Source organism: Rheinheimera pacifica (assembly GCF_024809855.1).
GTDB classification, from domain to species: Bacteria; Pseudomonadota; Gammaproteobacteria; order Enterobacterales; family Alteromonadaceae; genus Alishewanella; species Alishewanella pacifica_A.
Genome location: NZ_JANUEM010000021.1, coordinates 1 through 51,851, shown reverse-complemented (window position 1 = coordinate 51,851; position 51,851 = coordinate 1). Strand labels below are relative to the sequence as shown.

Here is a 51,851-nt window from a genome sequence, read left to right as displayed (position 1 = left end):
TTGAGAGAAATCTGTGGTGCACCCGTATTCTCACAAATCGCGGAGAACCTTAGTTTTAAGGGGAATGTAACTTTTAAGGTTTATGAGATCCCACAACTTCAATGGACAATGGTGGGCTTCATTTTCACTACCAGCCGCAATTCAACCTTTTTACCGGCGAGATACGCGGAGCGGAAGCCTTGCTCCGATTGAAGCATAATAACAAAATCCTTTTGCCCGCTGAATTTTTAGACCAGGTAGATAACCACTTTCTATCTAAAGCCTGGCCAGCTCTATTGAATCAACTCATAAACTTTATTAATTTTTGCCATTCTAATGACCGTCCTTTGACTGTGGCTTTTAATGTCACACCAGACCAATTACTGGCAGACTTCTTTTTACCTTATGTTGATGAAGCTCTCAGTAAGCTAGCCTGCAATGCCAAATTTTTAGAAGTTGAATTAACAGAGAAAGTAGCCGCAGCTGATCATTTTACTTTACTGCAGCGGCTTGGCGAATTAAAAGAACGAGGGCTATCGGTGGTCATTGACGACTTCGGAGCTGGGTACGCAAACCTGCGCTATTTGTCAGACTTACCTATTGACGGTGTAAAAATTGACCGCCACTTTATCAAAGGTATTAACACACCCGTTAATGAAGAAATTCTACGCTTTGTTATAAAGGTTGCAAAGCTGACGAATTTTTTTGTTTTAGCAGAAGGTGTAGAAATGAGTTGCGAAGCAGATAAAGTAAAAGCCCTGGGTTGTGATTTTGTTCAGGGCTTTTATCATGGAAAACCCTGCTCTGCTGCAGAGTTTAGTAAGTTTTTTATAGCTAATATGAGGCACCAAGCAGCTGTTTCCTGTGCATAAGCGCTGCTTTTATTTGCCCCTCAATTTCTTTATCGAAACCAAACACATCTGCAATATCTACTTCTTCAAGCATAGCACACGGCAATGATAGAGACTGTTTACTAAAAATTGGGTAGGGGTACGATCTATTAAATTCAATTGTCTCCCCCGTCAATTCGTCGAACAAAACAACGTCTTGAAAACCTACGATTTTGTTATGCTCCAACTGACACACTGTGACAAGCCCAATCCTATCTCCCACTAACCTTACTCCGATACCCTCTTTCAGATTTTGGTAATCAATAACCCCACCATCTTTAAGTTCGTAAGCAACACTAAATTCATAGTATTCCATTTGCTCAAAAATAACCTCATAACCCAACACTGGCATGCTGACAACCAAAGCTGCGCCCAATAACCGTCTTAAATAGTGACTCATGGAATCTCCACTGTTTTCGCATGCGAAATTTCAGGAAGTTGCAAAACAATAGTTGACCATTTAGCACCCAACAACCCCCTTCGATTCAAAGCTGAGCTAAACATAAAAACTACCTTCGTAATCCACCCCGGCTGTTTATCTGTATGCTCCACCTTTACATTAAGACGTTCAAAGTTTTTCTTCAGTAATGCCGTGCTTCTCAATACTCCATTTTTAGCGAATAATGGTGATGACATCTCAACGGTTTTTACTCCCAATGTTGGTAAAAACTCAACTATGTCAAACAACTCAAGGTAAGTTTTTGCTGTAAAGGGCGCAAATGCACGATTCAGATGTATACGGGCCACTGACCTCGAAAGTGGACGTATGCTAAATATTAACTCACTGCCAGGACCTGAAATAGTCAGTTTATTAGGAAATACAAACCCCACTATAAAAGCTGCCATTAAAACCCAAAACACGCTTAGAGACACATATCCTTCAATTAAAATGGACGGAGGCACAATTGAAACAGCCAATAGTATTACGATTGTTAGTGAGATATGCATTTGGCTAGTCATTATGCTTCGCCTCCCTCGGATCAATTCAGGCCTGACACTAAACTTAAATCGGGTATACCTGTTTAACAGAAACAACAGCACCACCGATGGAATAAAGCTTACTATCAGAATAATAAATCCCGTGAACAGAGAGGTAACATAAGGCGATAGCATTATTAAATCTTTCTCAAACGACAAATTAAACCCATTGCCGCAATCAAAAACCAACTCAGCGAACCACCTGAACTACCGCCGTCTTGACTGGGTGGAGTTACAGGTGGTGTCACTGGCCGCGACTTCCCAGCATTGACAATTATGTACTCACTATCTGATAGGTGTACTCGCCCTACGTAGCCAGGGCTTGTTATATCTAACGTACACGTTGCAAAAGGCTCAACCGTAGCCCCAACACACGACCCACCAACAATAGTAACATCACCACTCGTATATGATTGGTCCAATACAGCAGCAACGTGTAGTGATTGAATTTCAATCGTTGCTTCAGAGTTCGTATCAATTCGAGTTGCAAAGTGCCAGCCGTCTACCTGCTCAACTATCCAGTCAGCAACACTTGATATTCTAACCGCCCCGGCCCCCCCCTCAATCGGAGATATCCCACCATGTACGCCCACAAGATAGCCATCTTCATTAACCCACCCCATCCCGCTATCACCACCGGCAGTGAAACTACCATCGATCTCCCGCATATCTAACTTATGAGCAACCACATCATCAGGAATTGGTAGTAATTCTTGCACCGATACAGATAGCGCTGGATAAGTCCCGCCAAATCCAGCACCCGATAATAACTGCCCCGCTTGCACGATATCTTTTGACAAAAAAGTCACATGCCGAGTCGGCTGGTAACCTGCTTTTAGAAGCGCAACATCTGATCCATCTACCAGGTACAATGGGTGTTCAATACGCTCCCGAACCGCAGCATTTAAACGTAGTCCGTCATTGTAATATTCCACGCTTTCGCCTTCACAGTGTGCGGCAGTCAACACCCACTGCCCCGCAATTACCACCCCGGAGCAAGTAACCCATACACGATCAGTATAATCAGACCAATTTACAGGAGAGCCATTTACAACGGCCTGAGTATTAAAGCTAACTGCCACCAGGGCAGCCAATGCTAATTTATTCATTCATTACCTCTACTGTTTGTTTTAGTTAATTCATAATGTGTATACTTGTATACACTATCAAGTAAAAACAGGCCCGTCAACATAAATTGATATCACTTAACCCTTAACAGCGCGGCTGGCAGAGTTATTAGTGGTGGCATATACTCAGCCTGGTAATGCCGTTCTTTATCATTTTTGGTGGCAGTTTCACAAAACCCGAGGGAAGGTAGCATTCTAGCCGCAGCGGCCAGCGCCGGCTAAACGGATTCGCTACCACTCTGTGCGCCTGGCCAGCTGCAGCTCGATACACTTTGCTACCACTTCTGCCCAGGGCAACCCATTTTGCCGGTACACCGGGTTAATAGCCTGGTAAACTTTGCCCGGCTTTACCGGTTATATTAACCACCGCCACTACTGCGCTGTTATTTTGGTACCAGAAAATACCAATATGCCAGGCTCTGGCTGGGGTAAGGCTTCCCCCTTGAATTTAGGCTTTTGGCTGGTGGCACTTTAGCGACCGTTGCCGGCAGTGGCCAACCGAAAACGCTACAGCCTTAAGATTAAGCTATGGGCAATAACTACCTTGAGGGATGCAGTACGGCTGTGATGTTGTTGTCCAGGGCCCCCAAAATCCAGCTGCAGAGCAAGTACTTCTCTGATTGCCAGGCTCTGAACACGAATTCCAGTTTTGATTACTTGGGCAATTCAAAGGGGTGTTCCTAGTTGCGCCCGGAGCGCATTCTGGTGCAGCCTCTTCGCTGGGCGCTTTATATACGCCAGTGTAACGAAAATCTTTGCCCCACCTGTCATCGCCGACTTTAAATGCGCTATTTTCAAATTTTACCCAAAAGTAACCCTGATAATCACTTGGGTTAGGGATACCCACAACTTGAGTGCTACCATGTTTATCGACATTGACCCATGCACCTGTTGCGGGTTTGCTTGTATCAGTTGGTTTTATTGAAACATAATACTTGCCAGGCCCAGTTGATAAAGGCACCGATATACTATTCCCCTCCCATATTGTCTCGATCTTCCCTCCCCCGCTAACTACTGGTGATTGTGGGGTTTGAACATTAAGACTCCACAATCGATCAAGTTCAAGTGCAGTTCGGCCGTTATACTGAGATCCAAATGACTGCCGATGCTTACTCATTGCCTCTTCATAGGTCATTTTGTCTGCAATAGTAGGCAACCCAATTACAAGTAGCCCAAGTAAAACAATTTTTTTCGCAAACATACTACTTTCCTTTTTGGTTGGTATTAAACACATAGTAATGAAACATTGACTTCACCATCATGCAGTAGCCGCCACTCTCCCTCGACTTTTGCGTAATAATCTAAACCCACAGTCCAATATGTAGTTGAGTTAACGTGATAAGCCCGGCTTGCGCTAACTGACTCAAATCTGTTTGGTATAGACTGGTTGTAAAGACCTTTAATGCTCGTAACTACATCTGGTGATAAGCCGCTAGGGCAATCAGGCTTGTTAACCCTATCGCCATGCCGAGCCACTAAAGATCTTATTACCCCGCTAGCAAGGCTGCGCTGAGAACCGGCTGCCCCTCTGATAGTTATATCTCTTGCATTAACAACACTATAAGCCCCTCCCACGTCCCAATCGCCGGTGAGGGTTGATTCATCACCGCTACGCTTTACAAGCGCCGTATGCTGCAGTTCTTGGCCTATCCGATCAAAATAAACTGTTAACTGATTTGTAGCGTCACTCCATGTTGCTGCCGGTACAAGACTTAACGCTGATCTGTATGCGCTATGTTCAAACCTTGTTGCATCGCTTAATACAGGGAATGGTATTGTTATTACTAATCGGTAGTTACCTGTTGTTGGCATTAACTGCCTGGTTAAAGACATAGTGGCTCCCCAGGGGGTTTGCGATGCTTTTCTGCATCGGCCAGCATTATTGTCCGCCGTTGAGCAAGCGGGAACATATGCAGGCTCTAACTCAGCCCAACTAGCGGGAAACCACAGCAGACCGTTACCTCCAATCCCACTACTCACCTTATCTGCCTGAAACGAAGTTACCTGCTCTTTGAGATAAAGAATATGCTCTCTAAACGCTTCCGCCTCACTGACTATGCGCTGTGATTGAAATCTTTGCGAAAGCATTATGAATATAAAACTCATTATTGTTAGAGTTACTAGCGTTGACACAATCATTGCAAAACCACGTTGCGATTTAGCGTTTATCATGCGAAACATCCTGTAGTTTTGTTAAAATTCGACCAGTCCCCGCTTGGATTTCCGGCTAATGAATATTGAAAACTTAATCGCTGGCCTACAGCTGACGATGGGTTTACTTCCGATAGCATTTTTTGCATGTCCTGCAGGGAAGGAAAATCAATAGTTATTATTAAAGAAGCAGGCTTCGTGTAACCAGCTGTAGTTGAATTAATATATGCGATATTCATTGTCCAACTTCGCCCTAAAACATCAGTAGATTTGATATACCCCCTATTTATTAAATTACTAATATTTAATGGGAGTGAAGGCGTCATACAGCGGGTTCGTAGAATGTCATCGCCGTAAAACGCCCTTCCTGCAGCAGAAACCTTATCAAGCGCAATATTTAACTCAACACCACGACTGGCCTTATCGAAATACCCAAGGGCAGCACTGCCGATTACTAACGCTACTGCCAGCCCAATTGACAATTGAACCAACGCTTCAGTTGTTGATGCCCCCCGGATATTTCTCATTTTTACCACCCTATTAGTACGTAGCTCGTACTGAGGTTCCAGTCGTAGTTAGTGTTGAACATCCAGCCGCCGCTGCGCATTGGCCACGAGTTGACGGAGCGATGGTATCGGCAATATCTGCTATACGATCTGGGTCATTTGGCACTGTTGCTGTCACATCCAAAAGGCCAGGGTTAGTATTAGCCGTCACAGTCCAGTTTCCGCCAAATTGATTGGTGGCCACACCGTTGTTAGCTGCGCCACAAATGCTTTCACTCAAGTCCCCACCTGGAGCGCATAAAACAGCCATACTGACCCCGGTAAAATTAGGACGCATTTTCTTCCATGCTTTCGCTGCGCTTACAATTTTTTGTGAGTCTGATTGGAATGCTGATAACTGGAACTTGTAGTACAACCCCGGAACCTGCGCGGCAATAAATGCAAGCGCGGCTACTGCTAAAATAATCCAAACCAGCTTATCCGTTATGGCTGCCCCTGCTTGACGATATGCGGTGCGCCCATTAACCATTGAATTTACCACCGCGTTCTGAACTACCGGCTGCACGTTTGCTGTTACTTGTTTGTTTGCTACTGCTGTTGTTTTCATGGTTTTTCCTATTTGCTTGCTAATTACTAGAACGATTGAAAGTTTGTTATGTTGTCTGTCATTAGTGACAATAAGCCACCACCAATAATGACGGCGATAATTGTTGCAACGATTTTTATCAGTGACGCACCCCATTCTTTTATTCTGTTGATTTCTGTAAGCAGAATATCCTTGTGGATTTCTGCAGCTCCCATTAATGTTTCTGACACCCCGCCAATTTCACCTAGCAAATGTAACGTCCTAAGCTCAGCCGGGTTAACAAGACCTGTATCCATTATCACCCCAAGATTTTTCTTACCACCCTCTAACGTAACTCTCATTTTATTAAGATGATCAGCTAAATACGGAGTAGCATTGACTTGAAGGCTTAATATCGAATCAACCAACGGGATCTTGGCAAGTGTGAGATTCCCCAGTGAACGCAACATTGCAGACGCCTGTATTAGCCGGTATTGTCTATAAACAGGAAAATTATCTACCGACAATCTAAAGCGGCCGGTCATAATCGGGAGCGAGACAGCCACTGCGACACCAAATAGAATCGCACCGCATAGTATGTACAAACCCCAATCCTGAACAAAAAAACCGAAATTTTTTGCCATACTTGTCCAGGCTGATTCTGTTTTGACGCGAATCATTTTTTGAAGCCAAGGTATTACCGACCCAGATATAAACCCTGCGACTGCGAAAACGGCGAGCAAGCCCAAAATAGGTTTGAGCAATGCCTTAACAAGCACCCCCCCAGTTGCATTTCTCACTTCCAATGTTTGAAGCGCGTTTTCAACGCCAGTTTTAAGATCGCCGGTTACTTCGCCAGCAGCTAATGACTCCCAAGCTAAGCGGTCTAACCATTTCTTAATACCAGCCGAAAAGGTTTTACCGTCGTTAAGCTGATTGATTATAGAAGCACCAATTTTTTGCTCTGTTGCAGAGCCAAACATAACAAGTTGGTCGGCTATATCGCTCTTGTAAATTCCGGCTTTTGCTAACCTATGCACTGCTTTTAATAGCCTGATCTGTTGATTTCTTGAATACCATATTGACATCTATTAGCCCTCTTCCACATCGTTGAAGGTTTTATAAATATCTTCGGTCTTGACCGGGAAAAGGCTATTGACACGGGCTGACGCCGTGATTACATCAATCTCCCCTCGTTTGATTTTCGCTATCGCGTGGTCACGAACATCCCGAAAGCCTTTTTTACGTAGCGCGGTCAGCCAGTCTTGATGGCCATTTTTGTGACTATGCAGAATAAAGTTCCGGTCCTCGTCATCCAGTACAATTATTTCGGCCACGGCAGTTCTATGCCTCTCGCCCTCAAAGCAATGATCACAGCCCACGGGGTTTCTGTAGCGAACATCGTCTGTTTGTTCACATAGCGTTTTTGCTTGGTTTTTTATGTGAGTAAACACCTCCATTTGACCCAGATCAGAATAATGTGCCTCTGCTTGAGCTTCTGTCATTTTGCAGTTATTACAGAGCTTTCTAACTAATGTCTGATACACCCATAGACACATCAGCTCTGGGGCTGCGACAACTGCCGGAGAAACGTTGAACTGCTCAATAAATGTGTGGGCAACGCCTATCGCACTAGACGTATGGAGGGACGCCAAGATAAGTTGACCAGTCTCAGCTTTGCGTGCTACTTCCATTGCGCCGGCGTTATCACGTATTTCACCGTGCAGCTCGCCATCGGTGTCATGACGAAGCAGTACCTTTGAATAATATTGGAAATTTAGCTCTCGCCCTTCCTTATCTTTCTTCCCAGGTTTCACATGCGTTTGAGGAATACCCAAATCAAACTCTGTCGGATCTTCCAATGTGTGCATAGCTTTTTCATCAGAAACTTCGCTCAGCAACGAAGCGATCCCTGTCGTCTTACCACTGCCCGTCTTACCTGTAAAAAGCGCTGCCCCGCTGGGCTTTTTAAGAAAGTCTCGCAACACTCGAACTTGACCAGCGCTATAACCCAGCTCATCCAGTTTAGGTATCTTTTTCTCTTTGTTTAGCCACCGTAAAGTGATTTTTCCGCCGCCCTTAGCCGGTATATAGCTGGCCCGCCATATAGTTTTCCGGGTAATTTTATCAATCACAAGATCAGCTTCTAGCTTGCCGTTGTTTGGCGTCTGTTGATCATAATCCTCATCTTTTTCTACAGCTGCGATATTGAATATGTATGAAAATAGTTCATCACCCCATACATAATCAGGTATATCAGCTTTTAACTTCACTCTGCGCCCATCTACACGGGCGTAGATTTTTACTAAGTTCTCATATAATTCGATATGAATATCCGAGCTTCCCCAATTAGCGGCATTCTGCTGTAACTCTTTTAAACGTATGGCTATTTGAGAATCACCATTCAGTTTTGATGTGTCACGAAGCTGAGAATCTTTCAATTCGTCGGTAGCAAGGTAACTTGAAATAACATCAGGGTTAACCTTGCTAACAGGTAATCGCTTACCCAGAAACTTACCGTGACATAACGTAGGATTACCGAATACATAATCAGTAATTTCTTTATGTTTTGTTGACTGGTAGTTAGAAGTGAGTATCACCCCACTGTCTAACACAATTGTATTTCTATCATCAAAGTACAGCACCCTAAGCTGCTTATCTGAAACTACTTTCCCGGTATTCATTAGTTACCTCCCGCAACCCCAGAAGCCCCTGATACCCAGCGAGTTTGAGTTAGTCCCTTCTCTTTAAATACTGCATACTGCTCTGTTAACTCCTGCACTGTGATGTCACCAATTTTCACTCCCTGCTGAATAGGGATCAACTCTCCTTTGATCATAACGAAACCTGTCACACCACTGCTTGTTTTAACCAGTGAACGTAAAGTCAAACTATCAAGCAGCTTTTCTTCAGTTTTCAATGCACTGTTAATATCAGGCAAGCCTTGTACTGGCATCTGATAGGCCTGATATGTTTCGGTAACTATTTGCCCTTTACCTTCTTTAAACTCAGATAGTTTTTTACTGCTTTTCTCAGCTTCTAATTCAGACTCTAACGCCTTAGATCTTACTTTTTGCGCAAACCCAGCCCTTGACCAGACCAGAATATCTTGTGCCGTTTTGGACATTTTCACGGGTTCCAGGGAACGCTGTTGTGGTTCAGTAGTTAATGGAGTCATGGGAGTCATGGTGTGGTTCAAACTGTCTGCTGACGCCGCATAGTCTGTTGAATAAAGTGAACCTCTGTCGTCTAATTTCGCATGCGAAAATGACGGAAGTAGAGTAAATACAGTAATTACTGCCAGAACGGCGGCTACAGCTAAACCTAAAATTTTACTTGTACTAATATTTTTAATATTCATTCGACACCTTCAATAATAATTTCCATACGAAGGGTTGAAAGAACCCCTTCATTTTGGCCCTGCTCTATAGATAACGATTTCATATAGACAGGTCGGGCTTTAACCATTTCAGCCAGGACCTGCATTATCGAGAAATCTACATCCGTCCATAGCGCTTCCAGCTGCCACCGCCGTACTCCAGAGAGATATCCAAGATCCATCAAATTGACACTTTGTGCGCCCAAAGCTAGGAAATCATCGTGCAAAACTTCTTGGTATATTCCCAATCGGTAAATTACGTTTGTGTGGCTTCTGCTTTCATGATGGATAGGTAGGGCGAATTGTTTTTGCTCAGCACTCACTATTGGGGACAAATTAGAATTGTCTTGCACCCAGTTCTTCAGCGTTTCATAACGACCATTTGTTTCAGCCGCTATAATAGGCACGACTAGACTTTGGTCTGCCTCAGTTAAAACAATTGGACCTATACGCCAATCATTAGGTAAGGTGTAACCCAAGCTGGTTATTCTAACCAGCGCTTCCAATGTGCTATGGGCGTCAATAACGGTGCTGTTTCGCCATTCCAACCAAGGGTCATATTGCTGCGCCGAAGGGGTGTCTGTTTTCTGTGATGTAAACCACCACAACCCCAATACAACAGCGCCAACAAGTGCAGTGACAACCGTTAATTTTAACTTGACCGCCTGCAGATCAATTAACTTATATTTATCTGGAACAGCGCCATTGAATACAGCCCTTATTTCCTGATAATCGAAATCAATAGGACCTTCGATTTGAAGTTCTTCAACACTTTCTGGGGTTAAGAATATTGTCTCTGCAGTAACAAAGTCATAATCAAAATCCCTTTTAATATCCGAAATATTACTAAAAGCCGCCGACTTAACTGTATTCTTAGTGCCACTTATAAAGCACCAACTATCACCGCCCAACGACTGAAGATACACCCAACTTTCTTCTGCTCTATGCATCTGGTCAGCTATATATTGGGCAATACAAAATCCAGCTTCATCTGAGTAATAACGGTAATAATCATCACCGATTTGAAACACCCTCTCGAATTTAGCTGGGTTAAGCCGACGATGAAGCTTTAAGTTGCTTCTGTTCAGCGAGGCTAATTGAGGGGCGCTCATTCAACCCTCCGAGGAGTTAAAATAACCAGGGTTTCGACTGTCTCCTTTTTCATTCCATCACCAAACCCGCCCATAGAACGGCTGTTCTCAGTGGTAATGGAATCCTGCCGAACAGAGCCAATAACAACCGATTGGCCATAGCGAAGCTTGTTTGTGAAGTTAATCTCCGCTTCCCGCGTATCGAGATAGCGCAGCTGCTGATCGTAAATTGTTTCCCTGTTGTCACCGACAATCTTCGTTAGCTTTCCAGAAATACGAAAATAAACATGATCTCTATCGACTGCCGGCGTAACCATCATATCAACACCTTCAACTTGCACATCCCGAGTCACACTTGCGGACACTACATTATCATTAGCCTGAGTCGTGATTTCAGCTGCATAAGGGATTCTCATCGTCTGCGATATTCTTCCAGGCTGATGATTTAAAAGCAGCGCGGAAATGGGTGTATCAGTAGATACTTTCCCCTGCATCTTTAATGCTTTAATTAACGCTGTTGTCCCGTCAAAAGCTCCATTGCCGGTAAAGGCAATGCCATACCCCGCTCCTTGCGAAACAGTCTGAGTGCCAGGGACGAAAAACCGTATTGCACCATCCCCAACCGCCTTTACGATATCCCAATCAACCCCCCTCTCCCGACCAAGATTTGATCTGAACTCAAGGACTAAGATGTTAACCAGCACCTGCTTTGAAAGCTCGGCGCGATAATCATTTACCAACTTTCGAACTTGTTTCATTCTGTCAGGCGTTGTGCGCACAGATATAGCCGACAATGATTTTATGAAATTAACGCTCCCAACCAGCTCTTCTGTTTGGCCTTCGTCAGAATCTTTTTTCAGTATCCCCCGGATGCTGTTTGATATATCTTCAGTTACATTGACATCACTGTATGAAACATTAATAAACTGTCCTTCAATACGTGACTGCCCACCGCCTAGATTGCCAGCGCCCGTACCAGTCTGTGTCCCTTGAGAGCCTAACTGTCCCGTGTGCGATCCTGTTGGTATGTTTATGATAAACTGCTCTGATTCATACCGACGCACCTCCAAAGAATCAGGCCCTGGAGTTATGCCGTAGCCAGTTTGACTCGCCAGCATGTTTAATACATCAGCTCGTGAAGCACTAAAGTTAAGCGTAACTTGTTTATTGGGATCTACATCGCCATCGAACCATATTTTAATCCCTTTCGTATCGCCCATTATTTGTGAAATGGCAACACTTAAAGGCAAGCGATCAACACGTACAGCTGCTGGCTCGTTAAGCCAGGGTATATCAATTGTTTCTTTAATAGGCTCTATTGATATCGGGGGCTTTGATATCACCGATACTTGGGCATAATTTACTTCTGTATTTTCAGTAATGCGCTGGTGAACAGCATCAGCTTCCTTACGTGCATTCCGATAATCGCTCGAACAACCAGCAAGCACTACCGAAATTGAAAGTGACAAAAAGGCTATTTTTTTCATTTTCAGCGGTCCTCAACTACAAACACAGTTTTTGTGGAATACAACAAGCTTGTTTTTACAGGGAATCCCTCGATCACCTGCGCTAACGCATGCGAAATATCACCGCTTTTTGTCACGATTGGATAAGAGTGAGGTGATTGGTAATCACTGCCAGCTTTCCAGTTGGCTAAGAAACTGAAATTCCAACCATAACTGAGTGCCACGCTGCGTACAGCATCACTGAGGCGTCCTTTCTCAACAACAGTGATCTGTGGGGCCTGATAATTATGGATCGCAGCCAAAGATGTTTCTGGAATGATAGTTACTTTCCCTCCCCCTCCTGCTGCTGCCATTGCGGCCGTGAGAGCGTTAGCTAAATTCCCCGTAAACGAAAACCCATTAGGAGCTGCGGCCGACAAAGCCTCAATTAACGCTTCATCGTCAGCCACTGCTATTGTTTTCACACCTGCACTCCACAGCCACTGCGACACGCCATTACGCCAAGTATCATTTTTTTGAATTGAATAAACAGCGGCTTTATCCTCCGTGAATCCACTTCGCGCTGACGCTCCACCTACCCCCTGGTACAACGATGGGTCGTATTGCTGATGCACAATCTCTTTATCAATAAAAACATTACCAGCCACAACAGGCTTAGCGTTTGCTAAAGGTGCGCCGTATATTGCCAGGGCTACCAGAATCCCCAATCTGTTATTGTTATTCACTCATTACCTCGTCTGTTAAAACTACAATCTGATCATACTTGTGAAGCCGGTATTCAATTCCTGTAATGCCTGTTTCTTTCAGCACGTTTTCCAATACTTGTTGCATTGCCTTTTCAGATAGCGGGTATACCGCCCCGCGCAGTTTGATTTCAAACGCATTTATAAGGTTAATGCTTCGTTTGTGATGGACCTTTAGGTCCACCCATCCAGCAGCCAAAACCATCTCCCTCAACGACTGGTTAAAGTCACCCTCACGAACCAATAAACTGTCTATAGTTTTTATTTTTGTTGGAGCGTCCAGCCGATTGACAGCTTCAACAACCGCCAGTTGTCTTTTGGGTAAGTCGGATGCAAATGCGAAGTTCATCATGTCGGTTGGCATTGAGCGCCAACCGTGGCGCAGACCGTATATTTCTATCTGGTTGTCACCACGCCCCCAGCGCGTCATCCGATGTATTTTGTAATCAGGTATACCTGCAGAATTCAGCGCGGTAGTCAGGTTTTCGACACGGGCAGCAGCTAATCTTGCGTCATATTCGTGGCTGTTACTGCTTACGCCCACGACTAAAATTTCAGAATTGATATTACTTAACAATCCATACACCGCTTCGCTAATTACAGGTGCGTTTGCTAACTCAGCACTTTTATCTTTATAAGTGATAACAAGGTCTGGCCTTAAATAATTTTTCGGTGTGCTCTGGGTGCAACTAACAACAAACAGCAAGCTGCAGAAAAACCACCATTGCTTAAACATCAGAATTTTCCTGTTTAGAAATAAAAAAACGCCGTGTATACGAGTATACACGACGACCCAAAGGCTTATCAAATGTTTTGTGAGTAAACTACTGCGGGTTTATGGGGCGCTTTGTGTATCTTTTTTCTTTAGCGCTTGATGGAAAGCTTTATCTTTGTCAATGGTGTGCATAGCCAAGGCAGCAACCAACACCCCAATATCAATTTCCTCACCTGACGCTTGCTGATAAATCTCTTTATATTGCTTTAACCTAACAAGCTCCGCCCCTTGGAACTCTACCGTAACCTTTTCTTTCTCACCTTTAACTACAAGACCTATTGCTAACTTAGTCATGATTTCCTCTTTTTCATGATGGTTAAATATTCTTCAAACATAGCCATTAAGACACGGCGCTCTGACACCTCTTCACTGTCGAAGGATCTGGCCTCCTCCAGACAATGAGTTAACTTATCCTTCATGTCTTTTGTGAATTTCATTTGGAACACCCGCTTTTTAGGTTCCCCTCTTGACACTGACTGAGGGTAAGCAAAAAAACTGTCACGCGCATGAATATCTTGTTGCTTATCATAAAAATGCTGCAGCATTTCTTCTACGAATGTTTTTTGCAGCATATCAAACTTAGCTAGCACTACATTTAAATCGTGCTTTGCTTCCTGAGTAATAAATATTTGCTGAGGTATATACTCTTTTTTAGCCATTCTATATTTTCTTCTAGTTGCCTCCTTATCTACGATTATAAGGAGGGATAATAAAGTCTTTGTCGATCTGAATATTGAATCGCTGTCCGGGCCTGATTGTTAGTGTTGGTTGGATATTGATTGTTTTTTCAATTATCTGGCCGCCAACTTCACTAATTTGCTCACCAACACCTGCTACGGCCATTTGGCTGAAAGTTGGTTGACCATTCTGTATTGCGCCTTGACTTGTTGCAGCCCCGGCAGACAGTACACTTGATGCAATCACTCCAACAAAAATTTTCCCGTAGTGATTATCAACTTGGTCTGATAAACCTGAGTAACCCTCAGTATCTACTGCTAGTTGATTCCCCAAATCCAAACAACCGTCTGGTCGGCAAAGCCTTTTCCACGCAACAAGAACCCTTGTTTGACCGTAGGAAATGATACTTTGATACCGACCAAATAAACGCGACCCTTGCGGCACTAACAGGTAGCGCCCTGTTCTACTGTCGTAAACGTCTGACGTTACAAGGGCTGTAACGTCACCAGGCAAATCAGTATTCACACCTCGCTGGGACACTGCCGGTAATACATCCCCAGCTAGTAGCATATATGGCGTAGGGGAGTGGGTAAAGGTTGCATTAATAAAGTTGTCATTTTTACCCAGTTCTGCGAACTCAATTTTTTTATCCTGAAGATTTTGCTTTAACGTTGAGTCGATTTCACCACCCATTAAACCGGAAGCCGCCCCCATAGCACCAATCATATCTTTGACTTGAGCCGCTGCATCTATACTTGAAGGCATTACTGCAGATGCAGCCCCTCCAACCTGTCTCCCAATTTCTGCCATTTCGCGCCCACCGTTAGGAGCATCTGACGCAAAAAAAACTCCAGAGTCCCTAACTCTTTCCATCATTCGGGCGTATTCCGCCTCAGCCTGCATTTCTACCTGGCTTCGCTCAGGCCTAGCCATAGGCTGCAAAGGTTGGATCTTGCCTCCGCTTGAGGCTACTCCGCCACTCATTGCAATCCGTTCATTCTCTAGGTCTGCATCCTCTTTCGCCTTTACTTGTGAGTAGGTGCTTGGCCGATTTATAAGAGATTGAGGAATAGTGACAGCAACAGGCTTGGGCTCTGCAGCTTCCCCAGATACGGCCGCACCGGGTGTAACCGATTTATCTTCAGGAGCCTGTAAACCGGTCAGTAATGCAAATAGCGCCAAGCCACCGAATATACCAATCGCCCCCCAAAGAATACTCCTGTTTATTCGAGCAGGTTTAGGCCGACTTGCCGTTAATGCGAATTCTCCAACGTCACTCATTAACCACCCCTCACTATATGGACAATTTCACTCTTGTTCTTAGTGCCAATTCGTAGTTCGGCCTTATCAAATAAACGGTCTAAGACAAAGTAACGGCCTATAGTTCTATAGTTTGCAATGATATTTTGCTTATCAGGCGTGACGATAAACAGCACGGGTAACTCACCTGTTGTGATGGAGTCAGGAAACTGAATAAATGTCTTATGACCGTTGTCGTAAGCTCGGACTGGCCTCCAAGAGGGTTTACCCTTCATGTTTTTAATTTCATACGAAAAATTCAGGGTTTCGGGGTCCAGATATCCTACGCCAGCACTTTCAAATTCATCCTCTTTTTTACCACCCTGAGCCTGCATTTTCGCATGCGAAAATGCGTCTTGAGATACAAGACCTATACTATGAGGGTAATTCCACGATACCGCTGCCATATACGACTCGTTGAATGAGTGAAGCCTGATATAATAAGTTCTTCTGTCGGTATAAATGGTTAAGTTGGTCTGAAGGTTGGGGAATCTTGGACGCACAATTATGTGCTCAACTGCACCTGCGCCACTCCCGGATACGTTGCGCCCCATAACCCAGCGTACCGTATCCCCTCCAGCTGGCTGCCCTATCATTTTTTCACCTGGCTCTAAGCGGATGTCAGTCACATTGTTGACAGCGCCATAGACTGTATATAATGCCCCATCCATAAACTCGTACATCTGTATAGCATTAAAAAACTGCTGTTCCGCCGGTCTATAAGTAGCTGTTTCCATTGTTGAGTTTAGCAATTTAGACTGTGCTAATTCGCTATCATTATTTGTCGCTGCTGATTTCCCCCCCTTGGATTTTAGGTTTTCACCTCCCTTCCCCTCTAACACCATCAGCTGCCCCTGCACAGGCACGGGAACATGAACGGGCACTTCCCGGATGATAACTTCAGGCTTTAGCGGTTTCGCCTCATATACTCTTTGAGGCTCCTGACCAGCAGCAGTTGAATGCCAGGCAAGGCAGACTAATATTAGCGGGTGTAATCTGTTTAACATCATTAGTTTTCTCTTTGCCAATTAAAGTCGTCAATAAATAATCCAAGCGGATTTAGCATTAGCTCTTCAGGAGTTTCAGCTTCACCCATCGTTATTGTGAATATCCCGGTCCATGATGTCGGCAACTCTTCTTTGCCATTCTCTAACGTTACAGTTTCAGTCCAGCGCGCTTGATAACTACTCGGTGATATCGGCAAAATCGACACCATATCAACAACTATTGTTACCTTTCTAAAGAAAGGATCATTAGTTTCTGCATAACTGTTTAGTTTTAATGAAGCTTTCGGTGTCACAAAGCCGTATGCCTTTAACCAGTTGTTCTTAAGAACAACTTTATCGCTTGATATTGCCCGGACATAACCAATCCAATTCCCCAGCTGGGAACTTAGCTGCAGCTGAGTAGGGTTCATCACAACATCTTTAAGCTTTACAACGTTTATAGGGTTTCCCTTCACATCAACCGTGACAAGCCACGGTTCAATATCAGACTTTGAAGCAAGAAAAACTATGAAACCTATCAGGCCAACAATCACAACCAAAGCCCCCACAAGCAGCTTTCGTGTAAACTGATTTTCCTCTTTCAACGTTCCGATACGATCGTCCCATTCTCGACGAGCTAAATCAAAAGGGTTCATAGCCTCCCTGTCCTGATCAAATTCTTTGTGGTTTTTCCGTAGTTCTTCAGCAGACATAATACCCCCTTTTGCGTGTATACGAGTATACACGCAATAATGTGCAGATAAAAGAAATTGTTAATTTAGAGCGATGGCTTACCCGACTGGAAATGTCCAGAATCTGAAGGAGTCAACCTGGATGCTGTAGCCGCAACACTTGCCGCCTTATGTGCAAAGCTACCTTTGGGTTTCTCTGGCTTTTTGTCTTGCTCAGGGGAAGCTTCTTTTTTCATCCCTGGTGTAGCAGTCCCCCCGGTTCCCTGGTAACCCCCCAAGCGACCCTCTTTAGCTGCACCTGAGAACTTACTTTTCAACGCTTCACCCCCTTTGCTTGCGGCAGAGGAAACAGAATTGCCGACATATCCTGCAGCTCCTTTTATCGCCCCACCTACTGCATCACTAGCTCTACCCATTGGGCTTGATGAAGTAGACAGCGCTGATGCCATTTGAGCCCCCTGCTTGGCCGCTGCGCCTACAGAGGTTGCTGTTTTTGCTGCAGCGCTGGTAGCTTTTAAGGCTGCACCACCCGCTGCGCCTGCAGCTACTGTGCCTGCCGCAGCTACTCCACTGGCGGCAATTGCAGCCTGAGTAAAATCGGTTGCGCTTAGTGAAGGACTTCCACTTACTATACCAGCTGCGATTGTCCCCGCCTTTAAAACCAGCATCATATAAATAACACTGGAGAATGTAACAAGCATCATTTGATAAAAGGTAGGCTCACCAACTATTGAAACTGATTCCATAAGAGGAAATGAAATAGAGAGGATGAAAGCCATTGTTCCAAGCTTAACGCCGTACATCATTGGCGATTTTATTGCGCCCTCACTGAGCCAAGCTGTTTTCTTGTAGGCCGCGAAAGCAAGCATCAAAAAAGACATTACAGTGGTCACATGAAACTCTATAAATGCTACAAGAACCTGAACTGCTAACCAGAAGAAGCAGAACATTATGATTAATGAGCATAAACCAGCAATAATCACTTCAAAAAAATTTCTGGCGAAATCTATTAGTGACAATTTGTGAATCCAACCCAAAATTGGCGTTACTGCAGTAAGCCCCATATCAATAATCAATGAAGGGTTTTTCATAACATCGACGGAAATACCACTTCTACCAGCGAGTAAGCCGAACATTATAAATGAGTCAATTATTACTTCAGACAGTTCCCGATAATTACTTATCAAAAACACCAAAAACCCAAAACGGAACATTAACTTTAAAGCATCTTCTGTTATTTTCCCGCTACCTAAAGCCCACATCAGCCCAGCAAGAGTCAGCTCGATAATCAATAACTTGTCAAATAGCCATTCAACCCGGCCAGTTACAGCTGTAAATCCTGAACCAGATGCAATGATCAGCCTTTGAAGCAGGTCGCTAAAGATGCCATTCATCTTTTAGTTCCTATAGCCATACCGCCCCAAAACTGTTCTTTCTGTTTACTACCAAGCGCCTTGTTCATATTTTCGTCAGCCAACGCTAAAGAGTGCTGCTTAACGCCCTGGGCCGTCAAGTTCTCCAAGGACTTCATTTCATGAATTAACTGAGCTTGTATTTGCGTTTGCGCTTGTATTGCAGCCAGTGTGCCATCAGCTCTCTGACTTTCATTAACTAAATCGTTTGTACGCTGAAGATCTGCAGCTTGACTTTTTAGCACCGCCAAACTCTCAATTGCATCCCTTGAAGCCTGATGACTTAGTTGCAATCTTGCATTTACGTTATCATAGTAATCTTCGGATGGATCAAAACGTTCAAGGTTATTATAGTTTCCAAACTGCTCGTCATAAATTCTACTCGCCTGCTCAATATTGGCAAATGTAGAACTTGATTTAGAAAGTATACTATTTGCGTTGTAAAGCATATTTTCTAATTCAGCTAACGTGTTAAAATCCAACTTCTTTAAATTTTTAGCATCATTTTCGAGCATGACTAATTCGTTCTGAATCTGCTGTAGTTGATTATAAGCAGTTCTTACTTCGTTAGCATTTGATTGCAACGTCTGTAATGCCGTAAATGTATTTTGGATGAAATTAGATGGATCAAAGACCGGAATGCTATAAACAAAAAAAGGCATTGCAAAAAGTGCTATAATTGCTTTTTTCATACTTCACCTATATTTTAGTTAAATCTTGCAACCTTCTCGTGGCTATAAGGCATAGAATTCCGACAATTATCATATAAACAATTTCGGCCCCCAGTTCGTTTCCACGAACTTTAACAATAGCGATATATGACAATGAATAAGAGATCAACAATATTGCTAGCGCGTATTTTTTTCTGAAAACCACAGCCGGTGCTACCATAAAAAAAATCATGACCAATGCTGTTAATGGAGATAAGTAGTTATTAGCTGATAGCCCAGCCATATTCAAACCAACCATAATTGATATGATAATAATCAACATTATGCAGCCCTCGATGTCGAAATCTCTTTTAAATAATCAGCCTCGTCATTTAGGCCTTTTAATTTTAACCACTCAACAGCGAAGTCTTTGCTACCAACCTTTTGCAGAAGCTCTTTGGCCAACGCAACATTTTCCTTGCCACTAGAGCCAATGAAAGCCAGCTGGACCGGCCCAAGGTCTAACTCAAACATCCTTGAGCCAGCGGGTGATACATAATAGTAATGCCGCTTCTTTGTTGCCCTGGACAGATTTGTTATCTGAGCCGGGTTCAAGCCAAACGAAGCATATAGTGGAGCGCTGAGATCGCTAGTCGCTTCAGGGTTAGGGAGATAAATTCGTGTAGGACACGATTCTAGTATTACGTTAACAATTTTTGATTTCGCTATCTCGTCTAGCGATTGAGTTGCAAAACCCACGCTTACATTTGCATCACGTAAAACCTTTAACCACTCACGGATTCTGCTTTGAAATTGGGCGTTATCAAGAAATAGCCAGGCTTCATCAAGTATCATCATAACTGGCTGGCCCTTAAAGCGCTTCTCTATCGCATGGAACATATAATCAAGAACTGCCGGCACAACTTGGGGCAAGTTCATTATTTTTTCCATTTCAAAGCACAGCCATTTTGAATTAAAGCCAGGATCGCTATTACCATCAAGCATAAAGGCAAAAGGACCGCCCTGTGTGTATGGATTTAATGCAGAACGAATATCGTTATTCTGAACCTTCAATTTTAAAGCGGACAAGGTTCTTAACTCTTCTGGCGAGTTTTTTAAATCGTTCAACGCACTCCAGACAGCATCTTTTATGACCGGCGTTAGCGTTATGTTTTCCTGTTCGAGCAAATTACAAAGCCAGCCGTGAGCCCATGTTTGCTCCGCAATGTCATCTATGTGTCTTAATGGCTGGAATTGAAGGCCGTTTTTATCACCTATTTCGTAATGCACACCGCCTACCGCCAAGGTCGGTACATAAGCAGACATTTTCTTGTCAAAAATAATGACGTCTGCCGACTTGTAACGCCTGAATTGGGTTGCTGCCAGGTTTATAAGTGTTGATTTACCGGCGCCGGTAGGACCCAAAACAACGAAATGGCCAACATCACCTTCATGCGTTACAAGCCGGAACGGGGTTTCCCCTCGCGTTTTACCAATAATTAATGGTACATCGTTTAAATGTGTGTTTCTTTGATGCCCCGCCCATACATTTGACACAGGCATAATGTGGCATAAGTTAAGGGTGTTTATCATTGGGGCTCGAACATTTGAATATGTATTCCCAGGTATTGCACCTAAGAAAGCCTGCACAGCATTTGTTGTTTCCACAATACAGGTGTAGCCAAACCTCTCAATTATTTTTTTTACAGCTTCAATTCTATCTGAAGCCACGCTCAAATCCTTATCCCACAACAACAACGTACCCGTGTAATAACCGTGAGATACAGCGTCACGCTTTGAGAGTGCAATACTGTCATCTACTGAACCGGCTTTATCAACAGCATCCTGATCTACACTGCTGGATAAGTTAAGGCCTAATGCTTCCCCTGCAATCGCCCAGATTGACTTTCTCTTACTGAACCATTTATTTCGGTATGTTGTAAGTTCTTTTTCAGCAGCATCTGAGTCTAACGCTATGTAGCGGCGGGTGAAACGGTATTCTATATTAAGATTGTCAAGCTCACTTAGCACTCCCGGAAACTGACTGTCAGGGAAAAATCGGATCGTAAGAGCTTTGATAAAATGGTCACCTAGTTTAGGCTCTAACCCAGTTAAAACCCCTTCATCAACTAACAAAGAATCCAGATAAAAAGGTATGTCTGGCATAGCTACTTTTGCTATGTAATTTGTAGAAACAGTGTTGTGAAGATAGGCGAGTAATTCTCCTTCTTTCAACAACTCACAACTGCTAAATACTGAGGCTATGTCAAGCTGCAGGCTCTTTATCTGACTGGTGAAAAAGTCAACGTCAGCCCAGCGGTTGATAGAGCCTTGCTTTACACTGGAGTTCTCAATTAAACGGTTTCCAGCGCTTTTTGAAATATCACTTGGCGGTAACCATACGAACGTTAGGGTGTCCTCAGTTTCATAATGCCGAGTGCCCTCCTGAAACCTTATTCTCCGCTCTTCGTCGATCAGCAGCGAAGCAGGATCAGGGAACATAGAATTGGGGTATTCTACGGTTTCCCTGCGCCTGGTATCACTCAGCAATGCCCAACCTGAACCTAACCGCCTCAGCGTATTATTTAGGCCTGCAACAACAGCAATCATATATTCTGGTGTTACCGAGTCCAAATCATGGCCACGAATACGGAAAGATGACATCAACGTGCCTGTTTTATTCAAAACGACATGCGGGCTGACTAGCCCAGCCCAAGTAATTCTGCTTGAGAACTGCTCTCGCTTCTTTCTGTGTTCGCTTAATTTGTACATGCTAAGGCTCTAAGTAATCAGGCTCTTCAAAATGCCTGGGGATAACTGAAAAAAACTCTGGGTCTTTCTTTGTTGCTATAGCAAAGATAATCCACAAAACAACAATAATTGGTATCATCCACCATTGCTTTAGGACCACAAGAAAGTTAAGCCCTAAAACGCCTAGAAGTACCGCGACCTTTCGTGGCACCCCGCCGAGTAAATCAGGCTTTGTTATTGCCTGATTTACTGGCACTTCCCATCCTTCAGGTGCCATCAGATAACTAAGCCGTTACCGAAGCCAAACAAAGGCAAGCCCCAGGTTACAGCGCCGTAAGCAATTGATAGGCCCAAGCCCACTTTTGCGCCTTTTTGTACAATATCCCCACCTAACCCCATAGCTACGCCTAGACCTGTACCTGTGAGTGCCACCACACCAATACCTTTTGCAACTGGCCCCTGCACAGAACGAACTATCCGATCAAGTGGCCCTTCCCAGGGCATACCTGCGTTAGCGGCTAACACATCGACTGACACCAAGGCTATGACCACAAGGCCAGTAAACTTTAAAATCGTTGACATTTTCATTATTATCTCCTGAAATACTTCTGTGTATTAATGTATACACGGCGGGATTATAGTTTGTCAATTTATAAAAATCTACCTTATTCTAATAGCTCATTGACTTTATAATCAGTGCCGTCATGGCCGCACACTTCAGCTATTGAAGTAACACGGCGAGCGCCGCCCTCTACTTTTTCCATAAATATGACACAATGAACTGCTTTATATATTAGCCGCTTAGGTGGGTTATCTATTGATTCCGCTACTAAATCTTCAATCCGAGATAGGGCATCAAGAGCACTGTCGGCATGGAGAGTCGCTAATCCTCCTGGATGCCCTGTATTCCATAATTTCAATAAACCGTGTGCTTCTGCGCCTCGCAATTCTCCAACGATTGCGCGGTCTGGCCGCTTACGCAGGACGGACCTCACTAACGCAAGCAAGTCAGCGCCAGGGCAAACTTGCAGTTTTTGATAATCCTCCGCTCCACACTGTAGCTCCGGTGTATCTTCAATAATGATTAACCTATCCCCGGTCTTGGACATTTCAAGCAGGACAGCATTACTGAAAGTAGTTTTACCGGAGCCTGTGGAGCCGGATATCAGTATATTTCTCTTTTTCGCCACCAGCTGTCGTATGATGGCAGCCCCACTCTCTGTTATGTTCCCCTGCCTCACCATATCATCCAGGCTGTAGATGATCGTGGCCTGTTTTCTCATGTTAAAGTGGGGCGATACGCAGGCGGGCGGTATAGCGCCAGAGAACCGGGCATTGTTAATCAGCAGCGTAGCGTCAAGCAACGGGTTGTTTTCGTCTACAATTTTATCAACACTTCCGGCAATGGTTGTGATGATGTTTTTCGCCCTTTCAGGGCTAATGCTTATGTCCGTTAACCACTTGCCTTGCTTTAAACTTTCAGCGAAAAGTTTACCGTCAGAGTTTAACCAAACTTCAATGACATCCTCACGATTGAGCAACTCCAGTAATTGGAATCCCAAAGCATCTTCCAAGGAATGTATTCTGTAAGCATTAGCTTGCATCATTTCCATCCTCACTGAACAGCTCTTCAGGGATCTCTTCTCTTAAGATAAACGCGCCTTGCGTAATGGTTTCAAGGTAACTATTACCGGCCGTTACATTGTTAGTCACTGTTGACAGAAACTGATTAAAACGTCTTTCCTGGATCTGTAGTAGTTCTTCGCGTTGCTCTGCCGGCACTTGTGGTTGATAGATAAACCAGTTCTTAACGTATGTGGCTATCATCTGAGTGGCTATATCATTACCAATAGCTATATTAGACAAATCTCGCTTTAATGAATTTAACCGCTTAAGAATTATGTCCTCTGTCGTTTTTCTACCTGCAGGATTAAAAAATTCAACCAGCGCTTGCTCAACAAGCTGATTTAAACCGTATCCTGTCCGTTTTGATTCCAGCTCAAGCATTTCATAAATGTTTTGTGAAATTCTTGGGTGAATCTGCTTTCTCTGCCCTTTCTGGGTATTTTTTGGTGCTGCTTTCATGTTACCTCTACCAGGATATATCGTTATCTAAATCTGACTTCTCTTTACTTTCTAAACGCCGCTCCTCTACTCGCTTACTAGATTGGAGCGACATTTCGCGTCTAAATGTTTCATCTTCACTGTTGTCTTGCTCTACCTCAGGGGCCACTTCAGGGCGAAGCTCCTTAGCGACTTTTTCAGCTGGTTTAATTTGTTTTTCAGTATCTTCACTTTGCCCTACCGGCACCATAACCTCACCAGTCTCATCTTCATCTTCTGATGGTGGAACGGGTTTGGCTATAATGCAACCTAACCACGGGTTCTCAGTCTCAGCTGGATAATCTTTGTAGGTCCCATCAACAGGAATAGGCGGCAGCATTCGCGGCATAAATAATGGATCTTCGTAATATTTGATTTTATTGGCAATGACTGGGTAGAGGCCGGATATCAGGATAATTTTCTTTGTGGCAGGAAATTGCAGGACTTCCCCAGGCGTTAAGAGTTTTCTTTGGGCTTCTTGCGCTGACACTGTTACGTTCTTCAGCAACCATGCAAGGCGGCCGCCAGAGAACATTGAGTTTCGCCGCTCTTGTGTTGTATCACCGAGCATTTCAGATATTTGTTTTGCACCATCTATATCTTTAGGGTTTGGCGTGTAAAAAACTGTTATATGCGCAGCTTCCATTAGAGCGCTGTTCCGGCCATAAACATTACTTACCTGCGCTAGACTCTGCGCAATTAGCATTGCTTTTATACCGTACCCAGCCAAAAAACCTAACGATGTTTCAAAGAAACGCATGTGGCCAAATGCAGGCAACTCGTCCATTAACATCAACAAATTATAAGGGTATGGACTATCTTCATTCCCAGGGGTCAAAGGTACATCAGTTAGTTTTCCTAGCATATTGAGTAACAGCCTAATCAGCGGCCGCAACCGTTTAATTTCATCAGGAGACACCACTACGTAAAGACTTACGGGCTTATCTGCTGATACAATATCTTTTATCCTAAAATCTGATCGCGAAGTAACTTTTGCCACCGTCGGGTCACGATATAACGATAAATAATTCATTGCAGTTGACACCACCCCAGAAAGCTCATTATCGCTTTTATTTAGCATTTCTCTGGCGGCACTAGATATCATCCTGTGAGGTCTACTGCCCAAGTGCGAAGTAGACATCATGATATAGAGTGTATACCTGATATCTCTTGATGGGTCAGTTAAAAAATAAGCAACACCTTCAAGCGTCTTATTTTCTTCAGCATACAATATGTGAAGTATCGTGGCGGATAGCAAAGTTGCTGCAGCTTCATCCCAGTGGCTTAACTGATTTTTATCTCCATTGGGGTCAACTAAAGTTAACGCAATATTCTGAACATCCCTAACTTCGTAACGCTCACCTTTACGAACTTCAAGCAAAGGATTCCAGCCGGCGCTTTGTGGGTCTGAAGGGTCGAAGCATATACAATGGGAAAATTTTGACCTGAACCCAGAGGTGGCAAACCAGTTCTCCTTTTTAATGTCAGTAACAACAACACTGTTTAGCCAGGAATACAGTGTTGGAATAATAATACCAACACCTTTCATGGCCCTCGATGGGGCAATAACCGCTATATGCTGAGGCCCGGTATGCCTGAGTATTGTTCCATCATCAAGCTTCCCAAGAACAACGGTGCGACCGATATCTTTCTGTGCCTTCTTTCTGACTGCAGGCCGAATGGAACTCAAAGCACCTTCATTGAAAACTAATTCACTCTCCTTGACCTCTGAATCTAAAGACCACCTTGAAGTACCGTAAGTTGTTGGTGCTGCATCCTCACGGTGCCGCAGAATACTTAACCATACCGTAGAACAAAAACATAAAAATACAGATACCAGTAAAGGTATAAACGCATAGTAAAACTCTTCGTGGTATATATCACTAAAATGGACAAGCCAGGACCAGATACTAAGAGGTGAATAAATCGGATAATCGTAAAGATAGAATGAAGGAACTCCCAACTCCCCATTAACAAGCCCGGTTAACAAAACAAAGAGCTGAGTGCTTACCCAAAAACCTACAAATAGGAGAAAGACAACTGCTACAATCTGCGCCCAGAAAATCTGATACCCTTTCACTTTCATCGACCAATTCCTTTCTCAAGCAATACGACTTTGCTTTTTGCCGGTAGAGACAACTGCGGCGAACCGATGTCTCTAAACTCATTCACTATCGACACCCTTTTCCCCACAAAGCTTTCTGGAGATTTACTAACCCTAGCTAACGAATAGCCTGTTTTGTTATCGTTAGCCACAACGATAAACTTACCAGTATCAATTTCAACGAAACCTTTTACGTATCCTGTTGCCTGGCCCGTACTGATTTGTAATGGCAGTTCAGAATTCACACCTTTAATGTTTAGCGCCTGATTACGAAGGTCGTTCTCTCTCAATGTGTCAAGTAGGCGCCGAACAGGTCTAAACGTATTCCCCTTAAATGAGCCTAGTTTGTTTTCAACTAGGTACGTTTGCCGGGCTTTAACCGCTTTTGCCAGTTCGTTGCCAAAACCTTTAGAAGCAGTATGGTCGTAATCAGCCAAGCCGAGTATGTATTTATCTAAAGTTGTCACCCCAGAACTAGAAACGGTTTTATCCAGGGAAAACTTATCTGCCTTAGAAATCTCAATTCTATTACCAACCTTGGCAAATATATTCTCGTCGAACTTTTCAATCTTTGATGTTAGATCTGTTGGCACCTTCCAATTGTCAGCGGAGAACTCAGCAAAGCCTTTAGCGCTCAGAGTCCCCATTCGCTTAACGTGTGACTCAACAAATCTATCAAGAGGTTCACCATAAAGTTTTTTAGTATCAGCCGCCCAAACTTTAAAACCTGCGACATCAAAACGGCCGTCAGTCAATTGCGCGTATGCCTGTATATTTGCATCTGCTTTAGTTAAGAATGGCTTTGGAGGCTGAGCAGAAACACGAACGATACTACCTACCGAGAGATCAGATGGAGCCTTACCCCGCATTGGCACGTAATGAACCTTACCATCAGCTCCTGACACCAATATGAACTCTTTTTCGTATAATTCATCATGCATCCCTCTTTTAACGACCTTTCCAAGAACAGGCCGGGTCTTAACCGCACCATCCATAAAAACTACGTTTGGGTAGCCGTGTTGAGACATTTGCTTGTAAATATCATGTCTTTGGCCTAACTTCATCAGCGAGCTTTTCCAGCCTGCCTGGAATGAAATATCACCGTCTGCCCCACGCCTTGCCAACCCAAGATCCTCTAAAGTCTTAATTCTCTTTACTGAGGCATCCAGTAAGCGCTTATCCTCAATAGTGTAAAGATCGGATACCTGAAGCTTTGGTGTTGCTTTTCCAACAATCCTCTCTTCAATCAACTTGTCGAGCTTGGTATAACGCTCAGCCATTATGCTTTTGCTTACGTCTTTTATCAGGTCTAATTCACTACGAGGACCAAGCTCCTTATCAAGAATTTGGACCGCTCTATTTCTAACGCCATGCTTGATGTAGTTCGGATGAATAACCAAATCTGTTCCATCATCCCTAACACCTCTCAAAGTGAGGTGAGTGTGGGGATTATCTGTGTTGTAATGATTAGCACCAACCCAATCTAGCTTAGTTCCAAGATCATTCTCCATCTGCTTAACAAGCTGCCGAGTAAAAGCCTTAAGGTCAACTTGAGCTCCATCTTCAGGTGATAAAATAATCCGGAACTGCCGCTTATCTCCAGCGGACCTTTTCACAAAATCTGCTGCTTTAGTAGAGTCATTTTTGTCATCAAACAACACGCCATGATCGTACTGTTCAGCTTTGTCATTCTGCTTGTATTTAAGATGGGCCTCTGTAGTGTTTCCGTCCAAAATCTTGTCTTGGCCATCCTCTGGTAAGAGTTCTTTTTTTTCATCTAATTTGTCCTCTACATCCAGCCCGTTATCTTTATCTATTTTCTTAGCAGGCCTGTCTTGTACATAGCCAAGGTGCGATGCGGTAGAACTTATTGAAGAGCCATAACCTGCAGTTTTAGATCCACCTTGAGCCCTAACCGAACCTACTGACGATTCCCCACCGACAGGTAAAGATGAACTAACCCCGCCGCTCGTTGAAGGTGGCGATGGTGTGAAGTCAACATACCGCATTTTCACTATGACATTACGCGACCAGCGGCCTGGTTCAGGCGTTGCCGCTCCTGCTGATATTGATGTCCAACCGCCTTTTACCACGTACTTATTCTGCGGCCCCTTACCAGCTTGAGCTTTAGTTTTATGATTAGCAGATTGAATCCCTCCAGCCCTTCGCACAGCGGATCTTACTTGGACTGTGACAGGCCTTTCATTAGCCCGTTTCATCCTCGCCCTTAGTCTATCCAAGGGATCTGCATTCTCATTTTTGATCTCTGTCATAGCTCTACATTCTTGTTAAAAATCACTTTTAGTGTATTATATATGTGTATACAAATCAATTTGATTACACCTATATATAGGTGTAATCAGCTCTACCCCCCGAAATTAATACGATTCCAACGAAAAAGATACGTTCCTTTTATCTTGCCTTAGTTCCTATGCTTCGCATAGGTCGCTTCCGCGCAAGGCTCCGCCTTGGTAAAAATAGAGTCAAACGGATATAAAAAAACCAGCTAAGCAGCTGGTTTGGTGTACTAAGTACGAGAAGGGGCTGAACTCAAAAGGCCTCTATTACATCCTTAATATGGCTCTCACTGAGCAATCCGAAGTAGCGAGAGTCATAGCCATTTTGCAGGTCGTCTGAAACAACAAAGACGCTTCCAGTAGGAATTTCGCCGCAAAATTCAGGCACTGTTATTTGGTATTTCCTAACTATATCAGCGCTGTAATTAATGGTATATTTGCGATTAATCTGAACAGAATTATCCGAGTAGCAAACGTGATCACCAGCAACAGCTGCGACATTTTTGAAGATGAATTTGTATGTTTTTATGTCATTTTCTGCAAGAAAATTTATAAACACATCGTTTGGTGTGAAGGCAATTATGTCGCCAACACTGATATCTTTTACAACAGATCTGTACATCCCTTTAGGTATTGATGGGCTCCTATTGTAGTAATAGTTACCAAAGTAATTCTGATAAACTGGCACAAATATAGCTACAGAAGGCACTATCAATATCGCGTAAAGCCAAGGTTTATTTTTTATCTGCATTCAGTTCTCCGTTAAAAATAATAACTTTTCTTGTCGGCAAAGCAGCCTGAACTCTTTCCCAGTATCCGGGCTTAACTCGGTAAAAATCATCACCAATTTCTGCCATTAATGCTTTTAGCTTTTCCACCTGCCGTTTACCTGTGGCGCGACAAAGTAACTGGCAGCCTGGATAAACCCCTGCAATCTTTACAGAGCCAATACCAGCGGTTGCTTTGCAAATGTTCAAGGTCCAAGTTGCTGTTCCGAAGGCATTCGATGTCCATCTTTCGTACACAAAAAGTGAATCTGTTTTTACTTTGTGAAAGCTGCGTTCCGCACCATCCAGATATTGACTAGCGCTTTTAACGACAACAGCATTAGTGAGCTGATAACGTAGTAAATCTGGTATATACAGCGATTCTACAACGACCACCCCAAGAGCCCCCTTGCTTTTCTAATTGTCCTGTTTGCATACTCGACCTGCCTTCTAATTGAGCCTTTTTTTGATAAATTACGTGAGAGAATTTCAGATCTCACTATTGACACGTCCACCCCAAGCTTTAAGGCATTAATTGCGTATGCCATATCCGCCCGATGGAGATCTCCAGCAAACTCAACTGACAAGTGATAGTCAGATATCGATTTAATTAATGGATTTCGCATGCGAAATTCATCAGATAAACTTAGATAATCAGATATCCTTTTAATCAATAACCCAGAAGGTGAAACTGGCCTGTAGCTAGCATGCACAAGTTTTACGAATGGATAATCGCCAGATGGAAGGCGATGCTTTGCTTTTGTATTCGTGAAACCAGTTAACTTGCCTGGCTGACCTTGATTTAATGAACACTTGTCGGCGCTTATGTCTTTTACCAAGTAGCCGGTTAAGGTGTCACGAATTGAAATGCTGTAGCTATCAGAAAGAACAATCCACGCTTGATAATTTAAAGGGGATGTTTCAACAATAACACTGGGAGCAAGCCCATACCCATTGAGCTTGTTCAGGCCAAGATAGTTAACATCATCAAAGAAAAGTATGTTATGCCTATCAACTGGTGAGAAAGAAATCTGATAACCACTTGCATTTTTTGCCTTTAGAAAGCTAATAAATTTAGCTGTACATATAGCCTCTGAAGCAAGAGTTCTGACTATTGCTTCGTCCTGCCCAATGCAAAATACCTTATACACCTTTTTACCTAACGCCCTTAGCTGTTTTGAGCAAAGGTAGGCAGAAATATCCACTATAAAATCAACTCATATAGAAACATGACTATCATGAATAGCATAAAAAAAACTGCTGTAAGCTTGAAAGCTTTCTCAACTAACCCGAATAAGAACATGGCACTACTCCTGCTTTACCAAATATTTTTTATACAATGCCTCAAACTCCAACCAACCATCAGCAGGCAGGCTTACAAATTTACTTTGCCACCCTTTCGGGGCTGGCCCAAAGCTACCACGGTAGTATCTTGAGAAATCGACCCCCAGCCTTGAGATAGATTGCTGCTTGCAGTGAAACTGCTCACTTATCTCTTTTATTCTTTTTCCATGCACAAATAATAGTTCAAGCATTGCCTTTGTATTATCTCCCAACGCCCTTTTTTTAGTCGCTGAGTATCCCGTATAAGCTATTTCAAAGTTGCTTATTGACAGCAGAATTTTGCTAGATTTTTCGACTTTCTTCACTACACACCTCCGCAAATTTATTTATCGTGTCCTGCCCAGGGAAACTATCTGATTCCAGATTTGAAAATAGATCATCAACCATAAAGGCATGTACAGCCTGGCACAGTTCCGCAATCGAATAGTCAGTGTACGGGCGGCTTCCATCATTAAGTGTCAGTATGGCAGCCTCCACCTCAGCGGAGCATTTGGGCAACCACCCTAAACTGATTGCCGTCATAAGCAGTGACTTCAACACCCATTTATGGACAATTCTTTGCTGTAGCTCATAAAATTTAAGGCGTTTCTCTGCAATCTCATTGCCAGATAATTGCTTTATTTTTATTGCTGCAGTGCCATGCCCTGGCGGTCTAACAACACTCAAAATATAAGCTACCAATGTTGCCGCAAACTCTTTACCTAACATCTGCTAGTCCTTAATTGAGATTGAAACATTTACACCATCTGGCAGAGAAATCTCAGTGACATTGCCACTAACATCCCATACGAATAAGCCAGCCTTCCCCATCATAAGTCTGTTCGCCGTTATAGAATTATCTGCAACTGGATCAGCAACTGGTATGGTATCAAGCAGTTCAAGCTGTTCCTCAGCAGCTGACTCTGATTTATCAACTAAATCAGAATAATCCCGTTTATTTTGTTCTCTCTGAGCAACTTTTTCATCCGAATCACTATCTTCATTCGGCAATTTATCAACTAAGCTACCCACACCACCGCGACTGCCACCACCTTTTACCGGCGGCTCTTTTTTACTTACCTCCCTCCAAACTTGGGCTGCTGATTCCCTGATTGCATTAATTTTACCTTCTTGATAGTCATGGATTAAATCGTCGTAAGCCTCTTTATTTTCTTCGTATATGCGGCCCAATAACACCCTTGCTTCCATGTCTGAAATATCATTAGCGTCACAATCCCAATGCACAGAAGATGGAACTTTTGCCAACGCCAATCGTTTAGACACCCAAGACTCGGTAACCTTTTTACCGCTTTCTCCTAACGCTTCTACTGTCTTTTCACGGCCAATTTCATTTACCAGATCTAAGATCGCCTCAGCTTCATCTACTGCATCCGGCTGTTCACGCCCCTTGTTCTCTATAATCTGGCCTATTTTAACAACAGCATTTTTGCTCATACCTTCGCGTGATACGTATTCACGTTTAATCACCGGCATCTTGGTATAACCCGAATACTGAACATCATCAGGATATGTCGTTTGTAAATACTGAAACGCCCTTATTCGACATTCACCTAGCCGGTGAACGAAGGCTGGATCACCTTTTACAATTAGCAGTTGCTCCGCATTATCACCAGGTGATCTGAGCTCAACAACCGGTGGCTGCTGTAGGCCAGCAGAGCGAATCATCTCTGCCAACTCAACAATCCACCCATCTCGGATGCGTTTACGCGGCTGAGTTTTATCAAAAGCTACATCGAATGGGTTTATTTCAATAAGCTCATCACCGTTTGATATACCTGCTTTTTGCAATTCCTGGCTTGCCCCTAGGGCATTTGCTAAACCGCTTAGATTCAAGCTTTTCATTTTCTTTTACTCCCATATATTTTAGTCAGATATGCCAAGAATTGTTTTGATGCTTTGCTATCACCACTACCTCTCAGCTTCTGCCAAACTGGCTCTCCAGCATCTATACAATCACTTATCCAGCCAAAATTTTGTATCGGTGGGCACACCATTCTTTTACCAATTATTGGGTCAGATGTTATCTGCCGAAGAATTTCAGCCTGTTTTTTTCGGCGAGGGATATATAAGTTGATCACAAACCCTCGTAACTGCATATTCTGATTCACTTCGACCCTAAAACTGTTTATTGTTGTTACAAACTTTTCCAAGCCATCTACGCTCTGCTGTTCGCACGTCAGTAAGCCGACTACATCCGTAGCAACAACATAAGCAGCAGTCAGCAATGGTTCGCCAGATGGTGGGACATCAATAAAAATCGCATCATACTGCTGCGATAGCATTTGGATATTTCGCGCAAAATTTACAATGACGTCCTGTGTTTTTTGTAAGTCATTTAAAAAATTATCGCCAGGGATAACATACACGCCGTGCTTACCCTGCAGAGGTTCACCTTCATACTGGCCATCAAACAAAAGTGAAGAGTGCTTCTGATCAAAATCTGCATTAACACCCAACATCCGGGTAGAGTTGCATTGCGGCTCAATATCAATCAGCAGAACTTTTTTCCGCAGTTCAATTGCAGCATAATACGCTCCCTGGGTGGTAGCACCGGTTTTACCAACACCACCTTTGTTCGTTGCAATTACATAAACATTGCCTGTTTTTTTACTCATGACTGATGCCCTCAATAAACTTTAATAGTCCTGCCTGGCTGACACTCATAGGTGTTCCGGCTACGGTGTGATTAACAGCTCCAGCCAGAAGCGTAATCCCTTTTTCAAGGGCAACAATAACGGCTGCTATATCTCTCTGAGCTTGCTCAAGCCCACGCTTTTTAATGTTATTTCTGATTTGCCTTAAAGCCCTTTCCTGCAAATCTTGCCTAGCCCCGACATATTCTTTTTTCTTATCACTACCCACCGGGTAAAGTAGCGTTAAATATTTTCCACCACGCCAATGCGCTGAAGCGTTTATACACCCATCCTCTTCCAATTTTTTTATTTCGCCTGGAAGGGTAGATAGGCGCTTTTGAGCGGCAGTATATGCCTCATTCAGTATTGAAATATCCATCTTTTCTCCTCACCACGTAAACCGGTGAACGTTTATTTTCAGAAATAACCAAATTTAATCTGGCCAGAACACCATACCATAAACAACACAAACACAACAATAAAACACCGCCAAAACAACCCTTATCTAGTTGTCTTTTTTAACTGGAGGAACACATCGGTTTTGACAAATACCATCTTCATCACAATTTTTACACGACATAAAAACCCCAAAAAAATCAACAAATGATGTATACAAGTATACACGAAATTGGCCAACAAACAATCTATACACAACATTTATTTTGATTTCTCATGCAAAAATATGCCGCAGGCATGGAGTGAGCAACGACTGGAAGGAGTCGCGCAACGGGAACCAGCGTACTAAATTCAAGGAAAGGAGATTGATGCGGCTCATAAGGTTTGTTGGCACATCGATTGCCAATCCGCCCTCTGCCAAACCGCTTTTAGAGTGACGCCCGGTATTACCAGGGCGAAGCGTACATCTAGTACACCTGTGTATTAACTATCAACGCTTTAGCAGTGCCACCAAAACCAGCTCAGCTGCAGCGGCCCGGGCCGTCAAACCGGTGGCGTTTTCGGTTGGCCACTGCCGGCAACGGTCGCTAAAGTGCCACCAGCCAAAAGCCTAAATTCAAGGCGGAAGCCTTACCCCAGCCAGAGCCTGGCATATTGGTATTTTCTGGTACCAAAATAACAGCGCAGTAGTGGCGGTGGTTAATATAACCGGTAAAGCCGGGCAAAGTTTACCAGGCTATTAACCCGGTGTACCGGCAAAATGGGTTGCCCTGGGCAGAAGTGGTAGCAAAGTGTATCGAGCTGCAGCTGGCCAGGCGCACAGAGTGGTAGCGAATCCGTTTAGCCGGCGCCGGCCGCTGCGGCTAGAGGGCTACCACCCCCAAAAAAAACTGGTTGAGCAAGGCTGCAGGTTTCACTGCCTGAACAGTAATGTTCTAAAAGGGCTGTCGTCCAGCGCCACCGAAGGTGCATTTTCTGAGTGGAGGAACATAACATTTACCGCATTATCGGTAATTTGCTTAACTAGGTGCTCTTTAATACTTTTGCTTAACAAAATGCCATGCCTTCTAGCAACGCCAGAAAACCTAACTACAATTTCGTCTACATACTGCATGTTATGTTCTCGATCAAAAGGAGCAACCTCATCAAGCAATAAAGGATGGAGCCAATCATCACCAGCCTCATTTAGCTGCCCAATGATGATGTATGCCTCGCCCATTGGTTTATCCCAGCCAGTCATAAGAACTAAATCTTTTTCTTCGTTAAACATATAATTTTGTGACACTTTTACAATTTCCTGTACTGGTTTATTAAAAGCGGTTTGGCAGAAATCAGCGGAATAACTAGCTTTTGCCTACAAGCTGTGGAGGTAAATTTTTAACTCCTAATTTACTCAACATTCTGGCTGCAAAACATGACAAACCATAACTGCTGCTGCCGCCTACAAGAAAACACGTACCAATGACCTGAGCTGCGAACAAAGGTTGTTCAACCCAAGAAAATGGAGCAAGATCTAGATTTTCTCCAAATGCAGCCGCTACAGCAGCTCCCAAGTATCCACCAAGTGGAACGGTTATTATCAGCAAAAATGGGATGTATACAAATCTCGGCAATAAACGATAGCGGGCGTTTGATAGCACCAAAAACCATAAAATTATAGAAATTGGTAACAGTAATACTAAGTTCTTCATCACAATTAAAGTGTTCACGAATGTATCCTCTATTAATAATTAACTTATTGTTGAACCTGGACAGCCAGGCGCAGCAGGTAAATCAACTTTAGGCATCTGATTTTTCAATGACCAACAGATATTCAGTCTCTTTTATTTTCTCTGCCAGTTCGTCCAGAAAACTGCGGCAACACTCGTCCTCACCCCACCATTCTGCAGCCATCGCGCTGACCTTCTTGTGCATTGACTGAAGGCTACGCCGGTGGCCTGCCGCACGTTGATTAATGGTTAGTTCAGCCATGTTTTTCCTCTGACCATTCGCTGGATGATTCTTAGCAAGACGATAATTACTCAAGAGCAAACTGCTCGAAACTGCTAAACACTCGTATGTTTTCAATAACCACATCCCCATGTCCACCTTGGCCATGCTTGACACTGAAGCATGCCGCATGCCACACATCACGGTACGAGCCAAAAACTCCTAATGGCTGCGCTTTGTTGTCAATTTTTTTAAGGAGAAAGGGCGGTTCAATATTAACTGTATCTTGCCAAACGTCCCCTCCCACTTCTTCGGCGAAGCGTTTCATCAAAACCCTGGAGCCATCAGTTATTGCTGCATTAACTTCAACAAATAGCCCCTCTTCCGGCAGTTCCGGCTTTGACACTGCAGGCCTACAAAAACTCTCACCACTAAAGTGATGCGCTTTAAATCCATCCAATAATTTTTTAAAATCTTCAGATCCCTCAGCAATAGCCTCCAGCTGCCTCATGTGTTCTTCAGCATCTTTGGTTACTGAGTAATCATCGGAGAACCCGGCAAACCAATCATGACCAGACAGCATGCTGTAAAACTGATGGCCGGTAACCTTCACTGGCCCTTTAACGGCTTTTGATAACAATTCTTCTCTGTGGATGCTCATACACCCCCCCATTAATACATAAATACTTAGTGACCTAGCCAGCGTAAAACAGCTTGAGCGTCATACTCAGCTAAATCACCCAGCTCCGAGAACATTTCTGCAGGGTCTGCGCCGTGATCTTCGCACTCTTTAACTGCCCTGGCTTTTGTGATTTTTAAACCTTCAGCCGATTCGTAGTAACTTAACATTTAAACCTCACGCAGCTTGTGATATGACATTGAAAATACCGCCAACAGATATAGCCTCTCTCTGTGTCCAGTAGTTTGCTTTTGACTTAATCTGCTTCTGCAGCACACTGATACCCACAACCCTATGAACGTCATTTGCATCAGTTCCATCGCCGGTGATAGGACAGAATACAAAACCTCCAAACTGCTTCACAGCCTCAAGAGCCCAATATAAACCCGAGTTGCCATTGTTCACGTTGTGACAGTCATTATCCGCAACCACCACCCTTTTCGCTTTCGGGTATAAAAAAGCCATAGCTGAATTTACTGCCGGCAAGTTAGTATTATATTGAGCAATTACACATGGCCGGCCTGTAGCTTCGTGCATTGATAGCGCCGTTGCCAACCCCTCACAAATATAAACTACATCAGCATTTGGAGTGTCACCTATTATGTAGAACGCCCCATTAGTATCAGCGCCCCAGGTCACTTTTTTGCGGTTATTATTTGAATATGGCTTGTCATAGATGCGCTGTAACCCGGCAACCGCCCCAGTAACTTTAATTAACGGGAAGGCGATAAAAAAACCTTTGCTATCACTGCCAAACCGGAGATCCGTTTGCCTTGCTATGCTGTCAACCGCTTTATCTGTTAAATAACAGCTGGAATGATTGCTAGTTGCATAAGCTGAAAGCTGGCTGATTAATGCAATATCTTTTTCCAGCTCAACTTTCATCGCGGCCCTGGAATCTTGTTGCGCTTTCAACGCGGCTGCTCTTTTCTGATCGTAGCTTTCAGCCATGATAGGTTTTGATACGTAATTACCCGCTTTATAGGTTTCAAACTCGGCCCACATTAAGGGTAAGGCATTGAAACAATTTGTACCCAGATTACCTTTGTCATTTGGGGATAACTTTTTTATATACGACTGTCGCGCATTTGCAAATGTGATGATGGGCCATTGAAACGTTGCTGTCTGGTTGGCGGCAGGCTTTTTATCTTTATACTCAGCATACGTCGGCACAACGTACACTCTATATTTATCTTCACCAGTTAAACCCACCACCCCATCCCGACCCCGGTACACCGTTTTATTTAAGTGGTATGCGATATTAATCTCAGTTTCACTCCAATCAATACCAGCTTCAGCAGCCAGGTTGCTTATTTGCTGATGATAATATTTAGCAATCTGAATTGGTGTAGAACCAATCTCACTCAAAACAAATGAAACGAAATCATGCGCCTTCATCATTACCTCGCTTATAGCGCTTCGATTGCAAGCTGAATACGCTGCTCGAATGACAACAAATAAATCAACTGCAGAATAGCATCGGCCAGTTCAGAGGTGTCATAACTAAATAGACAAATTGCTGCGCCATTTTTTTGAGTGGCGAAAATAGTATTGCCACTCTGAATAAACTCTCCGGTTAAAGAATCATCAAAGCAATCATCAATTTCTAACATAGTAAAACCTCCAAATCAATATATACAAGTATACACGAAAATGGAGCAAAAACAACACATATACAACATTATAAGATAATTTCGCATGCGAAAATATGCCGCAGGCATGGAGTGAGCAACGACTGGAAGGAGTCGCGCAACGGGAACCAGCGTACTAAATTCAAGGAAAGGAGATTGATGCGGCTCATAAGGTTTGTTGGCACACCGATTGCCAATCCGCCCACTGCCAAACCGCTTTTAGGGCAATGTCTGGCATTACCAGGGCGAAGCCCTTACACAAGCTTACAGCAGTTAGAGGGAATGTTTGCCAGGGGAACAGCCCGGCATACCGGCAAAGGGTGCCGCCCTGGGCGGAGGTGGTAGCTAAGTGTGTCGATCTGCAGCTGGCCAGGCACACAAACTGGTAGCGAAACCGTATCGCCGGCGCCGACCGCAGCGGCCAGAATGCCACCACCTTACTTAGTGCCAGAATGCACTGGCAAAATTAATGCCTATTAGTGTCTGCTGGCCAAAATTTGTCTTCAACTATCGCCCAAATGAATAACGCTGGGCATACCGTAATTACTAAACCCAAAAGGATGGTTAATATAATGTGCATTCCAGAAACATAATAGTAATAGCTAGGGTTAATTTCAAAACCCATATAGATACTTAATGGTTCAAGCGGGATTGCCTGATAAACGAACTTACAGATACCAAACATTACGTAGGTAAGCCATGCGAATAACACAACTCGCCACGCAACTTGGACCGGGTTTTTGGTAAAAATTTTCATACTTCACTCTCAGCTATCAATAAATAATGCGGACCTAATATGCTAACCTAGCGCACCGGACTTCTTTGGTACTTTAATAATTTTCTGCTTTTTTGAAGATAGAATAAAGTCACCATTCGCAAGCTGAATGAATTCCCGCTTTTGCGATATCCAGTTGTTAACCTGAAACATTGAAACGCCACCATCGCTAACAGCTGCAGCGGCGGCGGTTTTATCACCGCCGAAATACTCACCGATTATTTTATCCAACAAAATTGTTTCACTTCCAGATTGACCAGAACCCGCTACAAAACCAGCCGCCCAATCCTTATGATCTTCCGAGCCTGGGTTGTAAGGGTTATCCCCAAGCTCCCTGCTGCAAAAAAACGCCTCCCAACCTTTGTTATAAGCGTCAGATTTCCCCGGTACAAATTTCATGTGTTATCCCATGCAGATTCAAACTTTTGACATTCCAGGCTTTTAATTTGGGCTCTTAACCGATTATTGTCCTGGGCCATTATACTTGCCTTGTTACGCTCGGCGCGCAATAGCCTATTCAGCTGGTCTGGATTCGCCACCCTTGATAAAGACCTAACTAGCATGTAAAACTCTTTTTCGCCATCCGACTCAAAACGTGTTGATGCCATTAACTCCCGGTGGTTTACAACGTGTGTTGTAGTCACCGCCCCGGCCAGCGCTGTGACTTTCCCCCTGGGGTTAGTCCACAACAACCCCCACCCTGGAGGTATATCACCTACATTAATCACACCTTCAGGGCAAAGATAATAACGCCAGTTCCCTACCCCGCCAGACTGCCTGTGAGGCTTATACTTGTCAGCCAGAAAGTCAGCCCTACTAACCTTTACCTCAACAAGCACGGAGCCGCTTGCGAACGTACCGCAAGCCCTAAAACCTATTGCATCAGCAATTTCACCGTTAAATCCAGTTTTAGCTTCTGATATGGCCGTGTGACAGCCTGGCCCCCCTTTACTTAATGGAGACTGCAGCCACCGCACCGCTCTTTTAACAAGGAAATCGTGCATAAAACTAAGTTCTCAAATTAAACATCAGATAAAGTGGCAGCACTTTGTGGCTTTTCGATCTCAGCTTTTAGCCGCTTAAACTCCCCAAGAACAACGGCCCATTTAACCGATTCAAGAACATCAGTCCAGTCGTGCCACTTGCCTTTTTCTGGTAGTGCTTCAGATTCTTCCCAAGTTTCAACACAGCCAATACCACACAGGCATTCACCATCAAACCACATAAGATCACCAATTTTTGCATCGTCTCCCATGTAGTCAGTGCCGTAATCTGCCAGTTGCTGCTCGTAATCATCCTCAGACAACACAAAAAATTCATCAATGCTGTCATATTCACGCTTAATGTCAGCCTGATCTTCATCTGGTAGATCAGAAAATTTATGATTCCCATAATGGGCCGCACCATAATGCAGCGCTTTTACAGCCAGCTCTGCCACAAACTCGTCAAATGTCGTTTTTATGGTTAGATCCATACTCTTAACCTCTTAGTTAAGACGCTTACCTGCAATCGGTTAGTTACTATCAAAATTACCAGTATTGCAGTAATTGATTATTTTTCTTTTTGCTTCCGTTTTAGTCGATACAGACGCATAAACTCTGGCGGAACCATCATCAAGCACCAATCGCCCGATTTTGCGATGATAAGTAAACGTTAAACCGCACGGTGTTTTGTATTCGGTAAATTCCGACCCGATATCCTGCGCATTAATTTCTGATGATTTCAAAGACACTTTTCACCGCATGTAATGTTTAGTTAATAAACGAATTATAATTGAACAGTTATATAACGCAACAGTTATTTTATACCGACTTATTTGCCAGTTTCGCATGCGAAAATATGCCGCAGGCATGGAGTGAGCAACGACTGGAAGGAGTCGCGCAACGGGAACCAGCGTACTAAATTCAAGGAAAGGTAATTGATGCGGCTATTCAGGTTTATTGGCACACCGGTTGCAAATCCGCCCACTGCCAAACCGCTTTTAGGATGTTGCCTGGCATTACCAGGGCGAAGCCCTTGCTTAGCCCATAGAGGCTATACGTGTATATCAGCAAGCACCTTAGCAGTGCTACCAAAACCGGCGCAGCTGCAGCGGCCCGGAGCGTTATAACGGTAGCAATATAACCAGGCCTGCGCCGGCGAATGCCGCGCTTTTGATATCACCTTAGAGGCCGCAGGCCGGTTAGCTATAAAAGGCCGGAGGCCGCAGCGAAAGGGATGCGTAGGGCGTCAGTTCCGCCCTGGCGGAATGAGCGAAGCGAACCCGGAGAAGCCCGGCCCGTAGGGTTCGCCTTGATAGTGGCCCCTTGTATTTAGTGCCAAATATTAAAAGGTGGCTATACCGATTTAATTCTGTTCCTTTACTTGAATTGTTCAAATAATGAGCTAACTTATTTGGTAAGGGAACCTCGGCTCTTACCGCTCACATTGGTAAAGTCTAACCGACGCGAGGTAAGTCAGATTACATAAACCATCTACTAATTGCATTAACAATGGGTGGGTTTAGTGAGCAAGCCATGCGCCCGTGGAGCTAATGCAATGAAAATCTATATTAATCATATAAACGTAGCTAAATCAGCTGCAAAACGACTTCGCACAATTTGTGGCTCAGGCCTGGAATTGGCGCGCTACCACGATACGGTAGCTAAAATGCTCGGCTATCAAAATTACTTTGAATTAACCCAGACAACCAAAAAGCAAAAACATGAAGCTTCAGCATTGGATGAATGTCTGACGATAGGCGAGCAAGAGCAGAGGCTGTTGTTTCAGGCGCTGCAACTTCAGACAGAGATGAATTTTGACAGGGTGGAATCCTTAAAAGTCGCACTGGAATTGCGCCTGACGGCAGGTGATAAAAAATCACCGACCTTGTTATACCCTGATTATGATAAGAATCATTTCGTATCAGTCAAAGCCGATGATGGCTATATAGACATTTTTTTGCTTAATTCATCGCGTAGCAGAAAGCGGAGTGAGTATCTGTTAGAAATATTAGCTGAAGAACCAGAGCAAGATAATTATTATGAGTTCCTGGAGGTATTTCATCAGCAACCAGAAAACATCAGGTCCATAGCTTATCTACTGGAGCAATTGGTTGCCGAAAAAGAGCGTGAATCTGGATACGCTATGGCAACAAGCTTAGTGCTTTTAGTCAGAGACTTAATCAACGAGCTTCCAACGACAGGTAAGTTGAGGTTCAGTTATACGCCCTATGAGCATAGGATGCTGTTCAGCGCGATAGCCCTGGCAAAAAGTGTATTCGATTACTTGCAAGTAACTGGTGGGGCTGCTGAGTTAGCTATGGCCTACCAAACCTTGTCAATGTTAGTTGGTAAAGAGAGCGAGTATCACATTCAGGCGTTAGATGCGTAGGCCGGTTAGCTATAAAAGGCCGGAGGCCGCAGCGAAAGGGAGGCGTAGGGCGTCAGTTCCGCCCTGGCGGAATGAGCGAAGCGAACCCGAAGAGGCCCGGCCCGTAGGGATTCGCCCTGCTTTAGAATAGTGAGGGATAAACGCCACCGAGTGATGGTAATAATGCGGTGCCGCCAGGCACCGCATTGCTTGTTAGCCAAACTTACCGAGACTCCCCAGGGGAGCGAACAACCCACCCGTTGGGACGTTTAGCAATGTACGCCCTGCCACCGGTGCCTTTTTGCTCAGAAATCTGCCATTTTTCAATAAAAACATAGCCTTCAGGGTGAATCAAGCGCACCTTAACGGCATTCGTGCCGGTAAAGAGAGTGCAACCGAAGCTTTGCGCAGTTGGGCCAAACTGCCAGCTAAAAACGCTCTGATCTGGACAGTCGTCATAACCAAAAACCGTTGCAACTTCATTTTCTGCTATTTGCACTTTAACACCGCTGCCAAGGTAAACATTAGCGCGGTCTTGAAAGGTATTTTCTATAACAGGGCTGTTTTTCGCATCACAGGCCTGCAGCAGAAGTAAACCGAGTAACGCGACTAAAAGGTATTTGAATTTTATCATTTTACAATCTCAGTATGTTCAAGCGTAAAGCGCCTGCAGGCAAGCAGGCGCACGTATTATCAGTAAATGCTGCCCAGGGCGTTTAAGTCTTTGATTGCCCGGCGAGTGTCAGCAATGGCGTTAGGGGTGACTTTGCGAACCCACTCTTCGCTAGTGCGGGAGAATTTAAAAGCGTAACGCTTGCCCAGTATTTTTCTGGCCTCTTCAGAGGGCTTGCCGTTGTGAAATTTGAAGCGTAAGCGGCCTTCAGCAACATTCAGATCAAATGCTTCTGATTCATACTGCATCGGCTCACTGGCATGGATCCGGGTTAAAGATTCAATGCGTTTTTTTAGCCGGTTGATTTCAGCGTTGTTGTTTGTCAGCTGGTACGAGGCAAACCCCACGCGCCCATACTGTGGCGTCAGCAAAGCGTCAATATTGGCCTTACTCAACCCAAGGCCTGGCAGCTGCTCTGTTTTGCCCTGCCTGATTAAGGCGTTGGCCTTTTTCATCAGATCTTGGCTTTTTTGCAATGAAGCCAGCTTTTCTTTTAGCTTTTGCAATGCTTCAGGATCATCAGAGGCAATCCCGGCAGTACCAACACTGGCCGCCCGGCTTGCTAGCTCTTCTGCATGTTTTGAAAGCTGTACAGATTTTCCCATCGCATTCCACGATTTATCTAAAGTGCGCCGGTGACGCGCTTCAGAATGATGACCAACAAGTATTGGCTGCCCCATTGGTATCCCAGATACCAAATCGTGGCTGCGCTTATAAGCCGCATCTGAAGCCGTAGCCGCCTTAGCGGCCCGCGCACTGTAGCGCTCTGCCCGGCTCTGTTGCCGCTCAGCATAAGCCGGGTTAGTAAAAACCCCAGGCGCGGCCAGCTCAGCAACAGGCTCAGCCTCTTGCTCACTCTCAGGTGTTTGCTCTTGCGGTTGCTCGATAGCGGTTTGCACTTCGCTTTCGGTTTCTGATTCAGGCTTGTGATCAGTTGGTTCAACCTGCTGATCACTAAAAACGCACGCCATCGGGAAAAACTCAAACTTATTACCCTCTGACGCATCAGCGCTACCTGTATCAGCTTCAGCCACCGGCTCACCTGCTGACTTAGCAGTTAATGGCTTACCCCATATGCGGAAAGCCTTTTCGCCTTTTCTCACGTTAAAGCCTGCAGCTTTCCAATCCTGAAATGTTTTAAATTCTTTTGCACCGCTGGCTTTCTTGTGCAGCTCGATCAGGATGTCATTAATTGAAAGGCTGGCAGCTGCAAGCGCTTCCTCGTTTGTCTCAGCCTGTGCCACCATATTTTCCCTGATCATTTTTGCTTGTGCGCTCAGCTCGATCAGCTCTTTTTTTGCTGCCACTGTTGCCGCTGATGGTGTTTTCTTTTTCATGGTATTTTCTCTCTACAAGTACACCGTAGAACGTGACTGATCACCTCAATCAGTGAATACAAGTATACACCAAAAACCAGCCAGAATACAACACATAAACAACAACATACACAGAAAAAAGGCCACTTTAAAAGCGGCCTTTATGGGTTAATAATCAAGCAAAGCCGAATGGCTGTAGCATTCTAACGGCAGCTTGTTCAACTGCATTTTTTCATCCCAATCTTGCGCAGAAAACAATTTTGCGACATCAGCGGCCTGGGCCAGCAGGAGGCTTGCCCTTTTTGCCATTTTAACCACCGCTTTCGGTCTGAGTTTTTTGAGGTAATCGGAATAGAAAACGTTATCCGTTTTCATAAAAGCTTCATCGTCTAATCTGAAAATTTCCACGGTCAAAGCGGATTCCTCCTTAAGGCAGCGAACCGCTTTAACAAGCTTAAGATCGCGTTTAATCACCCGGATAGAACCCGCTTTTACGCGGTGTTTAAACTCCTGCGTCCCTAACTGCTTAACCAGTGGTGTTAGGTAGCCGTTTTCTGCAACAACCTGGTAGCGTGTTTCTGCGCTGTCCTGCGACTGTATAATCACTAATGACTTTCGGCTTTTGGCCAGCTCATGGTATGTGTTAATGCCTTTGTCGGCCCAAATGGCTTTTTTGGCACTTTCGCGCTGCACATAGCCAAACTCCAGAGCCTTATCTACAAGATCAACTTGCTTCTGTGTTGGATAGTTAACCGGGTGCTGAAACATAAGCATGGCCACTGCCAATGCATCAAATTCAATGAGTGTGAAATCCATAAAACCCCCTACAAAATACGCCGTAGAACGCGACTGATTACCCTTAATCAGTGAATATAAGTATACACGAAATCACACTTACAAACAACACATATACAACATTATCCGGTAATTTCGCATGCGAAAATATGCCGCAGGCATGGAGTGAGCAACGACTGGAAGGAGTCGCGCAACGGGAACCAGCGTACTAAATTCAAGGAAAGGTAATTGATGCGGCTATTAGGGTTTATTGGCACACCGGTTGCAAATCCGCCCACTGCCAAACCGCTTTAAGGGTAATGCTAGGCATTACCAGGGCGAAGCCCTTGCGTAGCTCACAGAGGTTATACGTGTATATCAGCAAGCACCTTAGCAGTGCTACCAAAACGGGCGCAGCTGCAGCGGCCCGGAGCGTTATAACGGTAGCAATATAACCAGGCCTGCGCCGGCGAATGCCGCGCTTTTGATATCACCTTAGAGGCCGCAGGCCGGTTAGCCATAAAAGGCCGGAGGCCGCAGCGAAAGGGATACGTAGGGCGTCAGTTCCGCCCTGGCGGAATGAGCGAAGCGAACCCGTAGAAGCCCGGCCCGCAGGGTTCGCCCACTCTTGTTTTTTATGCGCCTTGCATATGATCAATTTTCAGCTTCTTGGCCAGTACAGCAACTGCCGCCTCTTCCGCCGCTTTACCTGCTGTCATTTTACCGTCTTTAACCAGCACCCCTTGCCACATTTCAGCTCCCTTATCCCAATCCACCTCAAACATACGTTGCGCTGCATCAAACTGATTAATTTCAGGATTGCTTTTGTTACATTCACGAATCAAGGCCCCCAGCCGGGCGAGAGACATCAAGCCTGCAGCTGTCACCGTAACCTTGTTTACGTCAATATTTGGTTCATCCCAGCCCACAGCTGCAGCTATTGAATTCCACCAGGAAGAAACATAAAGCAATTGTGTCATACTGGGTGCTTCAGCCTTAGTAATACCCAGCACAATAACGCTCGCCGCAACAACATGACGATATGAAAATAGGTGGTTATTTTTATGGTTTGCCTGATTTCTTTCGTGATCAATTTTACCGCGCCACGCCCGGACTTTATTTATTTCTTCGGCAAGCTTCGACAGGTATGCATCACGATGATCATACGTCAGCGTCAGGCTTCGGCTTACTGACTTAGCATTGCTATTTATATCGCTGAACGCCTGCTGTCGCTGTTTAAGCGTCAAATCAGTGTAAAGCTGTATAGCGATATTATCCTGAGATAACGCAGGGCGCTCTTTTAGCACTGCGATAATGGAAGAGGCACGGGTCTGGCCATCAAACAGCTTAAATTTTGCTTCCATAGAAAAACTGATAGTACCGGCACAGCTGTTAGCAGCGGCTGGTGTAAAACGAAAATCACCATCCTCCAAGCACCCGACTAAAGGCGGTAACACATAGTTAGATGTGTTGCGCTTGAGGTAATTTACAATTCTATTGGTACGTGCTGGATCTGTCTTACGCTGAGAGCGCTCAAGCACGGGGCCAGTGTCCAGGTTTAAAAATTTTAGCAACAGTCGAAACGGGACAATAACCAAATAGATAACCTGCTGGGATTGCTGGCCTCTAATAGCTGTTAAGTTAAAGCGAAAATCGTCCATCAGTTTTATACCTCGTTACAGCATTCAATGTTACAGGGTGAAAGCGGGGATTAATGCGCAGGCCAACGAACTCAGGGTTAACTGAGTTCGCTGTTTTGTTTATTGGCTGTATTTGCTGTTATTTTCTTCAGCGGCGGCGATAGCCGCATCCCAAGAATAAAATTCCCCCAGTTCAGGGCGGCGCTTCTCCAGGGTTCCGACAAGGGCAGGGCCTGACAAAACCAATTTGTTGCGCTTTTGGCCGGTTTTGGCCTCAGCAACTTTAATTTGGTGGCAATGAATAGCGTATTCATTTTCAAACCAAACTCCAGGCTGTTGCATGTGCCAGCCTTCGGGATGCAAAGATTCCGTTTGAACTCTTTGCTCTTCAGGTACACCTAGTTCGTTGTAGAAATCGGCCGGATCAGCAGAAAACCTTTCAAGGTGGTGATCGATGCCTGAAATTCGCAAAAGGGTGGCCAATACGCTAGCTGTCGCGTCAATCTGGGCAGCGGTTTTAGTAACAAGGTTGCCATCTTTACCAACGATATTGCCCTCCCAAATCACGCGCTCACGCTCAAAGTTCATTTCTTTGATGGCCAGCGTAATAGTTTGAATATCAAGCTGATGACGCAAAGCGTATTCACCCACACGGGCCAACACCATCAACCCCACCGCGTTAAGGGTGACAAGTTGGCCACGCTTTTCTGAGCGGCGTTCAGCATCAATAAACCAGCCTACCGCCTTGGCTATTGAATTCCACCAGTTGGCCGCTGTTTTAAGATGTAGCTCGTTTGGTTCATCTGTCTTATTTAAGCCAAGCAATATCCGGTTTGCCTCAACAACGTGGCGGAATGAAAACAGCTTGTCGCTGGTCTGCTTGACGATATTATTTTCAAAGTCGATGGCGCCTGACCAGCTTTCTACCATATCAATCAGATCATAAAACTGCTGGGCCATATAATTGCGCTTATCATAAGCGAGGTTCAAGCTTGCGCTTACGGCCTTGGCGTTGCTGTTGATATCTGAAAAGGCTTGTTGACGCTCAGCTAATGACATACCAACAAATAGCTGGATAGATGCTTGGTGGTTTTTAAGTTGCGCTTTGTTGTTTTTCACAGCATCGAGGATGCCGGTGGCGCGATGCTGGCCATCAAACAGTTTTACAATGGCATCCATAGACAAGCTAAGCATGCCTACAACCCCATTTTTAACCGCTGCTTTGAACTCTAGTGTTTCATCTTCAACAACACCGGTTAAGCCAGGTAAAACAAACCCCGTAACATTTTTACAAATATAGTCGCTTATTGCGCTGGCACGTTTTGCGTCAACAACCCGCTGGCTTCTGTCCAGCACGTTGCCGGTATCAATTGCAAGCAAACGGGCCAAGGCATTAAACGGTACGCAGGCTGAATAAAAAATCCGACCTCCTTGCTCCCCTCTGACAGCCGGAAATTCAAAGCGTAAATCTGACATATTTCAACCCCTTAAGTGACAATGAAAGTGTGGTAACTGATAAGATAATTATAACTGAACAGTTATATAACGCAACAGTTATAGTCAGAGTTTTTTAACTTCCTGCTCAGTGAAAACCACCCAGCGGCGCGCTCTGACGAAAATAATTGAGCATACGCATTTATCACCACCTAAGAGGCGCAGCGCTGCAGCATTAGCTAAGAGTTGATCAGGAAATTGGCCGATGTATGCCATGACAAGCCTGCCGTCTTTTCTGACTGGGCAGATGTCTTTAACGTGGTATTCAACGGCATAGTATTTCATCAGACACCCAAAGAGGGGCCGCGGCCCCTCGTGTTCAGCAATTAAGATAAGCGTGAAAAGTAGCGTTTTAGCTCAAGCCCGGCCCATCGGGCCATTTGGCGCGGCACCCCGTTACCGATCATTTTATAAGCGTTAGAATCTGAACAGTTAAATTCAAACCACTCAGGAACGCCCTGCAGCCGGGCGTATTCTCGAACTGTATACGGCCTGACACCACGATTAAAACGCCGGTCAACAACAAGCCTTGTGCTTTTGTCTTTGCCGTAGTGTGCCAGACAGAGCGGGGCGATATCGCCACGATCAGGATCTGAAATTATGGGCTTGTCGCGGTAAATGCCATCAAGGCGTTTATTGATGGCACCGGGCCAGCTTACCTGTGGGTCGTCCTCTAAAATTTCTTTTAGCGTGATAGGCCAATGACACTCAGGCGGGGAAACAGTAAAAGGTTTTTTGGTACCAAAAATAATCAGGCGAGGGCGCTTTTGCGGCAACCATGTTTCAGCGCCAACGGGGCAGAAAACATTAATATAGTAATTTGGCAGTCGCGTCATAGCTTCCATCACGATAGGGAAGGCGCGCATACCCGGTACGTTTTCAACCAGATAAGCCTCTGGCGATTTAATGGCCACATGACGCAGGGCATGCAAAAACAAGTCATCCCCGGTGCGGGTATCATGCAAATCTGACAGTGTGGAGTATTTGGTGCAAGGGTAGGTGAAGGCCATCAGATCACAGTCTGTATCTGCAAGAACGGTTTTCTTTGCTATATCACATTGAACAATGTGATCACCAAGATTATGCCGGTAAACACTGGCGGCGGTTTCGTCCAGCTCAAATGCCTTACCAATCGTAAAGCCTGCTTCAATCAGGCCGGCATCTAAAAGCCCACATCCAGAAAAATAAGTATTAGCAATAATTTCCATCATTCAATCTCTCTACAAGAACGCCGTAGAACACGCTGATTTACCCTAATCAGTGTATATAAGTATACACAATAAAAAAGGGGGTTAACACCCCCTTTGTATTATTTTGCGTGATTTAAGCCGCGTTACTTTCGGCTGTACCGGCAATAATTTCGCTGAACTTACATTCCGCAAATTCTACGGTTAACCTAGTGTTTTTAAAGTTGGGTGTCTCGGTAGAAGCCGTGTCAATTGTTAAGGCTATTTCAAGCTCCCAGCGCGTTTGCTTTAAGAATTTCACATACGCATCGCGGTGAACAAACGGCTCGTTACGTGGGCTTGCGGAGATGTTAAACGGCACTAATTTTTGCGGTAAGATGAAATACCCCACGTCGGCAATTTCAGCGGCAATATCAATCGCCTTGTAAGCAAATTCTGAACCTGTGTAGCGGGGGGATTTTTTACCTGAACCGGTGGTTACAGCACCAAAAGGCGGGTTAGAAATAACGATATCAAAGTGACCAAGCGCCTTTAACTGGTCCAAATCTAGCGCATCCATACAGTGCCACTGTGCTTGCGGCACTATCTTTTTACCGACGTCAACATAATCAGCATTAATGTCTACACACACAAGCTCGATATCAGGGTTACGCAGCAGGCAGGCGTGGGCCAGCGCACCTATACCCGCGCACAAATCCAACACTCTGAACTTGCGCTTTTCAGATAGAAAGCCAACAGCCACAACGCTAAATTCCCAGGCCAATTCAGCACTGGTAAAGAACGCCCCTGCAGGGGCAATTAAATGATTTGCGCTTTCCTGATAGTTGGCAAGTACAAACTCCTTATCCTCAAAAGTGAGCCTTTCTTTTTGAAGGATAGCCAGAGCTTGAGTGTGTAACGAGGCATTTAATTTAGACAATTTCATGATACTTATTCCCTCTACAAGCACACCGTAGAACGTGACCGGTACAGCTTACCGGTGAATACAAGTATACACAAAAGCCATATTAAAAACAACGCAACAACAACAATAAAAAGCCACCCGTAGGTGGCTTAACTTTTATTCATCTTCAGCACATTCAATTTCATAGAGTAGCAACGCGCTCTTAAATGCTGCCGCATAATCAATACCCTGGGATTTAGCCCAGTGGCCAAGATTGCAAAGCAGATCGTTAAGCTGGGCATAAGGCGGTTCCTCTTCAATCCCCGCCGCCTCAGTGTGGCTTTGCACAGCCGCATGCGCCCAATCAGCTCGAACTGCATTTGTGACTTGGCTAAAAACCTCTGCCGGCTCATAGTCTGTAATATAATAATCCTCGCCATGCGAAACATAATAGCTAAGACGCTGCTCAGCTTGGCTTAAAGATAATTCATCTTCTATCACATTGTTTTGCGCATCTACGATGCTGTGTAAGTTATCCATATCACCCCCGAAAAAAACGCTGCTTAAGCAGCAGCGTCTTGTGGTTGAACAACAGTACGCAGAAAGATGGCATCTTCCAGATTTGCGGCATAAGTGTTTATTGTTTCACGGCTCCTGTCTGCCCCGTCAAGCAATAACGTATTCATGGCGTCCATAGCCTCAAACAGGCCACCGGCTTCAATAATTTCAGTGGTATCATCATCGTCCCCAGCTACCCGGCTGGTGATCACGAACAACGAAGCATCCACAACCACATCAATAAGCTTAATTTTAAGCGGGTATTGTGTACCATCATCACCGATGATCATCAGCTCATGCCCAAGCGCTAAGGCACGGCGGCCAGCAGGAACCGTAAAAAGGCCATTATCCCGGATCAGCTTTAACGCTTCCTCAGCTGGCATATATTCACCCCAAATACCATCACCAGTGAAATGGTATATTTTACCGGCATTACCTATTAGTTGCTCTACACTTAAAGTGTTAATAAATATCATAAAACCCCCTACAAAATACGCCGTAGAACGCGACTGATTACCCTTAATCAGTGAATATAAGTATACACGAAATCACACTTACAAACAACATATATACAACATTACCCGATAATTTCGCATGCGAAAATATGCCGCAGGCATGGAGTGAGCAACGACTGGAAGGAGTCGCGCAACGGGAACCAGCGTACTAAATTCAAGGAAAGGTAATTGATGCGGCTATTAGGGTTTGTTGGCGCACCGGTTGCAAATCCGCCCACTGCCAAACCGCTTTAAGGGTAATGCTAGGCATTACCAGGGCGAAGCCCTTGCGTAGCTCACAGAGGTTATACGTGTATATCAGCAAGCACCTTAGCAGTGCTACCAAAACGGGCGCAGCTGCAGCGGCCCGGAGCGTTATAACGGTAGCAATATAACCAGGCCTGCGCCGGCGAATGCCGCGCTTTTGATATCACCTTAGAGGCCGCAGGCCGGTTAGCGATAAAAGGCCGGAGGCCGCAGCGAAAGGGATACGTAGGGCGTCAGTTCCGCCCTGGCGGAATGAGCGAAGCGAACCCGGAGAAGCCCGGCCCGTAGGGTTCGCCAATAAAAAAGGCCCCGAAGGGCCAAGGACAACGCACACATGAATATTTGTGACTTACAACGCTAAATAGTACTCTACAATGCTATTTTGTACTGTACATCGCTATTTTGTACCGCTACTTCGCAGTAATAGCGGAGTGGCTT

The 51,851-nt window shown here is 44.5% G+C and carries 58 protein-coding genes; 2 read left to right on the top strand and 56 right to left on the bottom strand.

Going from position 1 to position 51,851, the window contains the following annotated elements:
• The first annotated feature begins 101 nt into the window (after window positions 1-101).
• Window positions 102-851, top strand: a complete 750-nt coding sequence (locus M2404_RS19200; RefSeq protein ID WP_259241531.1) for an EAL domain-containing protein — start codon at window positions 102-104, stop codon at window positions 849-851.
• On the opposite strand, the gene M2404_RS19195 is transcribed toward M2404_RS19200, so the two are convergent.
• The 46 genes from M2404_RS19195 to M2404_RS18970 form a co-directional block, all read right to left on the bottom strand.
• Window positions 814-1,269: a hypothetical protein gene (locus M2404_RS19195; protein ID WP_259241529.1), complete on the bottom strand. Its 456-nt coding sequence runs from the start codon at window positions 1,267-1,269 to the stop codon at window positions 814-816. The two genes, M2404_RS19200 and M2404_RS19195, sit on opposite strands and share 38 nt — an antisense overlap.
• Window positions 1,266-1,829, bottom strand: a complete 564-nt coding sequence (locus tag M2404_RS19190) for a hypothetical protein (RefSeq protein ID WP_259241527.1) — start codon at window positions 1,827-1,829, stop codon at window positions 1,266-1,268. Before M2404_RS19190 ends, M2404_RS19195 begins: the two co-directional genes overlap by 4 nt.
• 155 nt (window positions 1,830-1,984) lie before the next feature.
• A complete protein-coding gene (locus tag M2404_RS19185) occupies window positions 1,985-2,956 on the bottom strand; it encodes a S1 family peptidase (RefSeq protein WP_259241525.1) in 972 nt (323 codons plus the stop codon).
• A 544-nt stretch (window positions 2,957-3,500) separates the two neighbouring features.
• Entirely contained in the window at window positions 3,501-4,175 is a 675-nt protein-coding gene (locus tag M2404_RS19180; protein ID WP_259241523.1) for a hypothetical protein, read from the bottom strand.
• A gap of 23 nt (window positions 4,176-4,198) precedes the next feature.
• Window positions 4,199-5,146: a hypothetical protein gene (locus M2404_RS19175; protein WP_259241522.1), complete on the bottom strand. Its 948-nt coding sequence runs from the start codon at window positions 5,144-5,146 to the stop codon at window positions 4,199-4,201.
• The gene (locus M2404_RS19170; RefSeq protein ID WP_259241520.1) at window positions 5,143-5,652 is read right to left on the bottom strand and encodes a hypothetical protein; all 510 of its coding nucleotides are present in this window, start codon (window positions 5,650-5,652) and stop codon (window positions 5,143-5,145) included. The genes M2404_RS19175 and M2404_RS19170 overlap by 4 nt, the downstream gene beginning before the upstream one ends.
• Before the next feature lie 13 nt (window positions 5,653-5,665).
• Window positions 5,666-6,238, bottom strand: a complete 573-nt coding sequence (locus tag M2404_RS19165) for a hypothetical protein (protein ID WP_259241519.1) — start codon at window positions 6,236-6,238, stop codon at window positions 5,666-5,668.
• Between the two features lie 26 nt (window positions 6,239-6,264).
• Window positions 6,265-7,284 (bottom strand): type II secretion system F family protein, encoded by a 1,020-nt coding sequence (locus tag M2404_RS19160; RefSeq protein ID WP_259241517.1) that lies wholly within the window; start codon window positions 7,282-7,284, stop codon window positions 6,265-6,267.
• Window positions 7,285-7,287: 3 nt separating this feature from the next.
• Window positions 7,288-8,880, bottom strand: coding sequence for a GspE/PulE family protein (locus tag M2404_RS19155; protein ID WP_259241515.1), 1,593 nt, complete (start codon window positions 8,878-8,880; stop codon window positions 7,288-7,290).
• The gene (locus M2404_RS19150; RefSeq protein WP_259241514.1) at window positions 8,880-9,557 is read right to left on the bottom strand and encodes a hypothetical protein; all 678 of its coding nucleotides are present in this window, start codon (window positions 9,555-9,557) and stop codon (window positions 8,880-8,882) included. Before M2404_RS19150 ends, M2404_RS19155 begins: the two co-directional genes overlap by 1 nt.
• Entirely contained in the window at window positions 9,554-10,687 is a 1,134-nt protein-coding gene (locus M2404_RS19145; RefSeq protein WP_259241513.1) for a hypothetical protein, read from the bottom strand. Before M2404_RS19145 ends, M2404_RS19150 begins: the two co-directional genes overlap by 4 nt.
• The gene (locus tag M2404_RS19140) at window positions 10,684-12,153 is read right to left on the bottom strand and encodes a hypothetical protein (RefSeq protein ID WP_259241511.1); all 1,470 of its coding nucleotides are present in this window, start codon (window positions 12,151-12,153) and stop codon (window positions 10,684-10,686) included. Before M2404_RS19140 ends, M2404_RS19145 begins: the two co-directional genes overlap by 4 nt.
• Window positions 12,154-12,155: 2 nt before the next feature.
• Entirely contained in the window at window positions 12,156-12,857 is a 702-nt protein-coding gene (locus M2404_RS19135) for a hypothetical protein (RefSeq protein WP_259241510.1), read from the bottom strand.
• Entirely contained in the window at window positions 12,850-13,611 is a 762-nt protein-coding gene (locus tag M2404_RS19130) for a hypothetical protein (RefSeq protein WP_259241509.1), read from the bottom strand. The genes M2404_RS19135 and M2404_RS19130 overlap by 8 nt, the downstream gene beginning before the upstream one ends.
• 99 nt (window positions 13,612-13,710) lie before the next feature.
• Window positions 13,711-13,944, bottom strand: a complete 234-nt coding sequence (locus M2404_RS19125; protein ID WP_259241507.1) for a DUF2274 domain-containing protein — start codon at window positions 13,942-13,944, stop codon at window positions 13,711-13,713.
• Window positions 13,941-14,309, bottom strand: coding sequence for a hypothetical protein (locus tag M2404_RS19120; RefSeq protein ID WP_259241506.1), 369 nt, complete (start codon window positions 14,307-14,309; stop codon window positions 13,941-13,943). Before M2404_RS19120 ends, M2404_RS19125 begins: the two co-directional genes overlap by 4 nt.
• Window positions 14,310-14,334: 25 nt before the next feature.
• A complete protein-coding gene (locus M2404_RS19115) occupies window positions 14,335-15,609 on the bottom strand; it encodes a TraB/TrbI/VirB10 family type IV secretion system protein (RefSeq protein WP_259241505.1) in 1,275 nt (424 codons plus the stop codon).
• Window positions 15,609-16,637 carry a P-type conjugative transfer protein TrbG gene (gene trbG / locus M2404_RS19110; protein WP_259241504.1) on the bottom strand — a complete coding sequence of 343 codons (1,029 nt, stop codon included), beginning with the start codon at window positions 16,635-16,637 and terminating at the stop codon, window positions 15,609-15,611. Before trbG ends, M2404_RS19115 begins: the two co-directional genes overlap by 1 nt.
• Complete coding sequence (gene trbF / locus M2404_RS19105) at window positions 16,637-17,326, bottom strand: conjugal transfer protein TrbF (protein WP_259241503.1); 690 nt, start codon at window positions 17,324-17,326, stop codon at window positions 16,637-16,639. Before trbF ends, trbG begins: the two co-directional genes overlap by 1 nt.
• Window positions 17,327-17,391: 65 nt before the next feature.
• Window positions 17,392-18,699 (bottom strand): type IV secretion system protein, encoded by a 1,308-nt coding sequence (locus tag M2404_RS19100; protein WP_259241502.1) that lies wholly within the window; start codon window positions 18,697-18,699, stop codon window positions 17,392-17,394.
• Window positions 18,696-19,409: a TrbJ/VirB5 family protein gene (locus tag M2404_RS19095; protein ID WP_259241501.1), complete on the bottom strand. Its 714-nt coding sequence runs from the start codon at window positions 19,407-19,409 to the stop codon at window positions 18,696-18,698. Before M2404_RS19095 ends, M2404_RS19100 begins: the two co-directional genes overlap by 4 nt.
• Before the next feature lie 7 nt (window positions 19,410-19,416).
• The gene (locus M2404_RS19090) at window positions 19,417-19,710 is read right to left on the bottom strand and encodes a DUF2921 family protein (protein ID WP_259241499.1); all 294 of its coding nucleotides are present in this window, start codon (window positions 19,708-19,710) and stop codon (window positions 19,417-19,419) included.
• A complete protein-coding gene (locus M2404_RS19085; protein ID WP_259241497.1) occupies window positions 19,710-22,139 on the bottom strand; it encodes a TraG/VirB4 family ATPase in 2,430 nt (809 codons plus the stop codon). Before M2404_RS19085 ends, M2404_RS19090 begins: the two co-directional genes overlap by 1 nt.
• 1 nt (window position 22,140) lies before the next feature.
• On the bottom strand, window positions 22,141-22,395 hold the full coding sequence (locus M2404_RS19080) for a VirB3 family type IV secretion system protein (RefSeq protein WP_259241495.1): 255 nt from the start codon (window positions 22,393-22,395) through the stop codon (window positions 22,141-22,143).
• The gene (locus M2404_RS19075) at window positions 22,395-22,706 is read right to left on the bottom strand and encodes a TrbC/VirB2 family type IV secretion system protein (RefSeq protein WP_259241494.1); all 312 of its coding nucleotides are present in this window, start codon (window positions 22,704-22,706) and stop codon (window positions 22,395-22,397) included. Before M2404_RS19075 ends, M2404_RS19080 begins: the two co-directional genes overlap by 1 nt.
• Before the next feature lie 77 nt (window positions 22,707-22,783).
• The gene (gene trbB / locus M2404_RS19070; RefSeq protein ID WP_259241493.1) at window positions 22,784-23,725 is read right to left on the bottom strand and encodes a P-type conjugative transfer ATPase TrbB; all 942 of its coding nucleotides are present in this window, start codon (window positions 23,723-23,725) and stop codon (window positions 22,784-22,786) included.
• Window positions 23,712-24,203: a hypothetical protein gene (locus M2404_RS19065; protein WP_259241491.1), complete on the bottom strand. Its 492-nt coding sequence runs from the start codon at window positions 24,201-24,203 to the stop codon at window positions 23,712-23,714. Before M2404_RS19065 ends, trbB begins: the two co-directional genes overlap by 14 nt.
• 7 nt (window positions 24,204-24,210) lie before the next feature.
• Entirely contained in the window at window positions 24,211-26,307 is a 2,097-nt protein-coding gene (locus M2404_RS19060) for a type IV secretory system conjugative DNA transfer family protein (protein WP_259241489.1), read from the bottom strand.
• Window positions 26,304-28,598, bottom strand: a complete 2,295-nt coding sequence (locus M2404_RS19055; protein WP_259241488.1) for a DUF3363 domain-containing protein — start codon at window positions 28,596-28,598, stop codon at window positions 26,304-26,306. The genes M2404_RS19060 and M2404_RS19055 overlap by 4 nt, the downstream gene beginning before the upstream one ends.
• A gap of 277 nt (window positions 28,599-28,875) precedes the next feature.
• Window positions 28,876-29,373, bottom strand: coding sequence for a S26 family signal peptidase (locus tag M2404_RS19050; RefSeq protein WP_259241487.1), 498 nt, complete (start codon window positions 29,371-29,373; stop codon window positions 28,876-28,878).
• Entirely contained in the window at window positions 29,357-29,785 is a 429-nt protein-coding gene (locus M2404_RS19045) for a DUF2840 domain-containing protein (RefSeq protein ID WP_259241486.1), read from the bottom strand. The genes M2404_RS19050 and M2404_RS19045 overlap by 17 nt, the downstream gene beginning before the upstream one ends.
• Window positions 29,773-30,594 carry a RepB family DNA primase gene (locus M2404_RS19040; RefSeq protein ID WP_259241485.1) on the bottom strand — a complete coding sequence of 274 codons (822 nt, stop codon included), beginning with the start codon at window positions 30,592-30,594 and terminating at the stop codon, window positions 29,773-29,775. The genes M2404_RS19045 and M2404_RS19040 overlap by 13 nt, the downstream gene beginning before the upstream one ends.
• 102 nt (window positions 30,595-30,696) lie before the next feature.
• Entirely contained in the window at window positions 30,697-31,038 is a 342-nt protein-coding gene (locus tag M2404_RS19035) for a hypothetical protein (protein WP_259241483.1), read from the bottom strand.
• Window positions 31,016-31,441, bottom strand: a complete 426-nt coding sequence (locus M2404_RS19030) for a hypothetical protein (RefSeq protein ID WP_259241475.1) — start codon at window positions 31,439-31,441, stop codon at window positions 31,016-31,018. Before M2404_RS19030 ends, M2404_RS19035 begins: the two co-directional genes overlap by 23 nt.
• 3 nt (window positions 31,442-31,444) lie before the next feature.
• Window positions 31,445-32,575: a ParB/RepB/Spo0J family partition protein gene (locus M2404_RS19025; RefSeq protein WP_259241473.1), complete on the bottom strand. Its 1,131-nt coding sequence runs from the start codon at window positions 32,573-32,575 to the stop codon at window positions 31,445-31,447.
• Window positions 32,572-33,348: a ParA family protein gene (locus M2404_RS19020; RefSeq protein ID WP_259241469.1), complete on the bottom strand. Its 777-nt coding sequence runs from the start codon at window positions 33,346-33,348 to the stop codon at window positions 32,572-32,574. Before M2404_RS19020 ends, M2404_RS19025 begins: the two co-directional genes overlap by 4 nt.
• Entirely contained in the window at window positions 33,341-33,745 is a 405-nt protein-coding gene (locus M2404_RS19015; protein ID WP_259241467.1) for a hypothetical protein, read from the bottom strand. Before M2404_RS19015 ends, M2404_RS19020 begins: the two co-directional genes overlap by 8 nt.
• 930 nt (window positions 33,746-34,675) lie before the next feature.
• Entirely contained in the window at window positions 34,676-35,047 is a 372-nt protein-coding gene (locus M2404_RS19010; RefSeq protein WP_259241464.1) for a hypothetical protein, read from the bottom strand.
• A gap of 58 nt (window positions 35,048-35,105) precedes the next feature.
• Complete coding sequence (locus M2404_RS19005; RefSeq protein ID WP_259241463.1) at window positions 35,106-35,471, bottom strand: hypothetical protein; 366 nt, start codon at window positions 35,469-35,471, stop codon at window positions 35,106-35,108.
• Window positions 35,472-35,541: 70 nt separating this feature from the next.
• Window positions 35,542-35,733, bottom strand: coding sequence for a hypothetical protein (locus M2404_RS19000; RefSeq protein ID WP_259241461.1), 192 nt, complete (start codon window positions 35,731-35,733; stop codon window positions 35,542-35,544).
• Between the two features lie 46 nt (window positions 35,734-35,779).
• Window positions 35,780-36,352: a hypothetical protein gene (locus M2404_RS18995; RefSeq protein WP_259241459.1), complete on the bottom strand. Its 573-nt coding sequence runs from the start codon at window positions 36,350-36,352 to the stop codon at window positions 35,780-35,782.
• A 26-nt stretch (window positions 36,353-36,378) separates the two neighbouring features.
• Window positions 36,379-36,540, bottom strand: a complete 162-nt coding sequence (locus M2404_RS18990; protein WP_259241455.1) for a hypothetical protein — start codon at window positions 36,538-36,540, stop codon at window positions 36,379-36,381.
• Window positions 36,541-36,547: 7 nt separating this feature from the next.
• Entirely contained in the window at window positions 36,548-37,771 is a 1,224-nt protein-coding gene (locus M2404_RS18985) for a toprim domain-containing protein (RefSeq protein WP_259241454.1), read from the bottom strand.
• Window positions 37,772-37,779: 8 nt separating this feature from the next.
• Window positions 37,780-37,983 (bottom strand): hypothetical protein, encoded by a 204-nt coding sequence (locus tag M2404_RS18980; protein ID WP_259241452.1) that lies wholly within the window; start codon window positions 37,981-37,983, stop codon window positions 37,780-37,782.
• Between the two features lie 817 nt (window positions 37,984-38,800).
• Window positions 38,801-39,175 (bottom strand): hypothetical protein, encoded by a 375-nt coding sequence (locus tag M2404_RS18975; RefSeq protein ID WP_259241451.1) that lies wholly within the window; start codon window positions 39,173-39,175, stop codon window positions 38,801-38,803.
• 622 nt (window positions 39,176-39,797) lie between these two features.
• Complete coding sequence (locus tag M2404_RS18970) at window positions 39,798-40,250, bottom strand: hypothetical protein (protein WP_259241449.1); 453 nt, start codon at window positions 40,248-40,250, stop codon at window positions 39,798-39,800.
• A 1,064-nt stretch (window positions 40,251-41,314) separates the two neighbouring features.
• Between M2404_RS18970 and M2404_RS18965 the strand changes: the two genes are divergently transcribed.
• Complete coding sequence (locus tag M2404_RS18965; RefSeq protein ID WP_259241447.1) at window positions 41,315-42,148, top strand: hypothetical protein; 834 nt, start codon at window positions 41,315-41,317, stop codon at window positions 42,146-42,148.
• Window positions 42,149-42,350: 202 nt separating this feature from the next.
• On the opposite strand, the gene M2404_RS18960 is transcribed toward M2404_RS18965, so the two are convergent.
• From M2404_RS18960 to M2404_RS18915, 10 genes are all read right to left on the bottom strand, one after another.
• A complete protein-coding gene (locus M2404_RS18960) occupies window positions 42,351-42,761 on the bottom strand; it encodes a hypothetical protein (RefSeq protein WP_259241446.1) in 411 nt (136 codons plus the stop codon).
• 59 nt (window positions 42,762-42,820) lie between these two features.
• Complete coding sequence (locus M2404_RS18955; protein ID WP_259241443.1) at window positions 42,821-44,137, bottom strand: DUF3560 domain-containing protein; 1,317 nt, start codon at window positions 44,135-44,137, stop codon at window positions 42,821-42,823.
• Window positions 44,138-44,284: 147 nt separating this feature from the next.
• Complete coding sequence (locus M2404_RS18950) at window positions 44,285-44,932, bottom strand: hypothetical protein (protein ID WP_259241441.1); 648 nt, start codon at window positions 44,930-44,932, stop codon at window positions 44,285-44,287.
• A 593-nt stretch (window positions 44,933-45,525) separates the two neighbouring features.
• Window positions 45,526-46,551 (bottom strand): DNA sulfur modification protein DndB, encoded by a 1,026-nt coding sequence (locus M2404_RS18945; protein WP_259241439.1) that lies wholly within the window; start codon window positions 46,549-46,551, stop codon window positions 45,526-45,528.
• A 99-nt stretch (window positions 46,552-46,650) separates the two neighbouring features.
• The gene (locus M2404_RS18940) at window positions 46,651-48,006 is read right to left on the bottom strand and encodes a DNA sulfur modification protein DndB (RefSeq protein WP_259241437.1); all 1,356 of its coding nucleotides are present in this window, start codon (window positions 48,004-48,006) and stop codon (window positions 46,651-46,653) included.
• A gap of 84 nt (window positions 48,007-48,090) precedes the next feature.
• Window positions 48,091-48,309 carry a hypothetical protein gene (locus M2404_RS18935; protein ID WP_259241436.1) on the bottom strand — a complete coding sequence of 73 codons (219 nt, stop codon included), beginning with the start codon at window positions 48,307-48,309 and terminating at the stop codon, window positions 48,091-48,093.
• A gap of 41 nt (window positions 48,310-48,350) precedes the next feature.
• Window positions 48,351-49,235 carry a DNA cytosine methyltransferase gene (locus M2404_RS18930; RefSeq protein WP_259241435.1) on the bottom strand — a complete coding sequence of 295 codons (885 nt, stop codon included), beginning with the start codon at window positions 49,233-49,235 and terminating at the stop codon, window positions 48,351-48,353.
• A gap of 112 nt (window positions 49,236-49,347) precedes the next feature.
• Window positions 49,348-50,136, bottom strand: coding sequence for a methyltransferase (locus tag M2404_RS18925; RefSeq protein ID WP_259241432.1), 789 nt, complete (start codon window positions 50,134-50,136; stop codon window positions 49,348-49,350).
• Between the two features lie 135 nt (window positions 50,137-50,271).
• Entirely contained in the window at window positions 50,272-50,634 is a 363-nt protein-coding gene (locus M2404_RS18920; protein WP_259241431.1) for a hypothetical protein, read from the bottom strand.
• 23 nt (window positions 50,635-50,657) lie between these two features.
• A complete protein-coding gene (locus M2404_RS18915) occupies window positions 50,658-51,128 on the bottom strand; it encodes a hypothetical protein (protein ID WP_259241429.1) in 471 nt (156 codons plus the stop codon).
• Window positions 51,129-51,851 lie beyond the last annotated feature (723 nt).

Coding starts and splice junctions, on each gene's coding strand:
- M2404_RS19200 (WP_259241531.1), top strand. CDS start 102: ATGGACAATGGTGGGCTTCATTTTCACTACCAGCCGCAATTCAACCTT.
- M2404_RS19195 (WP_259241529.1), bottom strand. CDS start 1,269: ATGAGTCACTATTTAAGACGGTTATTGGGCGCAGCTTTGGTTGTCAGC.
- M2404_RS19190 (WP_259241527.1), bottom strand. CDS start 1,829: ATGACTAGCCAAATGCATATCTCACTAACAATCGTAATACTATTGGCT.
- M2404_RS19185 (WP_259241525.1), bottom strand. CDS start 2,956: ATGAATAAATTAGCATTGGCTGCCCTGGTGGCAGTTAGCTTTAATACT.
- M2404_RS19180 (WP_259241523.1), bottom strand. CDS start 4,175: ATGTTTGCGAAAAAAATTGTTTTACTTGGGCTACTTGTAATTGGGTTG.
- M2404_RS19175 (WP_259241522.1), bottom strand. CDS start 5,146: ATGATAAACGCTAAATCGCAACGTGGTTTTGCAATGATTGTGTCAACG.
- M2404_RS19170 (WP_259241520.1), bottom strand. CDS start 5,652: ATGAGAAATATCCGGGGGGCATCAACAACTGAAGCGTTGGTTCAATTG.
- M2404_RS19165 (WP_259241519.1), bottom strand. CDS start 6,238: ATGAAAACAACAGCAGTAGCAAACAAACAAGTAACAGCAAACGTGCAG.
- M2404_RS19160 (WP_259241517.1), bottom strand. CDS start 7,284: ATGTCAATATGGTATTCAAGAAATCAACAGATCAGGCTATTAAAAGCA.
- M2404_RS19155 (WP_259241515.1), bottom strand. CDS start 8,880: ATGAATACCGGGAAAGTAGTTTCAGATAAGCAGCTTAGGGTGCTGTAC.
- M2404_RS19150 (WP_259241514.1), bottom strand. CDS start 9,557: ATGAATATTAAAAATATTAGTACAAGTAAAATTTTAGGTTTAGCTGTA.
- M2404_RS19145 (WP_259241513.1), bottom strand. CDS start 10,687: ATGAGCGCCCCTCAATTAGCCTCGCTGAACAGAAGCAACTTAAAGCTT.
- M2404_RS19140 (WP_259241511.1), bottom strand. CDS start 12,153: ATGAAAAAAATAGCCTTTTTGTCACTTTCAATTTCGGTAGTGCTTGCT.
- M2404_RS19130 (WP_259241509.1), bottom strand. CDS start 13,611: ATGTTTAAGCAATGGTGGTTTTTCTGCAGCTTGCTGTTTGTTGTTAGT.
- M2404_RS19125 (WP_259241507.1), bottom strand. CDS start 13,944: ATGACTAAGTTAGCAATAGGTCTTGTAGTTAAAGGTGAGAAAGAAAAG.
- M2404_RS19120 (WP_259241506.1), bottom strand. CDS start 14,309: ATGGCTAAAAAAGAGTATATACCTCAGCAAATATTTATTACTCAGGAA.
- M2404_RS19115 (WP_259241505.1), bottom strand. CDS start 15,609: ATGAGTGACGTTGGAGAATTCGCATTAACGGCAAGTCGGCCTAAACCT.
- trbG (WP_259241504.1), bottom strand. CDS start 16,637: ATGATGTTAAACAGATTACACCCGCTAATATTAGTCTGCCTTGCCTGG.
- trbF (WP_259241503.1), bottom strand. CDS start 17,326: ATGTCTGCTGAAGAACTACGGAAAAACCACAAAGAATTTGATCAGGAC.
- M2404_RS19100 (WP_259241502.1), bottom strand. CDS start 18,699: ATGAATGGCATCTTTAGCGACCTGCTTCAAAGGCTGATCATTGCATCT.
- M2404_RS19095 (WP_259241501.1), bottom strand. CDS start 19,409: ATGAAAAAAGCAATTATAGCACTTTTTGCAATGCCTTTTTTTGTTTAT.
- M2404_RS19090 (WP_259241499.1), bottom strand. CDS start 19,710: ATGTTGATTATTATCATATCAATTATGGTTGGTTTGAATATGGCTGGG.
- M2404_RS19085 (WP_259241497.1), bottom strand. CDS start 22,139: ATGTACAAATTAAGCGAACACAGAAAGAAGCGAGAGCAGTTCTCAAGC.
- M2404_RS19080 (WP_259241495.1), bottom strand. CDS start 22,395: ATGGCACCTGAAGGATGGGAAGTGCCAGTAAATCAGGCAATAACAAAG.
- M2404_RS19075 (WP_259241494.1), bottom strand. CDS start 22,706: ATGAAAATGTCAACGATTTTAAAGTTTACTGGCCTTGTGGTCATAGCC.
- trbB (WP_259241493.1), bottom strand. CDS start 23,725: ATGATGCAAGCTAATGCTTACAGAATACATTCCTTGGAAGATGCTTTG.
- M2404_RS19065 (WP_259241491.1), bottom strand. CDS start 24,203: ATGAAAGCAGCACCAAAAAATACCCAGAAAGGGCAGAGAAAGCAGATT.
- M2404_RS19060 (WP_259241489.1), bottom strand. CDS start 26,307: ATGAAAGTGAAAGGGTATCAGATTTTCTGGGCGCAGATTGTAGCAGTT.
- M2404_RS19055 (WP_259241488.1), bottom strand. CDS start 28,598: ATGACAGAGATCAAAAATGAGAATGCAGATCCCTTGGATAGACTAAGG.
- M2404_RS19050 (WP_259241487.1), bottom strand. CDS start 29,373: ATGCAGATAAAAAATAAACCTTGGCTTTACGCGATATTGATAGTGCCT.
- M2404_RS19030 (WP_259241475.1), bottom strand. CDS start 31,441: ATGTTAGGTAAAGAGTTTGCGGCAACATTGGTAGCTTATATTTTGAGT.
- M2404_RS19025 (WP_259241473.1), bottom strand. CDS start 32,575: ATGAAAAGCTTGAATCTAAGCGGTTTAGCAAATGCCCTAGGGGCAAGC.
- M2404_RS19020 (WP_259241469.1), bottom strand. CDS start 33,348: ATGAGTAAAAAAACAGGCAATGTTTATGTAATTGCAACGAACAAAGGT.
- M2404_RS19015 (WP_259241467.1), bottom strand. CDS start 33,745: ATGGATATTTCAATACTGAATGAGGCATATACTGCCGCTCAAAAGCGC.
- M2404_RS19000 (WP_259241461.1), bottom strand. CDS start 35,733: ATGGCTGAACTAACCATTAATCAACGTGCGGCAGGCCACCGGCGTAGC.
- M2404_RS18995 (WP_259241459.1), bottom strand. CDS start 36,352: ATGAGCATCCACAGAGAAGAATTGTTATCAAAAGCCGTTAAAGGGCCA.
- M2404_RS18990 (WP_259241455.1), bottom strand. CDS start 36,540: ATGTTAAGTTACTACGAATCGGCTGAAGGTTTAAAAATCACAAAAGCC.
- M2404_RS18985 (WP_259241454.1), bottom strand. CDS start 37,771: ATGATGAAGGCGCATGATTTCGTTTCATTTGTTTTGAGTGAGATTGGT.
- M2404_RS18980 (WP_259241452.1), bottom strand. CDS start 37,983: ATGTTAGAAATTGATGATTGCTTTGATGATTCTTTAACCGGAGAGTTT.
- M2404_RS18975 (WP_259241451.1), bottom strand. CDS start 39,175: ATGAAATTTGTACCGGGGAAATCTGACGCTTATAACAAAGGTTGGGAG.
- M2404_RS18970 (WP_259241449.1), bottom strand. CDS start 40,250: ATGGATCTAACCATAAAAACGACATTTGACGAGTTTGTGGCAGAGCTG.
- M2404_RS18965 (WP_259241447.1), top strand. CDS start 41,315: ATGAAAATCTATATTAATCATATAAACGTAGCTAAATCAGCTGCAAAA.
- M2404_RS18960 (WP_259241446.1), bottom strand. CDS start 42,761: ATGATAAAATTCAAATACCTTTTAGTCGCGTTACTCGGTTTACTTCTG.
- M2404_RS18955 (WP_259241443.1), bottom strand. CDS start 44,137: ATGAAAAAGAAAACACCATCAGCGGCAACAGTGGCAGCAAAAAAAGAG.
- M2404_RS18950 (WP_259241441.1), bottom strand. CDS start 44,932: ATGGATTTCACACTCATTGAATTTGATGCATTGGCAGTGGCCATGCTT.
- M2404_RS18945 (WP_259241439.1), bottom strand. CDS start 46,551: ATGGACGATTTTCGCTTTAACTTAACAGCTATTAGAGGCCAGCAATCC.
- M2404_RS18940 (WP_259241437.1), bottom strand. CDS start 48,006: ATGTCAGATTTACGCTTTGAATTTCCGGCTGTCAGAGGGGAGCAAGGA.
- M2404_RS18935 (WP_259241436.1), bottom strand. CDS start 48,309: ATGAAATACTATGCCGTTGAATACCACGTTAAAGACATCTGCCCAGTC.
- M2404_RS18930 (WP_259241435.1), bottom strand. CDS start 49,235: ATGATGGAAATTATTGCTAATACTTATTTTTCTGGATGTGGGCTTTTA.
- M2404_RS18925 (WP_259241432.1), bottom strand. CDS start 50,136: ATGAAATTGTCTAAATTAAATGCCTCGTTACACACTCAAGCTCTGGCT.
- M2404_RS18920 (WP_259241431.1), bottom strand. CDS start 50,634: ATGGATAACTTACACAGCATCGTAGATGCGCAAAACAATGTGATAGAA.
- M2404_RS18915 (WP_259241429.1), bottom strand. CDS start 51,128: ATGATATTTATTAACACTTTAAGTGTAGAGCAACTAATAGGTAATGCC.